Annotated in this window: 62 protein-coding genes (1 of these 62 running past the window's edge); 10 read left to right on the plus strand and 52 right to left on the minus strand. The window is 38.5% G+C overall.

Annotation, left to right across the window (positions count from 1 at the left end; genetic code table 11):
• Positions 1-132: 132 nt before the first annotated feature.
• Both ACRPLY_RS17485 and ACRPLY_RS17490 read right to left on the minus strand, forming a co-directional pair.
• Positions 133-618 carry a DUF456 domain-containing protein gene (locus ACRPLY_RS17485; protein WP_028411626.1) on the minus strand — a complete coding sequence of 162 codons (486 nt, stop codon included), beginning with the start codon at positions 616-618 and terminating at the stop codon, positions 133-135.
• Positions 619-704: 86 nt separating this feature from the next.
• Positions 705-2,360 carry a Na/Pi cotransporter family protein gene (locus ACRPLY_RS17490; RefSeq protein WP_176343412.1) on the minus strand — a complete coding sequence of 552 codons (1,656 nt, stop codon included), beginning with the start codon at positions 2,358-2,360 and terminating at the stop codon, positions 705-707.
• A 227-nt stretch (positions 2,361-2,587) separates the two neighbouring features.
• Between ACRPLY_RS17490 and ACRPLY_RS17495 the strand changes: the two genes are divergently transcribed.
• Positions 2,588-3,364: a DUF1189 domain-containing protein gene (locus tag ACRPLY_RS17495; protein WP_205689537.1), complete on the plus strand. Its 777-nt coding sequence runs from the start codon at positions 2,588-2,590 to the stop codon at positions 3,362-3,364.
• A gap of 151 nt (positions 3,365-3,515) precedes the next feature.
• Here the strand turns inward: ACRPLY_RS17495 and ACRPLY_RS17500 are convergent, their stop codons facing one another.
• On the minus strand, positions 3,516-4,727 hold the full coding sequence (locus ACRPLY_RS17500) for an MFS transporter (RefSeq protein ID WP_028411629.1): 1,212 nt from the start codon (positions 4,725-4,727) through the stop codon (positions 3,516-3,518).
• A 76-nt stretch (positions 4,728-4,803) separates the two neighbouring features.
• On the opposite strand from ACRPLY_RS17500, the gene ACRPLY_RS17505 reads away from it, so the two are divergent.
• Positions 4,804-5,136 (plus strand): hypothetical protein, encoded by a 333-nt coding sequence (locus tag ACRPLY_RS17505; RefSeq protein WP_432232073.1) that lies wholly within the window; start codon positions 4,804-4,806, stop codon positions 5,134-5,136.
• 151 nt (positions 5,137-5,287) lie between these two features.
• The gene (gene ispG, locus ACRPLY_RS17510; protein ID WP_201763664.1) at positions 5,288-6,391 is read left to right on the plus strand and encodes a flavodoxin-dependent (E)-4-hydroxy-3-methylbut-2-enyl-diphosphate synthase; all 1,104 of its coding nucleotides are present in this window, start codon (positions 5,288-5,290) and stop codon (positions 6,389-6,391) included.
• 36 nt (positions 6,392-6,427) lie between these two features.
• Here the strand turns inward: ispG and ACRPLY_RS17515 are convergent, their stop codons facing one another.
• On the minus strand, positions 6,428-6,793 hold the full coding sequence (locus tag ACRPLY_RS17515; RefSeq protein WP_013059205.1) for a hypothetical protein: 366 nt from the start codon (positions 6,791-6,793) through the stop codon (positions 6,428-6,430).
• 259 nt (positions 6,794-7,052) lie between these two features.
• Between ACRPLY_RS17515 and ACRPLY_RS17520 the strand changes: the two genes are divergently transcribed.
• On the plus strand, positions 7,053-7,628 hold the full coding sequence (locus tag ACRPLY_RS17520) for a 5' nucleotidase, NT5C type (protein WP_432232074.1): 576 nt from the start codon (positions 7,053-7,055) through the stop codon (positions 7,626-7,628).
• A gap of 30 nt (positions 7,629-7,658) precedes the next feature.
• On the opposite strand, the gene ACRPLY_RS17525 is transcribed toward ACRPLY_RS17520, so the two are convergent.
• From ACRPLY_RS17525 to ACRPLY_RS17535, 3 genes are read right to left on the minus strand one after another with little or no spacing between them, the layout of a single operon-like run.
• Positions 7,659-8,072 carry a Fur family transcriptional regulator gene (locus tag ACRPLY_RS17525; protein ID WP_013059207.1) on the minus strand — a complete coding sequence of 138 codons (414 nt, stop codon included), beginning with the start codon at positions 8,070-8,072 and terminating at the stop codon, positions 7,659-7,661.
• Positions 8,069-8,911, minus strand: coding sequence for a metal ABC transporter permease (locus ACRPLY_RS17530; protein ID WP_028411633.1), 843 nt, complete (start codon positions 8,909-8,911; stop codon positions 8,069-8,071). The genes ACRPLY_RS17525 and ACRPLY_RS17530 overlap by 4 nt, the downstream gene beginning before the upstream one ends.
• A complete protein-coding gene (locus ACRPLY_RS17535) occupies positions 8,908-9,687 on the minus strand; it encodes a metal ABC transporter ATP-binding protein (RefSeq protein WP_028411634.1) in 780 nt (259 codons plus the stop codon). The genes ACRPLY_RS17530 and ACRPLY_RS17535 overlap by 4 nt, the downstream gene beginning before the upstream one ends.
• Positions 9,688-9,960: 273 nt before the next feature.
• On the opposite strand from ACRPLY_RS17535, the gene ACRPLY_RS17540 reads away from it, so the two are divergent.
• Positions 9,961-10,212, plus strand: coding sequence for a DUF2624 domain-containing protein (locus tag ACRPLY_RS17540; protein WP_013059210.1), 252 nt, complete (start codon positions 9,961-9,963; stop codon positions 10,210-10,212).
• A gap of 49 nt (positions 10,213-10,261) precedes the next feature.
• Here the strand turns inward: ACRPLY_RS17540 and ACRPLY_RS17545 are convergent, their stop codons facing one another.
• Both ACRPLY_RS17545 and ACRPLY_RS17550 read right to left on the minus strand, forming a co-directional pair.
• Positions 10,262-11,149 carry a deoxyribonuclease IV gene (locus tag ACRPLY_RS17545; protein WP_028411635.1) on the minus strand — a complete coding sequence of 296 codons (888 nt, stop codon included), beginning with the start codon at positions 11,147-11,149 and terminating at the stop codon, positions 10,262-10,264.
• Positions 11,150-11,177: 28 nt separating this feature from the next.
• Positions 11,178-12,497 (minus strand): DEAD/DEAH box helicase, encoded by a 1,320-nt coding sequence (locus ACRPLY_RS17550; RefSeq protein ID WP_013059212.1) that lies wholly within the window; start codon positions 12,495-12,497, stop codon positions 11,178-11,180.
• 176 nt (positions 12,498-12,673) lie between these two features.
• On the opposite strand from ACRPLY_RS17550, the gene ACRPLY_RS17555 reads away from it, so the two are divergent.
• Together ACRPLY_RS17555 and ACRPLY_RS17560 are read left to right on the plus strand one after the other, a co-directional pair.
• Entirely contained in the window at positions 12,674-13,387 is a 714-nt protein-coding gene (locus tag ACRPLY_RS17555) for a YqfQ family protein (protein ID WP_223546251.1), read from the plus strand.
• Between the two features lie 128 nt (positions 13,388-13,515).
• Positions 13,516-14,466, plus strand: coding sequence for a 4-hydroxy-3-methylbut-2-enyl diphosphate reductase (locus ACRPLY_RS17560; RefSeq protein WP_028411638.1), 951 nt, complete (start codon positions 13,516-13,518; stop codon positions 14,464-14,466).
• Positions 14,467-14,509: 43 nt separating this feature from the next.
• On the opposite strand, the gene ACRPLY_RS17565 is transcribed toward ACRPLY_RS17560, so the two are convergent.
• The 35 genes from ACRPLY_RS17565 to gpr form a co-directional block, all read right to left on the minus strand.
• Entirely contained in the window at positions 14,510-15,631 is a 1,122-nt protein-coding gene (locus ACRPLY_RS17565; protein ID WP_155007639.1) for a Nif3-like dinuclear metal center hexameric protein, read from the minus strand.
• Positions 15,628-16,332: a tRNA (adenine(22)-N(1))-methyltransferase gene (locus ACRPLY_RS17570; protein WP_154991833.1), complete on the minus strand. Its 705-nt coding sequence runs from the start codon at positions 16,330-16,332 to the stop codon at positions 15,628-15,630. The genes ACRPLY_RS17565 and ACRPLY_RS17570 overlap by 4 nt, the downstream gene beginning before the upstream one ends.
• 169 nt (positions 16,333-16,501) lie before the next feature.
• Positions 16,502-16,861 carry a cytochrome c550 gene (gene cccA, locus ACRPLY_RS17575; RefSeq protein ID WP_013059217.1) on the minus strand — a complete coding sequence of 120 codons (360 nt, stop codon included), beginning with the start codon at positions 16,859-16,861 and terminating at the stop codon, positions 16,502-16,504.
• A 131-nt stretch (positions 16,862-16,992) separates the two neighbouring features.
• Positions 16,993-18,132 carry an acyl-CoA dehydrogenase family protein gene (locus ACRPLY_RS17580; protein ID WP_028411642.1) on the minus strand — a complete coding sequence of 380 codons (1,140 nt, stop codon included), beginning with the start codon at positions 18,130-18,132 and terminating at the stop codon, positions 16,993-16,995.
• 384 nt (positions 18,133-18,516) lie between these two features.
• On the minus strand, positions 18,517-19,650 hold the full coding sequence (rpoD, locus tag ACRPLY_RS17585; RefSeq protein ID WP_013059219.1) for an RNA polymerase sigma factor RpoD: 1,134 nt from the start codon (positions 19,648-19,650) through the stop codon (positions 18,517-18,519).
• Positions 19,651-19,715: 65 nt separating this feature from the next.
• On the minus strand, positions 19,716-21,524 hold the full coding sequence (gene dnaG, locus ACRPLY_RS17590) for a DNA primase (RefSeq protein WP_016765586.1): 1,809 nt from the start codon (positions 21,522-21,524) through the stop codon (positions 19,716-19,718).
• 41 nt (positions 21,525-21,565) lie between these two features.
• Entirely contained in the window at positions 21,566-22,036 is a 471-nt protein-coding gene (locus ACRPLY_RS17595) for a YaiI/YqxD family protein (protein ID WP_028411643.1), read from the minus strand.
• A gap of 311 nt (positions 22,037-22,347) precedes the next feature.
• On the minus strand, positions 22,348-23,151 hold the full coding sequence (locus ACRPLY_RS17600) for a pyruvate, water dikinase regulatory protein (protein ID WP_014458195.1): 804 nt from the start codon (positions 23,149-23,151) through the stop codon (positions 22,348-22,350).
• A gap of 33 nt (positions 23,152-23,184) precedes the next feature.
• On the minus strand, positions 23,185-23,823 hold the full coding sequence (locus tag ACRPLY_RS17605) for a helix-turn-helix transcriptional regulator (protein WP_025750542.1): 639 nt from the start codon (positions 23,821-23,823) through the stop codon (positions 23,185-23,187).
• 258 nt (positions 23,824-24,081) lie between these two features.
• Positions 24,082-24,846: a DNA repair protein RecO gene (gene recO / locus ACRPLY_RS17610; RefSeq protein ID WP_033579683.1), complete on the minus strand. Its 765-nt coding sequence runs from the start codon at positions 24,844-24,846 to the stop codon at positions 24,082-24,084.
• A gap of 27 nt (positions 24,847-24,873) precedes the next feature.
• The gene (locus tag ACRPLY_RS17615; protein ID WP_014458193.1) at positions 24,874-25,017 is read right to left on the minus strand and encodes a YqzL family protein; all 144 of its coding nucleotides are present in this window, start codon (positions 25,015-25,017) and stop codon (positions 24,874-24,876) included.
• 155 nt (positions 25,018-25,172) lie between these two features.
• Positions 25,173-26,078: a GTPase Era gene (era, locus tag ACRPLY_RS17620; protein WP_013059225.1), complete on the minus strand. Its 906-nt coding sequence runs from the start codon at positions 26,076-26,078 to the stop codon at positions 25,173-25,175.
• Positions 26,071-26,469: a cytidine deaminase gene (locus ACRPLY_RS17625; protein WP_033579682.1), complete on the minus strand. Its 399-nt coding sequence runs from the start codon at positions 26,467-26,469 to the stop codon at positions 26,071-26,073. Before ACRPLY_RS17625 ends, era begins: the two co-directional genes overlap by 8 nt.
• A gap of 91 nt (positions 26,470-26,560) precedes the next feature.
• Positions 26,561-26,932 (minus strand): diacylglycerol kinase family protein, encoded by a 372-nt coding sequence (locus ACRPLY_RS17630; RefSeq protein ID WP_016765589.1) that lies wholly within the window; start codon positions 26,930-26,932, stop codon positions 26,561-26,563.
• A complete protein-coding gene (gene ybeY / locus ACRPLY_RS17635) occupies positions 26,916-27,386 on the minus strand; it encodes an rRNA maturation RNase YbeY (RefSeq protein ID WP_014458190.1) in 471 nt (156 codons plus the stop codon). Before ybeY ends, ACRPLY_RS17630 begins: the two co-directional genes overlap by 17 nt.
• Positions 27,383-29,491, minus strand: a complete 2,109-nt coding sequence (locus tag ACRPLY_RS17640; protein WP_033579829.1) for an HD family phosphohydrolase — start codon at positions 29,489-29,491, stop codon at positions 27,383-27,385. Before ACRPLY_RS17640 ends, ybeY begins: the two co-directional genes overlap by 4 nt.
• Before the next feature lie 62 nt (positions 29,492-29,553).
• A complete protein-coding gene (locus ACRPLY_RS17645; RefSeq protein ID WP_033579680.1) occupies positions 29,554-30,528 on the minus strand; it encodes a PhoH family protein in 975 nt (324 codons plus the stop codon).
• Positions 30,529-30,531: 3 nt separating this feature from the next.
• A complete protein-coding gene (yqfD, locus tag ACRPLY_RS17650) occupies positions 30,532-31,719 on the minus strand; it encodes a sporulation protein YqfD (protein ID WP_028411649.1) in 1,188 nt (395 codons plus the stop codon).
• A 16-nt stretch (positions 31,720-31,735) separates the two neighbouring features.
• Positions 31,736-32,020: a sporulation protein YqfC gene (yqfC, locus tag ACRPLY_RS17655; RefSeq protein ID WP_013059232.1), complete on the minus strand. Its 285-nt coding sequence runs from the start codon at positions 32,018-32,020 to the stop codon at positions 31,736-31,738.
• A 59-nt stretch (positions 32,021-32,079) separates the two neighbouring features.
• Complete coding sequence (locus ACRPLY_RS17660) at positions 32,080-32,541, minus strand: hypothetical protein (protein WP_033579678.1); 462 nt, start codon at positions 32,539-32,541, stop codon at positions 32,080-32,082.
• Between the two features lie 31 nt (positions 32,542-32,572).
• Positions 32,573-33,556: a flotillin-like protein FloA gene (gene floA / locus ACRPLY_RS17665; RefSeq protein WP_028411651.1), complete on the minus strand. Its 984-nt coding sequence runs from the start codon at positions 33,554-33,556 to the stop codon at positions 32,573-32,575.
• A complete protein-coding gene (locus tag ACRPLY_RS17670) occupies positions 33,556-34,887 on the minus strand; it encodes an NfeD family protein (protein WP_367077785.1) in 1,332 nt (443 codons plus the stop codon). Before ACRPLY_RS17670 ends, floA begins: the two co-directional genes overlap by 1 nt.
• A 178-nt stretch (positions 34,888-35,065) precedes the next feature.
• A complete protein-coding gene (locus ACRPLY_RS17675) occupies positions 35,066-35,509 on the minus strand; it encodes a GatB/YqeY domain-containing protein (RefSeq protein WP_013059236.1) in 444 nt (147 codons plus the stop codon).
• A gap of 15 nt (positions 35,510-35,524) precedes the next feature.
• Complete coding sequence (gene rpsU / locus ACRPLY_RS17680) at positions 35,525-35,698, minus strand: 30S ribosomal protein S21 (RefSeq protein ID WP_013059237.1); 174 nt, start codon at positions 35,696-35,698, stop codon at positions 35,525-35,527.
• Positions 35,699-35,924: 226 nt separating this feature from the next.
• Positions 35,925-37,283, minus strand: coding sequence for a tRNA (N(6)-L-threonylcarbamoyladenosine(37)-C(2))-methylthiotransferase MtaB (gene mtaB, locus ACRPLY_RS17685; RefSeq protein ID WP_367077784.1), 1,359 nt, complete (start codon positions 37,281-37,283; stop codon positions 35,925-35,927).
• Positions 37,284-37,288: 5 nt separating this feature from the next.
• A complete protein-coding gene (locus ACRPLY_RS17690) occupies positions 37,289-38,041 on the minus strand; it encodes a 16S rRNA (uracil(1498)-N(3))-methyltransferase (protein WP_257041516.1) in 753 nt (250 codons plus the stop codon).
• A gap of 19 nt (positions 38,042-38,060) precedes the next feature.
• Positions 38,061-39,002: a 50S ribosomal protein L11 methyltransferase gene (prmA, locus tag ACRPLY_RS17695; protein WP_257041515.1), complete on the minus strand. Its 942-nt coding sequence runs from the start codon at positions 39,000-39,002 to the stop codon at positions 38,061-38,063.
• A 117-nt stretch (positions 39,003-39,119) separates the two neighbouring features.
• Positions 39,120-40,250: a molecular chaperone DnaJ gene (gene dnaJ / locus ACRPLY_RS17700; protein ID WP_013059241.1), complete on the minus strand. Its 1,131-nt coding sequence runs from the start codon at positions 40,248-40,250 to the stop codon at positions 39,120-39,122.
• 235 nt (positions 40,251-40,485) lie between these two features.
• The gene (gene dnaK, locus ACRPLY_RS17705; RefSeq protein WP_014458181.1) at positions 40,486-42,303 is read right to left on the minus strand and encodes a molecular chaperone DnaK; all 1,818 of its coding nucleotides are present in this window, start codon (positions 42,301-42,303) and stop codon (positions 40,486-40,488) included.
• A gap of 30 nt (positions 42,304-42,333) precedes the next feature.
• On the minus strand, positions 42,334-42,894 hold the full coding sequence (grpE, locus tag ACRPLY_RS17710) for a nucleotide exchange factor GrpE (RefSeq protein ID WP_028411655.1): 561 nt from the start codon (positions 42,892-42,894) through the stop codon (positions 42,334-42,336).
• A gap of 105 nt (positions 42,895-42,999) precedes the next feature.
• The gene (gene hrcA, locus ACRPLY_RS17715; RefSeq protein ID WP_013059244.1) at positions 43,000-44,028 is read right to left on the minus strand and encodes a heat-inducible transcriptional repressor HrcA; all 1,029 of its coding nucleotides are present in this window, start codon (positions 44,026-44,028) and stop codon (positions 43,000-43,002) included.
• Between the two features lie 91 nt (positions 44,029-44,119).
• Complete coding sequence (hemW, locus tag ACRPLY_RS17720; RefSeq protein ID WP_047749825.1) at positions 44,120-45,259, minus strand: radical SAM family heme chaperone HemW; 1,140 nt, start codon at positions 45,257-45,259, stop codon at positions 44,120-44,122.
• 175 nt (positions 45,260-45,434) lie between these two features.
• Positions 45,435-47,258 carry a translation elongation factor 4 gene (gene lepA, locus ACRPLY_RS17725; RefSeq protein ID WP_013059246.1) on the minus strand — a complete coding sequence of 608 codons (1,824 nt, stop codon included), beginning with the start codon at positions 47,256-47,258 and terminating at the stop codon, positions 45,435-45,437.
• Positions 47,259-47,386: 128 nt separating this feature from the next.
• Complete coding sequence (locus ACRPLY_RS17730) at positions 47,387-47,722, minus strand: YqxA family protein (protein WP_028411657.1); 336 nt, start codon at positions 47,720-47,722, stop codon at positions 47,387-47,389.
• Positions 47,723-47,806: 84 nt separating this feature from the next.
• Positions 47,807-48,919, minus strand: coding sequence for a GPR endopeptidase (gene gpr, locus ACRPLY_RS17735; RefSeq protein WP_367077782.1), 1,113 nt, complete (start codon positions 48,917-48,919; stop codon positions 47,807-47,809).
• Between the two features lie 256 nt (positions 48,920-49,175).
• Between gpr and rpsT the strand changes: the two genes are divergently transcribed.
• On the plus strand, positions 49,176-49,442 hold the full coding sequence (gene rpsT, locus ACRPLY_RS17740; protein WP_013085065.1) for a 30S ribosomal protein S20: 267 nt from the start codon (positions 49,176-49,178) through the stop codon (positions 49,440-49,442).
• A 34-nt stretch (positions 49,443-49,476) separates the two neighbouring features.
• On the opposite strand, the gene holA is transcribed toward rpsT, so the two are convergent.
• Positions 49,477-50,493 (minus strand): DNA polymerase III subunit delta, encoded by a 1,017-nt coding sequence (gene holA, locus ACRPLY_RS17745; RefSeq protein WP_099331296.1) that lies wholly within the window; start codon positions 50,491-50,493, stop codon positions 49,477-49,479.
• Positions 50,494-50,820: 327 nt separating this feature from the next.
• On the opposite strand from holA, the gene ACRPLY_RS17750 reads away from it, so the two are divergent.
• Positions 50,821-50,955: a YqzM family protein gene (locus ACRPLY_RS17750; protein ID WP_013059251.1), complete on the plus strand. Its 135-nt coding sequence runs from the start codon at positions 50,821-50,823 to the stop codon at positions 50,953-50,955.
• A gap of 57 nt (positions 50,956-51,012) precedes the next feature.
• Here ACRPLY_RS17750 and ACRPLY_RS17755 read toward each other — a convergent pair whose 3' ends face one another.
• The 3 genes from ACRPLY_RS17755 to ACRPLY_RS17765 all read right to left on the minus strand — a co-directional run bounded on the left by ACRPLY_RS17755 (position 51,013) and on the right by ACRPLY_RS17765 (position 54,665).
• Positions 51,013-53,304: a DNA internalization-related competence protein ComEC/Rec2 gene (locus ACRPLY_RS17755; RefSeq protein WP_432232075.1), complete on the minus strand. Its 2,292-nt coding sequence runs from the start codon at positions 53,302-53,304 to the stop codon at positions 51,013-51,015.
• Between the two features lie 68 nt (positions 53,305-53,372).
• A complete protein-coding gene (locus ACRPLY_RS17760) occupies positions 53,373-53,939 on the minus strand; it encodes a ComE operon protein 2 (protein ID WP_028411661.1) in 567 nt (188 codons plus the stop codon).
• Positions 53,940-54,029: 90 nt separating this feature from the next.
• Positions 54,030-54,665 carry a helix-hairpin-helix domain-containing protein gene (locus tag ACRPLY_RS17765; protein ID WP_099000498.1) on the minus strand — a complete coding sequence of 212 codons (636 nt, stop codon included), beginning with the start codon at positions 54,663-54,665 and terminating at the stop codon, positions 54,030-54,032.
• 96 nt (positions 54,666-54,761) lie between these two features.
• On the opposite strand from ACRPLY_RS17765, the gene comER reads away from it, so the two are divergent.
• Positions 54,762-55,592 (plus strand): late competence protein ComER, encoded by an 831-nt coding sequence (comER, locus tag ACRPLY_RS17770; protein ID WP_099000499.1) that lies wholly within the window; start codon positions 54,762-54,764, stop codon positions 55,590-55,592.
• A 40-nt stretch (positions 55,593-55,632) separates the two neighbouring features.
• Here comER and ACRPLY_RS17775 read toward each other — a convergent pair whose 3' ends face one another.
• The 4 genes in view from ACRPLY_RS17775 to ACRPLY_RS17790 are tightly spaced (each overlapping or abutting the next) and all read right to left on the minus strand, a layout consistent with a single transcriptional unit that may run on beyond the window.
• Positions 55,633-56,391, minus strand: a complete 759-nt coding sequence (locus ACRPLY_RS17775) for a class I SAM-dependent DNA methyltransferase (RefSeq protein WP_165635135.1) — start codon at positions 56,389-56,391, stop codon at positions 55,633-55,635.
• On the minus strand, positions 56,388-56,741 hold the full coding sequence (rsfS, locus tag ACRPLY_RS17780) for a ribosome silencing factor (protein WP_432232076.1): 354 nt from the start codon (positions 56,739-56,741) through the stop codon (positions 56,388-56,390). The genes ACRPLY_RS17775 and rsfS overlap by 4 nt, the downstream gene beginning before the upstream one ends.
• On the minus strand, positions 56,734-57,306 hold the full coding sequence (gene yqeK / locus ACRPLY_RS17785; protein ID WP_328107086.1) for a bis(5'-nucleosyl)-tetraphosphatase (symmetrical) YqeK: 573 nt from the start codon (positions 57,304-57,306) through the stop codon (positions 56,734-56,736). The genes rsfS and yqeK overlap by 8 nt, the downstream gene beginning before the upstream one ends.
• Positions 57,293-57,671, minus strand: partial view of a nicotinate-nucleotide adenylyltransferase gene (locus ACRPLY_RS17790; RefSeq protein ID WP_025750563.1) — the 3' portion only. It continues 194 nt past the right edge of the window; 379 of the gene's 573 nt are visible here — the last part of the coding sequence; its start codon lies beyond the right edge, outside the window — the gene reads right to left on this strand; the stop codon is at positions 57,293-57,295. Before ACRPLY_RS17790 ends, yqeK begins: the two co-directional genes overlap by 14 nt.

Genomic DNA, 57,671 nt, shown 5'->3' on the forward strand with positions numbered 1-57,671 from the left:
CCACAGGTAGGACTCGAACCTACGACCGATCGGTTAACAGCCGATAGCTCTACCACTGAGCTACTGTGGAACAATATAACATTTACTAGCGACATTAAAAATTTAACATGTTTCTGGCCTAAAGTCAATATATTATTTTAAAACAGCGTATAAAAAATAGGCAATCATCAACAGTTGAATAAATCCTTTCGAGATAGCGCCACTAAAAAAGCCAATAACCGAACCTACTCCAATTTTTACTGCGTTGCTAATTGTGGTCCGATGAACAATCAGTTCTCCTACAATCGCTCCGATAAACGGCCCTAAAATAATTCCAAATCCCGGAATAACAAACGGACCCACAAGCAATCCAACTGTACTTCCCCAAACGCCTGCTTTAGTGCCTCCGAATTTTTTCACACCAATAATATTAGCGATATAGTCTGCTAAAAAAAGTGCGACAACTAACAATCCTTGTATCACCCAAAATAACCAGCTATAGGAGCTAAAATCATAAAATAAACCGTATATGACAAATCCTAGCGCTACAAATAGCACGCTTGGGATGATGGGATAAACCAACCCAACAAACGATACAACAAAGCTAATGATAACTAATGCCCAACATAAAATAGCCATGCCCGCACCTATCCTTTTTATTATTACTATTTATCATACAATAACCACTCTTATAAAGAAAGGCCTTGCATGAGCAAGGCCTTTCTTTATTTTACCTTTGAATATGTCTTTAGATAGCGATCTCCGAGTACCGCTTCCGCAATATTAACAGCATGATCTCCAATTCGTTCTAAATTGCTAATGATATCGACAAAAACAATAGCAGCAGAACCTGTACATACATTTTCATTTAGACGTAAAATGTGCTTCTTACGAAGCAGACGCTCCATTGCATCAATCTGCTCTTCTTTTTGAATGACCTGGACTGCTTTTTCTCTATCTACTTTTTCTAAAGCAAAAACAGCTTCTTTAACTGTTACAATAGTCAATTCGAACATATCAGCTAAGTCGGTATTAGCTTCTTTTGTCATTTTCACCTTATTTGTAATTTGATAATCAACAAGTTCAATGATATTTTCAAAATGATCGCCAATACGCTCAATATCTCGCGCAGTATCTAGAAGCACAGAATGCTCTTCGCTTTCAGCTTCTGACATGGAAGAGCGGGATAACAACACTAAATAATTCGTGATTTTTTTATCTAAATTGTTAATGGCATTTTCAATTTGCATAGTAGCATCAGAATGTTTAGGATGGCGCGTCTTCAAATAACTATTGGCTTCTTCTAACCCAATCGTCGCGAATTCTCCCATACGAATAAGCTCTGCTTTTGCCTGCCCAAGAGCAATTGAAGAAGACTGTTCAATAAAAATAGGATCAAGATGTTTAGGTTTAAAGTCTATAACAGCATCTTCACCAGGAATCAGCTTTGTAACAATTAACGCAAGCAGACCGATAAGAGGGAACTGAATAATTGTATTGGTTGTGTTAAAGAGACCATGAGCAAATGCAATCGTCATTTCTGGGTTTAAGCCCATCGTCTCTCTCAAGTACTCCACAAGACGAGTAAATAACGGCAAGATAATTAAAAAGATAGTTGTACCAATTAAGTTGAACATTACGTGCGTTAAAGCAGCCCTTCTTGCTGCCACACTTGCCCCGATTGAAGCTAAAATAGCGGTAATAGTCGTACCAATGTTGTCTCCAAACAATACAGGCAGCGCGGCATGTATATCAATAGCGCCCTGTCCAAAAAGTTCTTGTAGAATTCCGATAGTAGCGCTAGAGCTTTGCACAATCACCGTAAATAAAGTGCCAATTACAACTCCTAAAATCGGATTATCACTCATGCTTACAGTTAAATCATGAAACTGTTGAAGTGAGCGAAGCGGCTTCATCCCGCTTCCCATAAGCTCTAGACCAAAGAATAACATTCCAAACCCAAAAGCGATTTGACCAAAATTTTGAACAGGTTTACTTTTAAAGAAAAAGAGTAAAATCGCTCCCACTGCGAGAATAGGAAGAGCGTAGCTCGAAATGTCAATTCCGATTATAAAAGCTGTAACTGTCGTACCGATATTTGCGCCCATAATAACCCCTATAGCTTGGCGCAAAGTCATAAAACCGGCACTTACTAAGCCTACCGTAATAACAGTGGTTCCTGAGCTGCTCTGAATAAGAACGGTAACCAGAATACCTGCTAGAACTCCCATAAACGGATTAGTTGTGAATCTGTCTAAAATATCGCGCAATCTATCTCCTGCTGATTTTTGCAACCCATCTCCCATGAACTTAATCCCGAATAAAAAGATTCCGAGTCCACCGATAAATTCAAAAATCATTTTTTGAACATCTAGTTCCAAACACCTCAACTCCTTGATTTTTTTCTAACGACATAGAGAAGTCCTCACTATTATTAACGAATCTTAAAAGCACTGTAAACGTTTTTACGCTAATGTTTACAATAACTTAACAGTATATTTACATTGTAATTGGAAACGATTTCTAGAATCTATTGTAAACCTTGAATTTCCGCTATAGAATAAATTATAGTTAGAATTTTTTAATAAAAGGAGGGTTTACAATAATCATGTTAAAAAAGATGGGATGGAGTCTTACTTCCTTTCAAAAAATGAGGTCTCTTCGCTTTGAGCATACAAACAAAACCATTGGCTTCATATTGTTTTTAACACTTATTTCTTTGCTGCCTACATTTTTCTTTATGACGTTGACAATTGTAAACGGCTATCACATTGCTACAACAGAGCTTCCGAAATCGGTTTCTTCTTTTTCTATTTCAAATTCACAGCTTACGTCAAGCCAACCTTTCACAAAAAAAGTAAACGGTACCGCTTTTATTTTAGACCCCTCACAGTCTATTGAACGGTTTCATTCCCCTGCTCATGCAATTGGTTTTTTAAAGGATGGAATTTACATCACGACTAATTCACAAACACAAACGTATTCATATGAGTTGCTAAACTGGCATCATAAAGATAAAAATGAACTGTTAAACTTGCTGCACGAACAAAAATTTTCTTTATACATACTTGTCCCTATCGCTATGCTTTTACTGTACGTATTAACATCTGGACTAAACTTCCTTTCTATTACCTGCCTTGCTTATCTTGGAAAACTGATTGGACTCATCACTAAGAAGCAGCTTCCTTTCAAACAGCTATGGGCACTGAGCGCTTATAGTACGGTAGCCTTCACGCTGCTTTATACGCTTTTTGAAGCTTTTTCTTTGTCTCTAGCAACACATAGCTCTCTTTACTGGATAGGAACGTTCTTCATTTACTTATTGCTCGTCACAAGGGTTCCTATGAGAAAAAAGGTAAAACCTAATAAAGCGATTGAAACATAACGAAATGAATCCAATCAACGGCTAGAAGCACCTACATACATAAAATCTATGTTTACCCTGCCAATGAAAAGCTCCGAACGAATTTAATTCTTGATCAAGAATCAAATTTGTTCGGAGCTTCTTCAACTAACATACTTTTGTCCCAGCCTCTTTATTTCTGTACAACTTTTCTTCTCCCCATTGCAGAAGAAAAAATTTTCAACTGATACAAAACCCACAAACCTCCTGCTGCGAGCAAACTAAAGCTATAAATAAACATCAGCCTTTCAGTATGCATCCACACTTCAAAAACAACGGGTCCCAACGCTACTCCTAAAAATCTCACCGTTCCATAAATGGATACAATAAATCCTCTTTCTTCGTCTGAAGCCGCTGAAGTAATCATCATATTAATACAAGGAAGAACAAATCCTAAGCCGCCAAAGGCGACTGTCAAACAAAACATCAGCACAGGAAGCGTATAAATCACCGTTAATACTCCAAACATTACGAATAAAAGAATCATTCCTACTATCATCAATTTTTTCATGAGCACTACATCTGTTTTGATTCGCTGACCGGTCCAATAAGAAACGAGCGTCATCGCGCCAAGAGGAAATAAAAAAGCGGTTCCTTTGAAAAAACCGTCTATATGATACGTTTCCTCTATTAAAAAAGATAAGTAATATAAAATGCCAAATAATAAAAACAACCCCAGTCCCCCGACAAAGAATAAAGGAAAAAGCGATTTTCTTTTATCATAGACGATCCCAATGGCTCTCTTTAAATACTCTCCAACAGATACTGAATCTGAACCTGTTTTCGCTTCTCTCACATACATGGCTATACCTACTAAAGCAGCACCTGCAGCTAAAGGATACACAAAAAATGCGGCATACCATACAACGAGTGCCGCCGTTGCTCCAATTATAGGTGCAACCACTTTTCCAGCTCCATTATATACTTCTAAAATCCCAAGGACTTTTGCTCTTTTTTCCCCTGTAAATACATCTCCAGTTAATGCCATTGCCAACGTTGTAGTACCAGCAGCGCCAATCCCTTGAATCACTCTTCCAGCCATCAACACAGCAAAGCTTCCAGAAGAGACCAAAGCGCTACTAGCAGCGACAAGGCTACCGATTATCATCACGATGAGGGAATACATAATTAATTTTTTACGTCCATATCGATCTGATAGAATTCCTACCGCAGGAATACACAATGCAGCCGGAATCGAAAATACACTCAGTATCAAACTGGTTTGGACTCCACTTAAGTGAAGTGACTTTTGAATGCTTGGCAGCAGAGGAATGAGCATGGAATTTCCCAGCACCATGATTAAAGGCAATAAGCCTAATGAAACAATCATTAATTTTTCTTTCAATTTTCGTTCTCCAATCATATTTAAGTAAGACAAGCATAGGCTTTACACATAAGCAAAAGAATGAAGGAGGAGCATAATGAAAAAGCTATGTGCATTAGCCACTTTCGCTTTTATCGGATATATTTGTCACTACGACATTAAATACGGGACCATTCCTACTGCGACTGAAGCAGTTCAAGTCAGCAAAGCGCAGCCTGCAGAAACAAAAGCCGCCAGCTCTTCTTCCACCTATACAAAAATAAAAATTAAGCCAGGCGATACAGTTTTGTCCGTCATTGAAGAGCTTACAAAAAAATCGATACCGGTTTCTATGAACCAAATGATTAAAGACTTTAAGAAGTTAAATAACGGTACAGCGCCTGAAGATATTCAAATTGGAAAAACGTATAAGTTCTCTATTTACAAGTAATGACAGCATTCTTCTTGTCAAGATGGGATAGTCATTGTTAAAATAGCTAAGGTAGTACTTTCTACTAGTTATTTTGTTCATAAAGAGTTATTCTATTAATGAATTCAAATTCTTGATTTCATTTTGAAGGAGAGATTATCACGTGAGTGAAATTATACATCGTACAAAAACACGCCCCGTTAAAGTTGGAGATTTAACAATTGGGGGCAGTAACGAATTAGTTATTCAAAGTATGACAACCACTAAAACACATGATGTTGAAGCAACGGTTGCAGAAATTAAACGTTTAGAAGAAGCAGGATGCCAAGTTGTTCGTGTTGCTTGTCCAGATGAGCGCGCAGCAGATGCAATCCCTGAAATTAAAAAACGCATTAACATTCCATTAGTTGTAGATATTCATTTTGACTATCGCTTAGCGTTAAAAGCAATTGAAGGCGGAGCGGATAAAATCCGTATCAACCCAGGTAATATTGGACGCCGTGAGAAAGTGGAAGCTGTTGTAAATGCTGCAAAAGCTAAAAATATTCCAATTCGTATTGGAGTTAACGCCGGTTCACTGGAAAAACGTATTTTAGATAAATACGGCTATCCGACAGCAGATGGCATGGTAGAAAGTGCACTTCATCACATTAAAATTTTAGAAGACCTTGATTTCCATGACATCATCGTTTCAATGAAAGCATCCGATGTTAACTTGGCAATTGAAGCATATGAAAAAGCTGCTCAAGCTTTTGACTACCCTCTTCACTTAGGAATTACAGAATCGGGTACATTATTTGCGGGAACTGTAAAAAGTGCAGCAGGTCTTGGCGCTATTTTGTCTAAAGGAATCGGAAATACATTACGTATTTCTTTAAGTGCGGATCCTGTAGAAGAAGTAAAAGTTGCACGCGAGTTGCTAAAATCATTCGGTTTAGCTTCCAATGCTGCAACGCTTATTTCTTGCCCAACTTGCGGACGTATTGAAATTGATTTAATTAGCATTGCTAATGAAGTTGAAGAGTATATTTCAACTGTAAAAGCACCGATTAAAGTAGCGGTACTTGGCTGCGCTGTAAACGGTCCTGGCGAAGCTCGTGAAGCTGATATCGGGATTGCAGGAGCACGCGGTGAAGGTCTTCTATTCCGCAAAGGTGAAATCGTACGCAAAGTTCCGGAAGAAACAATGGTTGAGGAACTAAAAAAAGAAATTGATAAAATTGCTGCTGAATATCACGCAAAGCAAGAAGCTGAAAAAGCTGCAGCTAAATCATAACCAAAAAAAGCGAGGCGCATATGCGCCTCGCTTTTTTTATGAAAAGAACGGTAATATAAACGTACCGACAATAATCGATACAACTCCGATCCCTATTGCCCATGCTCCTAGCGTAAGTGCTCCTTTTCTGCGTGCGATAAACCCTAGAATAATCCCAGCGGCACCAAGAATAATTGGTAAAAAGAATAGTGAAAGAATCGAAAGCACGAGTGCGAAACGACCGTATCCCGTTCCTTCTCCTCGTCCAGCGACTTCATGATTGCGATTGCGGTCAATATCTATAACTTCACGCTCTGCATGTGGCTCTCCTACTCGGTAAGGAACGCCCACTTCAGCTGCAGTTTCTTCCATGAAATCAGCTTCATATACATCTTTTCTACGCCTTTGTTCTTCATTCTCCATGCTTAATCCCTCGCTTTCGTAAATAAGGAGCATTTATAGTATCTGAATGCGAGAAAAAATTATAAGTGTTAATCTTATACAGCTGCTCATTTTCTTGCAAAAATAGATACCTGCACGATTCCCACACCGTATAATCATCCTTATCTTTTTTCTTAAGGAGTATAAAAAGTATTACTGTTTCTCTTTAGGCTTTATGTTACACTAGACAAGAATAATCAAGCACCTAAGTAGAATAAACGTATTAAAGGAGTGCACGTAGTTGACAAAAAAGTTTGGAATTGACATTGATGGAACTGTTACCTCTCCTGAAACTTTTGTTCCTCATTTAAATAAAGCCTTTAACTTAAATTTAACACTTGAAGATATTACAGAATATGATTTCAGCCCTTTTGTAAATGTATCACCTGCAGAACTCGGGAAATGGTTTAAAGCAAATGAACGCTCTATTTACGAAACCTCTCCACTTGCAGACGATGCAAAAGCGGTTTTGCAAAAGTGGCATCAAAAGCACAAATTATTCTTTATTAGTGCAAGGCACGATCAGCTATTGGACGTCACGGAAGAATGGTTTCAAAAAAATGAGCTATCGTTTCATCACATTGAGTTAGTCGGCTCTCATTTTAAAGTTGAGACAGCAAAACGATACGATGTTGATATCTTTTTTGAAGACAAACATGATAATGCTTGTGAAATCAGTGAAGAATGCAATATTCCCGTTATCTTATTTGATACTCCTTATAATCGCTTACCTGTTCCAAAAGGAGTGGTTCGCGTATATAACTGGCTAGAAGCAGATCAGTGGGTAGCCGACTGGTTAAAAGAACAGCAAAAATAAAAAAGAGAGGTGCATAGCACCCTCTCTTTTTTATTGATTACATTCTATACATTGACCGTAAATTTCGAATTTATGGCCTGTAATATTATACCCTCGCAAATCCTCGTCTACATACTCCATCGGACAAGCTTCAATTTCTTTTGTTTTTCCACAATCTAAACAAATGAAGTGGTGATGATGATGAGCAGTTGCACATTTAAATCGAAAGTGCTTTTCGCTCGAAAGCTCCGTCATTTCAAGTACGCCTAACTCTACAAATAATGATAAATTACGGTAGATTGTATCAAAACTTAGACCAGGATAATCAGGCTTCATATATTCTAATACATCTTTTGCCGTTAAGTACTTATTTGATTTTGAAAACAAGGCAAGCATTTCTTCACGTTTTCCTGTATGTTTATATCCTTGATCTTTTAATAAATGAATGGCTTCAGTTAAATTCATTTTTGTTTCCCCTTCCGTCCTTTATTAATCATAATAGATATGATTAAAATAACAACAGCAATGACAACAATTGTACCGCCTGGTGCTAAATCCAAGTAGTACGCTGAAAATAATCCGCCTAAAACAGATATTTCACCAAAAATCACCGAAAGCAGAATCGTTTGTTTAAAGCCTCTAGCTAAGCGAATGCTTGCTGCTACAGGAAGAGTCATAAGCGATGACACCAATAGAATACCGACGATACGCATCGATACAGCAATGACAAGAGCAACCATCACGATAAATAAAAAGTGCATCCACTTCGATTTAATTCCAGAAGCAGAAGCATGCTCCTCGTCAAAAGATAAAATAAATAATTCTTTATATAAGAAAAAGACAATAGCTATTACAAATACGGCTATGACAACAACTGTCCAAAGATCCGAACGACTAACTGCACTCACGCTTCCAAACAAATAATTCATTAAATCATTATTAAAACCGTCTGCCAGCGAGATACAAATTGCACTAATACCAATTCCGCCCGATAAAATAATCGGAATGGCCAGCTCTTGATAGTGCTTGTAGACCCCTCGAAGCTTCTCGATAAAAAGAGCCCCTGTAACGGAAGACACCATTCCTAAATAGACGGGGTTCACTCCTTGCATAAACCCTATTTTCTGACTAAGAAGCAAGCTCGCAGAAATTCCGGCTAGCGTCACGTGACTTAACGCGTCTGCAATTAAAGAAAGACGTCTTACTACGATGAACGTGCCCAATAAAGGAGCTAAGACGCCAATAATCATACCTGTTAAAAATGCATTTCGCAAAAACTCAAATTGAAATAAACTGCTTATCATACGTGCTGCCCTCCATGATGATGATCATGGGTTAACACATGAACATTATGACCATAAAACATAGATACGTCATGTTCACAAAGCTGTTCGAATTCTTTGGCATTCCCATGAAAGTGTAAAAATTTATTTAAACAAGCAACGTGGGTTACTTTTTCCGAGACAGTTCCAATATCGTGAGTAACAAGCACAAGCGTAATTCCTTTTTCTTTATTTAACTTTTCAAGAAGCTCATAAAAAGTGTATACATTTTGTGCATCCACTCCGACCGTAGGCTCATCTAAAATTAACAGCTCGGGCTCACTTACAAGCGCGCGTGCAATAAAAATTCGCTGCTGCTGACCACCGGATAGCTCTCCTATGTTTCGATTTAAAAATTCGCTCATCCCCACTGCTTCTACCGCTTCTTTTACCTTTTGTTTATGAGAAGCATTCATAAAGCGAAACAAACCTAGTTTTGAAGTAAGGCCCGTGGAAACCACTTCAAAAACGGTAGCAGGAAAGCCGCTGTTGAAACTATTCGCTTTTTGCGATACATATCCAATTTTACTTCGTTCTTTAAACCTTCTCTGATCTTTTCCAAATAAACGAATTGAACCTTGAGATGGTTTTTGCAAACCAAGCAAACATTTGATTAGCGTTGATTTCCCAGAACCATTTGGACCAACGAGCCCCAAAAAAGCTCCTTTTGGAATTGAAAAACTTATATCTTCTAATACATTCACTCCATCATATTGAAATGATAAATGATCAATTTCAATGATATCAGGTGTATTCATATGCGCCTCACCATTCTTTTTTTATATTTCTCCATACAAAAGAGGGCACGGTTTCTATCGTATACTCCGTTACCCATTTACTTTCTCAGAATCATTACGATTTAGTCATTAATGTAGTATACAGGATTGTCTTTTATTTGTAAACTAAGCCGTTTCACTCTTTCGCTTTCTTACCCCCGTAGGTTCATCCGACTCAAAATGTTGTTTTATTACACAATATAGTCACATCTTTCTTTTTTATTCATAAACTGTATATGACGAGGAGGTAATCATATGAAAATTGTACAGCAGATTGTCAATAAGAAAGTAAACAATATTACCCCGAAAGAGCTTTTAAAGTATAGCAAACAATACAACATCCCCATTACAGATCAGCAGGCACACACCCTTGTATCTGTCATTAGACAGCAGCCCGTAAATATTTATAACCTTGAAGAGCGCCGAAATTTAATCAAACAAATTGCTCAAGTAACAGATCGTGAAACTGCCAGACGCGTGAACGAATTATTTCAGCAGTTAATGTAAAAGAAGAGGTCATGTCTGTAGACATGACCTCTTTCAATCACATATGAAATTACATAAGCTTTTGTTTTAATTCTGAATCAAAGCTTTGTGCACGAATCATATCAATTTCCAATTGATATGGCGCTTTTTTATTTTTCTTATCTTCTCCTACATAAGGAGTTTCTAGAATTTTAGGAACTTCTTTAAACGCTGGGTGATGAACAATATAATTCAGTGCACCAAATCCGATTTCACCAAACCCAATGTTTTCATGACGGTCTTTTCGAGCACCGCATACATTTTTACTATCATTGATGTGAAGCACTTTAATTCGCTGTATTCCTACGGTTTTGTCAAATTCATTTAATACACCGTCAAAGTCTTGAACGATATCGTAACCAGCATCATGTACGTGACATGTGTCAAAACAAACAGAGAGCTTTTCATTGTGCGTCACACCATCAATAATTTGGGCGATTTCTTCAAAGCTTCTTCCACACTCTGTTCCTTTTCCAGCCATTGTCTCAAGCGCAATTTGAACTTCTTGATCAGCTGTCAACACTTCGTTTAGACCGTTGATAATTTGCTGAATACCAGCATCTGCTCCGGCCCCCACATGAGCCCCTGGATGAAGAACAATTTGCTTTGCGCCAAGAGCATGGGTGCGCTGAATTTCAGACGTTAAGAAATCTACTCCAAGCTCAAATGTTTCGGGCTTTGTTGTATTCCCTAAATTAATGATATAAGGAGCATGTACAACAATATCTTTCATTCCATGCTCTTTCATATGCAAAAGACCAGCTTCAATATTAAGCTCTTCAATCTTTTTGCGACGAGTATTTTGTGGAGCGCCTGTATAGATCATAAACGTATTTGCTCCATAAGAAGCTGCCTCTTCACTTGCTCCTAAAAGCATCTTTTTGCCGCTCATCGATACGTGAGAACCAATTTTCAACATTCTTTTTTACACCTCTAACCTATTGCGATTAACGATTGTTGCGTCTTTCACTACGCTTTTTCTTTTGCACGTACTTTGTAATTTCACGAGCACGTTTTTTCTTATAGCCAGGCTTTACTTTCTTAGGCTTTTGAATAAAGCGATGTGCCTCTTCTCCCACTTCATCCGCTTTCTTCACACGCTTTTTACGGCGGTTACGGTCATCAATAGAAACCCATTCTTGCTTTTGAAGATCTTTGTTTACAAACTCGATTCCCATTTTCTCTAGCTTATTTACTGCATCTTCATCTTCCACATCGAAGATTGTAGCAGCAATTCCAGAATGACCAGCACGAGCTGTACGGCCTACGCGGTGAATGTAGAAATCTAGATCTGAAGGAAGCTCAAAGTTAATAACGTGTGAAATCCCTTCAATATCAATACCGCGAGCTGCTAAATCTGTCGCTACTACGTATTGAAATTCTAAATTATTAATTTGCTTCATCATTTTCTTACGGTCACGAGGAGATAAGTCTCCGTGAATTCTTCCTACTTTTAAGCCTTTAGACAGTAGGTCATCTGCTACTTCGTCCGCCATTTTCTTTGTATTTGTAAAGACGATAGCTAAATAAGGATTATACGAAATAAGCATATCGTGCAGCAGCTTAAACTTGTTACGATGACGTAGTGGAACTAATACATGCTCTAATTTAGCCGCTGCTGCTTGCTTCGGCGAAACATGCGTAAATTTTGGATTTTCCATGTATTTTTTTAAGAATGGCTTTAATTTTTCAGGAATCGTTGCTGAAAAAACAAGCATCTGTAATTTTTCAGGCATGTTGCTTGCCAAACGGTCCACATCTTCTAAAAATCCCATATCAAGCATTAAATCAGCTTCGTCTACTACTAACGCCTTAGTTGTATACACAACTAACGCTTTTTCATTTACTAAATCAAACAAACGAGCCGGTGTTCCTACAACCACTTGAGGCTGTTTCTTTAATTTGTCGATTGTACGCTGCTTATCTGTACCGCCGATAAAACATTTTGCTGAAATTTCTTCTCCTTCAGCACTGTGTTTTGTTAGCTTTAAGACTTCTTGATAAATTTGAGAAGCAAGCTCACGAGTTGGAGCGGTAATTACAACTTGTACTTCTTCTTTTTTAGGATCTACCTTTTCAAGTAAAGGCAACAAATAAGCGTGTGTTTTGCCCGTCCCTGTTTGTGACTGACCAATTACACTTTCCCCTTTTAAAACGGAAGGAATTAAGCGCTCTTGAATCTCTGTAGGCTGATAAAAACCTAATTGTTTAATTGCTTCTATTAAAAATGGTTGAAACTCAAAACGTTCAAAGTTTGTTTTTTCCATAATAGTCTCCTTTTTTACATTCACGTTCATCTTTTAAGGCACAATATATGATTATAATCGATTTTTCCTTCTGTGACTACTTCTCATTCATATTACTAAAACTTATTACCTGTTTCAAAAACATTTTATCGCGAGTTGCATACGATAGTAAAAGAAAATCTACTTTACTAAAGGAGGTGCGTCCTTTGCTACAGCGAAGACCACCATTTCCACCCGGTATGCAAAGAAGAATGATGCCAGGAATGCCACCGCAAAACGGTTTTGGGCAACAACCTGGTAACTTTGGCCAATTTAATCCATTACAGCAGTTTCGTAACTTTGCCCAGCAAACAAATGCTCAACAATCATTTTACCCGAATCAGCAAGGCCTGAACCGTGGAGGAGGTAACTTCTTAACTCGCCTATTCCGAAGAGGCGGGAATAGAAACATCCCCTTTCAACAAGCAGCAGCTGCTGCTCCTCGAGGTTCTTTGTTTTCAGGCCTTTCAGGAGCCCAAGGTGCTGCAGGAGCGACCAACTCTTCTTCCCTGCTTGGAGGTTTGCAAGGTTTAACGAACCCTGCTAACTTAAGCTCCATGATGGGAAATGTTCAGCGAGTATTAAAAGCTGCGGAAACGATGGGACCTATGATTCAACAATACGGACCTCTTGTCAAAAATGCTCCTTCTCTATGGAAAATCTATCAAGCCCTGCGCTCAAGTGACGATACAGATGAAGTACTCGAAGCAGAAGGAACAGAGGTTGCTGAAACTGATGAAAGCAAAGACAGTAAGGTTTTGTCAACAGGCGCAGAAAGCACGGATTCATCTGATGATGAGCTGGATTTCTTCGAAGAAGAAATTGAACTTTCCTCTAGAGATCGAGTGTCTAAACCAAAACTTTATATTTGATAAATCTGCTAGTTCCGTAAGTAAAGACAGTAAGTAAAAAAAGAATATCTTTGTATTCTTCCTTCCTCTTTTATATAATAGAAGCGAGTTGAATTGCTCGTCAGGATTATGATGAGGAGGAAATTGAAATGAAAGTTATTAAAATCGCACCGCGCGGCTATTGTTATGGTGTAGTAGACGCAATGGTCATTGCACGAAACGCCGCTTTAGATAAATCATTGCCTCGACCAATCTATATCTTAGGAATGATTGTTCATAATAAACACGTTACAGATGCGTTTGAAGAGGACGGCATTATCACACTGGACGGTGCTAATCGCCTAGAAATCTTAGACCAAATAAATGAAGGAACCGTTATTTTTACGGCGCACGGAGTATCTCCAGAAGTAAAAGAACGAGCAAAAGAAAAAGGTTTAACAACAATCGATGCTACATGTCCGGATGTTACAAAAACCCACGACCTTATTCGCCAAAAAGAAAAAGAAGGTTATGACGTTATTTATATCGGAAAAAGAAATCATCCTGAGCCAGAAGGTGCACTTGGCATCGCACCAGATATCGTTCATTTAATTGAAAAAGCAGAAGACGTAGCCCATTTAAATATTCAACGTGAAAAAGTCATTGTAACCAATCAGACAACAATGAGTCAGTGGGACGTTGCAGATGTCATGGAAAAAGTAAAAGAAAAATATCCGCACGCTGAAGTTCACAAGGAAATTTGTTTAGCTACACAAGTTCGCCAAGAAGCTGTAGCTGAGCAAGCAGGTGAAGCAGATGTTACAATCGTAGTAGGAGATCCTAAAAGTAACAATTCAAACCGTCTAGCTCAAGTATCAATGGAGATTGCCGGCACTGAGGCATATCGCATCGGTGACATCTCAGAGCTTCAGATCGAATGGTTGATGAACGCGAAAACCGTAGCTGTTACGGCAGGCGCATCTACCCCTACTCCAATCACAAAAGAGGTCATCAATTTTCTAGATCAGTTCGATCCGGAAGATGAAACAACATGGACACGTGAAAAAAGTGTGCCTCTTTCAAAAATTTTACCAAAAGTTCGAACAAAAAAATCGTCTTAATAGACGCAAAAGAAGGTGTTGACATTCGTCAACACCTTCTTTGTTACATAAACGTAAATGGGTTTGTGTCTACTTTTGAATCAAATACTTCACACTCAAAGTTTTTCGCTTCAAAAAGACTGTTTAATACGCGTGTTACACCTTTTCTCATGACTTTTTCAACATGATGACCAGGATCTACAACGTTTAATCCCATTGCCATTGCATCATGCGCAACGTGGAAATACAAATCACCTGTTACATAGGCATCTGCTCCGCTAAATTTTGCGTTTGTAATATATTTGTTTCCGTCTCCGCCAAGAACAGCTACTTTTTTCACAGTGGCATCCATAGACCCTACTACTCTGACACCATCTACATCCAATGCTTGTTTAACGTGATCGGCAAACTGTTTTAACGTCATCTCTTCTTTTAACTTACCAATTCGTCCAAGTCCAAGCGTTTCGCCCGTTTGTTCCACTGGATAAATGTCATAGGCTACTTCTTCGTAAGGATGAGCACTGAGCATGGCACGAATAATTTTATTTTGTTGACCCGCTTCAAAAATAGTTTCAACTTTTGTTTCATTGACACGTTCTAGCTCTCCTTTTGAGCCAATGTATGGATTGGCTTCTGAAGAAGGTTTAAATGTGCCTTCGCCTTCTGTTGAAAACGTACAGTCGCTGTAAAGGCCAACATGTCCAGCTCCCGCATCACAAATAGCTGTGCGCACTGCTTCAGCGTCATTTGAAGGAACAAATACAGCTAGCTTTTTCAATTGAATCGACGTTGTCGGAACCAGCACTTTTGTCTCTTGTAGCCCCAACGCTTCGGCTAACAAGTCATTTACTCCGCCTTTAGCTATATCTAAGTTTGTATGAGCAGCATATACGGCAATATCATGCTTAATGCATTTCTCCAAAATACGTCCTTCAGGACGATCTGTAACCACTTGTTTTAGAGGTCTAAAAATAGGAGGATGATGAGCAATAATTAAATCCACTTGTTTTTCAATTGCTTCGTCTACGACCGTTTCAAGAACATCTAACGTTACCATTACTTTTTTTACAGGCTTGTTTAACGTTCCAATCTGTAAACCAATTTTATCTCCTTCAACCGCTAAATGCTTGGGAGAAAATGATTCAAATGCCTCAATTACTTGAAATCCGTTAGGGATTTTACTCATTTTAACGCCTCCTCAATTAATGAGATGTCTTGGGTAAGTTTTTGAAGTTTTGCTTTGCTTTCCTCTGACTGAGCCTGTTCCATTTGACTGACAATTTGTTTAAGATGATTTAGTTCATGCGTCCACTTTGTCATAAAAGCAGAAGAGCGCTTTTCTTTTAAAATAGGGCCCATTAACACACCGGCTTCCACTTCCCCGTTATACGGAGCTAAAGGGTTTCCAGGTTCAGCGACGATGACTTCATACATACGACCGTCTTCTTCGATGATTTTTTCATCAATGATTTCCCAGTTGTGTTGAATCAGCCAGCTGCGAATATGATGTGAACCAATATTTGGCTGAAGCACAAGTCTTTTTACTCCTTCTAATTTTGCCTTTCCTTCTTCTAAAATCATCGTAATAAGCGTTCCGCCCATTCCGCAGATTGTAATACAGTCTACTTCATTCGGCGATATTACTTCTAGGCCGTTTCCTTTTCGAACATCAATAACATCCGTTAAGCTTGTTTTTTTCACCTGCTGAATAGCCGATTGCAGGGGACCTTCTGTAATTTCACCTGCTACAGCGCCGCTAATATATCCATTTAAATAAGCAAAACATGGCAAATACGCATGATCTGAGCCAATGTCTGCTATCTTTGCTCCCAAAGGAATCGACTTTACTACTTCTTCAAGTCTTGCTGATAAGTTTAATTCATTCATTTTGTCACCTATTCTCTATGTGATTACTGTTCATTATTTTAACATAGATAGCTGCATGATTCCTATTTCTCTTCATGTTTTCCTTCTAGCTGAATGCGTATAAAAACATCATAAAAAAAAAGCCTGCTTTATAAATGAGCGGCTTTCCAGAAAATCATGTTTCTGAACTCTATTTAATTTCGGATACCCATTTAGCCATTTCCTTCGCTTTTTCCGGAGGAACCAGCCCCGGCGGCATGTTTCCTTTACCGTTTACAACAATATCTGCAATTTCGTCTTGAGAAACTTTTTTCCCAATTCCTTTTAACGAAGGACCTACTCCACCTTGATACTGATCGCCGTGACAACCAATACAAGTTTTTTGATAAATTTCTTCTGGTTTAGCTGAAGCCTGCTGTTCCGCGCCACCGCCTTCTTTTTCAGCCGCGATTTCTTTTGCATTGTTCAATCCGTTGAACGAAAGCGTTAACATTAAAGCAATCCCGATTACCGCAATTAATAAAAATGGTATTAGCGGATTTCGCTTCACTCACTATACCCCCTTTATGTATTCCCATCCCTAGAAATAACAAAATAGTATAAGCACTTTTATTTTACTTGAAAATGCTCATAAGTGAAAGGGTTTTATTTACATAATTAACTAATTTCTTATTGCTTATCTTAACAGCCAATTTGCCTTGCAATAACAGAGCGCTGAATTTCCGAAGTTCCTTCTCCAATTTCTAAAAGCTTGGCATCCCGTAAATACCGCTCCACGTGATACTCTTTCATGTAGCCGTATCCTCCATGAATCTGCACAGCTTGACTGGCTACTTCCATACAAATTTCAGAAGCATACAGTTTACACATAGCTGCTTCTTTCGTAAATGGCTTTCCTTGGTCTTTTAACCACGCTGCTTTATACACCATATTTCTTGCTAACTCAATTTTCATGGCCATATCAGCTAATTTAAACTGAATCGCTTGAAACGATGAAATAGCTTTCCCAAACTGCTTTCTTTCCTGCGCATATGACAGTGCTTTTTCATAAGCCGCTTGAGCGATTCCAACGGCCATTGCCCCAATTCCAATTCTTCCCCCGTCAAGCGTCATTAGAAATTGTTTGAATCCTTCTCCTCTTACACCGAGTAAATTCTCTTCAGGCACTTCAACATCCTCTAAAACGAGTTCAGTTGTATTTGAAGCATGTAGACCCATTTTCTCGTAATTGTCTATTACAGTAAAACCTCGAGCTTCTGTAGGCACGATAATAGCTGAAATTTCTTTTTTACCTTCTGTACGGTTTGTAACAGCTGTTAAAGCTAAAAACTTTGCATAGCTGGCATTCGTAATATAGCATTTACTTCCATTAATCCTAAATGTTCCATCCTTCAACACTGCTTCGGTCTCCGTTCCCCCCGCGTCACTTCCTGCGTTCGGTTCGGTTAAACCAAACGCTCCAAAAGATTCCCCGGAGCATAAAGCAGGTAGGTACTGTTCTTTTTGCTCCTTTGTTCCGAATAAATAAATAGGTGCCCCCCCGAGCGAAACATGAGCTGAGTATGTAATTCCTGTAGAGCCACAAGCTTTACTTAACTCCTCTACGACAATAGCAAAACTAACCGTATCTGCGCCTCCGCCACCATACTCTTCAGGAAAAGGAAGGCCCATTACACCAAGCTCACTTAACTTTTTAAAAACATCAAGCGGAAATTGCTTACTTCGATCGCGCTCTAGTGCATTTGGTGCTACTTCAGCTTCTGAAAATTCTCTCAGCGTCCGTTGAATCATCTTTTGTTCATTGGTTAATTCATAATTCATTTTTATTCCCCCTAAAAATGTATACGCTTACATTATCTAATTATAATTCATTTTTGTAAATTTTCTCAACTTTTAAAACGTTTTAATTTTTTCATGTTATAATAGAGGAGTATTCATCAAGGCAAGAATAAAATGAGAGCGATTCCATTTTTTTCGGATGTTTAAATGAAATTTGAACATCTTACGCTTCTATAACAAAAGAATATAAAGGAGCATTTGCAAAACGAAGGACAATTCAGTAAAATATATGAAAGAAGAAAAGTTGGTAAAAAAATCAATATACTCCTTTAAAATGCGTTTTCATGAAATTTATTCCATAAAAAAACAGACAGCCTCTTTCCGCAGGGAAAGAAGCTATCTCATAAGCGCTATTTACGCTTTTATCTATTCTAAGAAATCTTTTAAACGTTTGCTTCGACTAGGGTGACGAAGCTTGCGAAGCGCTTTAGCTTCAATTTGACGAATACGCTCACGCGTTACGCCAAATACTTTTCCTACTTCTTCAAGCGTACGCGTACGCCCATCGTCCAGACCAAAGCGGAGTCTAAGAACATTTTCTTCGCGATCTGTTAACGTATCAAGGACGTCTTCTAACTGCTCTTTTAATAATTCATATGCAGCATGTTCAGAAGGTGATGTTGCATCCTGGTCTTCAATGAAGTCACCTAAATGAGAATCATCTTCCTCACCAATTGGCGTTTCAAGAGAAACCGGCTCTTGGGCAATTTTTAAGATTTCACGAACTTTTTCTGGTGTTAAGTCCATATCTTCTGCAATTTCTTCAGGAGATGGTTCGCGACCTAAATCTTGTAGAAGCTGACGTTGAACACGAATTAGTTTGTTAATCGTTTCAACCATATGAACAGGGATACGAATCGTTCTTGCTTGGTCAGCAATCGCACGAGTAATAGCTTGACGAATCCACCATGTCGCATACGTACTGAATTTATAACCTTTGCGATAATCAAATTTTTCTACCGCTTTAATAAGACCCATGTTTCCTTCTTGAATTAAATCAAGAAACAGCATACCGCGTCCAACATAGCGTTTAGCGATACTTACCACAAGACGTAAGTTTGCTTCAGCAAGACGACGTTTCGCTTCTTCATCGCCTTCTTCAATACGTTTTGCTAAATTGATTTCTTCCTCTGCCGACAATAAGTCAACGCGTCCGATTTCTTTTAAGTACATACGAACTGGATCATTAATTTTCACACCAGGAGGTACACTTAAATCATTTAAATCAAACTCTTCTTCTTTTGACAGTTCTTGAATATCGGGATCGGCATCGTCATCATTTGCTTCAGATTCACTCATTACTTCAACACCTTGTTCTCCAAGGTATTCATAATATTCATCCATTTGATCGGATTCAATTTCGAAGTTCGCCATACGCTCTGCAATTTCTTCGTATGTTAGCACACCACGTTTTTTTCCGATTTCGGTCAATTGATCTTTTACTTGTTCAATTGTTAAATCTGAATCAAGTTGTTTTGATTGAGCTGATTTTTCAGCCATCAGATCCCCTCCTTCCAAAATTTTAAGGAAAACCTTCTAAAAGTGGGACTAATACGCAACATCGTTTATTTTAACGTTTTTTTCAACTGTAAAATTTCCATTGCTATTGTCGCAGCTTTTAAATAATCTTTTTGACGCTCTGCTTCTTGCTTTTCTGCTTCTTTTTTTTCTATCGCTACCCTTTGTGGATAAATCAATATCGTTTGGATATAATCATTCAAAGCTTGCTCCGACAATTCATCATTGATTGACATCATCGCCAATTCTGAAGCTAGACTAGACAACGAAGATTCGGGCAACCGCTCAATAAATCCGCTCGGATTAGGCTCGTGTCCTTCCTCGTAATAGGCATACAAATATAGAACAAGCGCACGATGTTCTTCGACATTGAACTGACCTTGAAGTCGGTCTTGAATTCTAAATGCTACATCCTTATCTTTCAACATATGAGCGATCAAAAAACGTTCTGCATTTTGATAAGCCGGTAATAAGCTTCTCTTTACGACTGGTTGTCTATTTATATTATTTCGATTTGGAGAATCATTATCCTTTTTCTTTTTTTCCGTTCGATACACTTGATACTGCTGTTCTTTAAGCGCATCTAATGAAATGGAAAACTCTTGTGCCAATTGGCGTAAATAATGATCTCGCTCTACAGCTTTTGTAAGGAGGCTTATTTCTTTCAAAACGTCTTCAATGTATTGCATACGTTCAGATTCATTTTGTAGATTTCGCTTTCGGCGGAGATACCTCATTTGAAATGCCATAAAGGTCAAGCTGCTATTAATAACATCATTTTGAAACTTCTCTGCCCCGTATTCTTTAATATAATCATCCGGGTCATAACCATCCGGCATCACAGCAATCTTAACGGTACAACCCACATTTGTTAAGATAGCAGTTGCTTTGTGCGCTGCTTCAATTCCAGCAGAATCTGCATCATAGCAAATGATAACGGACTCTACATTTCGGCGAATAATTTTGGCTTGTTCTTCTGTTAAGGCAGTTCCCATTGTTGCAATTGCGTTTGGGCACCCCGCTTTAACAGCTGAAATAACATCTGCAAATCCTTCAAATAAAATAACCTGCTGATTTTTGCGTATATGTTTTTTAGCGCGGTGAAAGTTGTAGAGTGTGCGACTTTTGTTAAAAATAGAAGTTTCGGGACTGTTTAAATATTTAGGCTGCCCTTTTATCTCTTTTAGCAGGCGCCCTGAAAATGCAATTGTTTTGCCTTGCAAGTCAGCAATAGGAAACATAATTCGATCGCGAAAACGATCAAAGTACGTTTCATCTTGGTTGCGTTTAATGATTAAACCTGCATGTTCCATCTCTTGCGGATTAAACCCACGTTTTGTTAAGAACTTACTTACAAATTCCCACGAATCTAAAGCAAAACCTATCTCAAATTCATCGATAATTTCTCGTGAAAACCCTCGATTTATTAAATAATCATAAGCATCTTGGCCTTCTTTTGTATTTACCAATAAATGATGGTAAAATTTCTTTAAAAGCTCGTGTGCTTCAATCATTTTATTGCTAGGCTTTTGATTATCTTCTTCATGAGGATGTATCTCATGTTCAAAAGGAATGTCTCCTTTTTCAGCAAGCTGCTGAGCTGCTTCCGTGAAGGACAGTCCTTCTAATTCCATTATGAATGAAAATGAATTCCCTCCTGCACCGCATCCAAAGCAATGATAAATTTGTTTATCAGGCGATACTGAAAAAGATGGTGTGCTTTCCCCATGAAACGGACAGAGTCCAAAATAATTGCGCCCTTGTTTTTTTAGTTGTACATAATCGCTTATGACGTCGACAATATCTACTGAATGCCGAATACGGTCGATTACTTCATCAGGAATTCGATTTGCCATAGTAACAGCTCCGTATTTCATATAATATTCTTCACTAAGTGCTAAATTCCTGCAAGTTTCGACAACATTTTTTCAAAAGCTTGAATGAAATGCTGGCGATCTTCTTCACTAAATGCCTTTGGGCCTTTAGTATGACGCCCTGACCGTCGCTCTTTTGCAGAAACATAGCGAAAGAAAAGCACCGTATTCATTTCGTCGTCATTATAGTACTTTCCACGAGGAGACAGTGCGTAAACCCCTCGACTTACTAACATGCTTGCTAAGCCAGTATCTTGAGTTACGACAATATCCTGCTTGGCTGCGTGATTTAAAATATATAAATCTGCGGCTTCCTTTTCTGCATCTACATAGACCCATTTTCCTGGTGTAGGATTTGTTTGCATGTGAGCATAGGAAGCAACAAACACAAGCTCGATGTCATATGTATGTGTAAGTTCAACGATTTCTGCTTTAACAGGGCATGCATCAGCATCGACAAAAACTTTACTTTTTCTTTTGCTATAACTCTGTATTCTACATCCCTCCAGAGATTCCTTCTAACAATTTGTTATTTCCTGTAGATGGCATTTGTCGAATACTTTTTTGGATTTTGACTTGACTTTTATATAAATAGTTTATTCGTTCTTAACAAAGTCTAAACCTAAAACTATTCTTTTTTATCACAATTTTTTATTATAATATAAACAACCTATATTTTCTATACCAAAGTCACTTGTTTTTAAAAGTTCTGTCATATTCATCTTTGGTATATTTTCTTAGGCTTACAGCATACAAACATAAGAAAGCAATCTCCTTTCTGTCACGCACAGAGGAGATTCATCGTTTATTTCTTTTTGATGGTATTGAGAATGATACCAGCTGTTTCTTCTACGGCTCTGTTGGATACATCAACCACTTCACAGCCAATCTTATCTACAATTCCTTGGAAGAATTCAAGTTCTTCTTTAATACGGCCAATATTAGCATAAATTGCTTTATCGTTTAGCCCAAGAGACTTTAAACGCTCTTTACGAATATCGTTTAATTTTTCAGGACTGATAGTAAGCCCTATACACTTCTCAGGTGATACGTGAAACAGCTCTTCTGGTGGATCTACCTCAGGTACAATCGGAACGTTGGCTACTTTCAAACGCTTGTGTGCTAAAAACTGAGAAAGAGGTGTTTTAGATGTTCTTGATACACCGATTAATACGATATCCGCTCTAAGAATGCCTCTTGGATCACGCCCATCATCATATTTCACTGCAAATTCAATCGCTTCTACTTTCTTAAAATAATCTTCGTCTAACTTTCTAGCCATTCCAGGCTCATAGCGAGGAGAAAGTTGATAAGAAGATTGAATTTTATCAATTAAAGGTCCAATAATATCAAATACCTCTACCCCGTTTTTGGACGCTTCTTGAATTAAAAATTCTCTCATTTCGGGCTTTACTAGCGTAAAGCCAATAATAGCGTTGTTCAACTTCGCTACTGAAACCACTTCTGAAAGTGTTGCAATGTCCTCTACGTAAGGTACTCTTTTAATTACAAAGTCCGTCATATTGAACTGACTTGATGCAGCCTTTACAACTAGTTCAGCTGTCTCACCTACAGAATCCGAAATGACATAAAGACATGGGTTGTTCATATTTTGTGCATCCCCTTTTTAATCCTTTTTCACTTATAATACTTCATCATTTGCTAGTGCTACTAGTAATTTTGTAATATTTGTTTTGGTAATGCGTCCCACCACTTCAAAATTGCCGTCTCCCTCTTTAATAACGGGCATAGCATCAATCTGTTTTTCAATTAAGATCTTAGCAATATCAATTAACAAATCTTCGCGATAACAATATGTAATGTTGGGCATTCTTGTCATGATAATATGAACAGGAATAGATGTGAGCTCTTGCTTTCCGATACTCGCGCGCAATAAATCTTTACGCGACAGTACTCCCACTAGCTGTGATTTCTCATCCACTACAAAAAGGGTCCCCACGTCTTCTAGAAACATTGTACAAATAGCATCATATACCGACACATTTTCGTTCACGACTACAGGGATAGACTGATATTCTTGCACCTGTATTTTTTTTATTTTATCTGTAAGAAGCTGTGCTCCTGTTTTACCTGTGTAAAAGTAACCTACGCGCGGTCGCGCTTCTAGATAACCAGCCATTGTTAAAATAGCCAAGTCCGGTCTTAGCGTGGCCCGCGTAAGGCTAAGCTGATCTGCAATATGCTCGCCTGTAATAGGGCCTTCGTCTTTGACAATTTGTAAAATTTGTTCTTGTCGTTTGTTCAGTTCGATTGTACTCACCACCTAATCATTAAATGTGACATACTATTTATAAAACATTATATACTTTTTAAGCAAAAGTAAAAGCTATAACTTATTAATTTTAGCATTTTATCTTTTTAGAATGCCGTTTATTTTACCATGGCTTCTCAAAAAAAGCAGACATTACGCTTACAATAAGCGAAACTATCCCTTCGCTCCACAGTAAAAAGGGTGTCCTCTACACACTACGAGGCACCCTAGCGACAGCAATTCCTTGCATATCACTGATTATCTTTTCTATTTCTTATCAGAGAGCGATTGTTTTAAAGACTCCATCTGATTCAAAAACCGCTTTGTTTTTAAAAACAATCCTGAATATTCTTCATAATATTGATCAATTACAAACTTTAATTGTTTTTTTGTTTCGGGTTTAACAGAAATAGAACCTAACCGCTTTAAATCAATGTAATAAAATAGCCTTAATAGTTTAACCGTCATCGGACTAATTTTCAAATGATAAGGATCTTTTTCTAAGCATCGATGACAAATAAACCCGCCTTCTCGAATGGAAAAATGAAATGTTCCTTCACCTTGATGGCAGACTGCACATTCATTTAATGTAGGATGAAGACCTAGAACGTTTAACATTTTCATTTCATAAATAAATGTTAAGATCTCTGCATCATACTCTTCGTTCATATAATGAATGGTTTGGTGCAGCAGTTCAAATAGAAATGGATTTGGTTTATTGTTCTCAGTAGCTTTATCTGTTAATTCAAGAATATAAGAAGCATACGCTGTTGTGAAGATATCTTCGCGTATGCTTCTCATAGATGAGATAACTTCTCCTTGATGGAGAGTACCCATTCCTGAACCTGCTTGTATAAAAAAGTATCCATACGTAAATAATTGTGTGACGGAAGCTAAGCGACTACTGGGCTTTTTTGCCCCTCTTGCCATAAGACCCACTTTTCCGAGTTCACGTGAATAAATGGTGACAATTTTATTTGATTCACCGTAATCATTCGTTCGAATGACAATTCCTTCGCACTTTTTAAACAATCATCATCACCGCCATCTTACAGAAGGCTAAGACAAGGGAGAATTGAGACTTTCGCTGTTGTCCTCATATGTTTCGGGTCTTTCTTTCACTTCATTTTCAAGTTCCTTAAAAATGAGATAAGTATCAATGCTACCTGTTTGTGAAAAAATGTTCCAAGTAAAATTCAACATAGAACTCCCACCTTTCTAACCATAAAGATCAGATACATATTTCAATTCCTTATGTTTAGAATAGCCTTCCGACGTAAAATCATGTAACACAATTTTTTACAAATTACCTTCTTTTATGAAGGGGTATAAATCGACGCCAACAAGAACTCAAATGATTAATATTCGTCTTCTCTAAATCCAAAGTCACGGAGATGCGACGCTCGGTTTCGCCAATCTTTTTGCACTTTTACCCATAGTTCTAAAAATACTTTTGAACCTAAAAGAGCTTCAATGTCTGCTCTTGCTTTTCTTCCTACCTCTTTTAACATCTTTCCTTGCTTTCCAATTACGATGCCTTTTTGTGAATCTCTTTCGACGATAATTGTAGCGCCGACGTAAACAGCGCCATTATCTCGTCTTTGCATAGAATCCATCACAACGGCAATAGAATGAGGTATTTCTTCCCTCGTTGCATGCAGTACTTTTTCACGAATTAATTCCGTAATAATAAAGCGCTCTGGGTGATCTGTTACCTGATCTGCCGGGTAATACTGCGGACCTTCCGGCAATCGCTGCTTGATTTGATCAAGCAAGCGCTCCACGTTATTTCCTTGTAAAGCTGAAATTGGCACAATTTCAGCGAAAGGATATAAGTCTTTATAATTCGTGATAATTGAAAACAATTCGTCTGGATGAATTTCATCAATTTTATTAATCACAAGGAAAACAGGCGTTTTTGTATCTTTTAAACGCTCGATAATAAATTCATCGCCTCGACCTAAACCCTCTGTTGCGTTAATCATAAATAAAATTAAATCTACTTCTTTAAGCGTATTTTGCGCTACCTTCATCATAAAGTCGCCTAATTTATGCTTTGGTTTGTGAATTCCTGGTGTATCAATAAACACAATTTGCGCCTGATCTTCCGTGTACACACCCTGAATTTTATTTCTAGTTGTTTGCGGTTTGTCACTCATAATCGCAATCTTTTGACCGATTACTCGGTTCAAAAAAGTTGATTTCCCTACGTTTGGTCTTCCAATAATTGAAACAAAACCTGACTTAAATTCATTATTACTCATGTAAATCCTCCGATGAAAATGCTCCTGGAAGTAATTCTTCCACAGTTAGTTCTTGTATGTTATTTTTTAAATTGGTTAATATAACTTTCATTTCTTTTGGACAAAGCTCAGAGATTACTTGTCTGCATGCTCCACACGGAGAAACAGGACGATCAGTATCAGCTACTACAGCAAGTGCTGCATACTCTTTATCTCCTTCTGAATAGGCTTTAAATAAAGCCGTACGCTCAGCACAATTGCACATGCTATAAGCCGCATTTTCAATATTGCAGCCGCGATAAACCTTTCCATCTTTCGTCAATAAAGCTGCACCAACTTTAAATTTTGAATACGGTACATAAGCCATTTCACGAGCTTTTTTCGCCTCATCAATCAGTCCGGTCTTATCCATTTATCCGCTCTCCTTTTGCGCTTCTACATGTCTTTTAACTTGTCCTTTTTTATTATACCACGGGGGTGTAAAGAACCAAAAAGAATCCTTTTTAAAACAAATACTTTAAGAAAATAATTCCTCCTATAAGGACAGCAAAACACGCATAGACCAACACCGCTGCTGCGGCTGCATCTTTTGCGTGTTTTGCTAGTATGTGATATTCAGGAGAAACTAAATCGACAACTTTTTCCACCGCTGTATTCATTAACTCTAAGCTGAACATGCCTGCAATGAGAAGCAGCACAACCGTCCATTCACCAGCTGTAATTGACAGCACGGCTCCTAAGAGAAGGACGATGAAAGAAGCTGCTACGTGAATTTGCATATTTCTCTGTGTTTTACAAACATAGAGAAACCCCTCTATTGCATAACCAAAGCTACTGACAACTTTAGCTATCCCTTTTTTATCGCGAGAGTCCATATTGTTCTAAAATATCTTTTTGACGTGTAAACATCTCTTTTTCATCTTCTGATGTTTCATGGTCATACCCAAGCAAGTGCAAGAAACCGTGAACCGTCAAGAATCCTAGCTCCCTCATAAACGAGTGATTGTATTCTTCTGCTTGCTCATGAGCTTTTGGAATCGAAATGACAATGTCCCCTAGGACCCTTGGCATCTCATCTCCGATAATTTGCATTTCATCTTCGCCCATTTCTTCTAGCGCAAACGATATTACATCCGTTGGCTGATTTTTATGGCGGTATTGATGATTGATTTCTTGAATTCGGTCATTATCCACAAATGTAACGGATACTTCTGCATCCTCTTGCAGATTTTCATATATAGCAGCAGCTTCAAGCAGCTGCTCAAGCTCTTTTTGCTGTTCTTCACTCACTTCGTTTGTTTCATCAATAAAATCAATAACTAAACTCATACCTTCACCTTCTCTTTTTTTATCTCTGGATATTCGATTCGGGAATGAAAAATCCCATTTAAAGTTTCACATAGTGCTTGGCGAATTAACTCTAGCTCTTTGAGCGTTACGTTACACTCGCTAAGCTGCTCATCCTGCAAGCGGTCTTTAATAATATTTCGCACCAAGTTCTCAATTTTTTCCGGAGTCGGATTGGACATTGACCTTACGGCTGCTTCTACACTATCAGCTATGCAAATAACCGCTGCTTCTTTCGACTGAGGCTTTGGTCCAGGATAGCGATATTCTTTTTCATCAATTTTTTCTTCTGTTTGTTCAAGTGCCTTATGATAGAAAAACTTAAGCAGGGTCGTTCCGTGATGCTGCTCTGCAATATCTACAATCTCTTTTGGAAACTTGTGATTTCGCAAAATGGTCGCTCCATCTGTAGCATGTGCGATTATAATATTTTTACTAGTCTTCGGACTTAGTTTATCATGCGGATTGGTAATATTCATTTGATTTTCAATAAAATACTGCGGTCGCTTCGTTTTACCAATATCGTGGTAATAAGCCCCCACTCTCGCTAATAAACCGTTAGCTCCTATCGTTTCGCACGCCGCTTCAGATAAGTTTGCCACCATTACACTGTGATGATACGTTCCCGGTGTTTCGGTTAAGATTTTACGTAATAGCGGATGATTAGGACTCGATAATTCAATCAGCTTCATCGTAGATAAAATGCCAAATCCACTTTCAAAAAACGGAAGCAAACCTATAGTTAAAACGGAAGCAATAACACCAGATGCAATTGACATCATACTGTAATAGCCAAGCTCTACAGTGCCAATTTGGCCATTTTTAATAAAAATAATAGCAAAGCTGATAATTACGTTTACCATAGCCACAAATAGACCTGCCTGCAAAATCCGTGAACGCCTGTGCTGCCTGCTTAAAAATAAAATAGCAGCAATATTGCTAATTAAAAAGTAGATCCCGATGTTCATATTAAACGAGGTTGTCAATTCACCATTAAAAATAATGCTTCCACAAATAGCAAATACAATGCTTGATAAAATAGCAATGCGTTCATCCATTAAAATTCGAATCAGCAAACCTCCCACTGCAACAGGAGCTAAGAAACCTATTTCCGATAAATCAATTTGCTGAAACACGCTTAAGATTTTCATGAGGCCAATCGTAATGGTTGCTACCAATACATACAACAACAAGGGCTGATATGTCTTGGTGTGAAATTCACGCAAATAGTAAATGAGGCCCGCTATCATCATCACAATCAGCAAAGCTAATCCCGCAAAAGGCTGAATAGATCCTTTATTATTCAACAATCCCGCGAGCTGGAGCTGACGATATATATCAGGATTAATAAGCTGATTTTCTTCTACAATAATCTGACCTTGTTTAATTCGAACAGGCTCCACTTTTTCCACAGCTGCTTGACGGTTTTCAGCTGTTTTTTGGGGATCATAAATCACATTTGGAATGATAGCGAATTTAGCAATTGCATTCATTGAATCCTTTAGGGAGTTGCTGACATTGGTGTAAACAAGCTGACCTTCTACCTGGTCTTTTTTCTCTTCTACATCGCTAATCTTCACTTGATCTTTCATCACATGATGAACGGCTGTAACTACAGCGTCTTTCGCAATCGATAAATCACTGTTAGAAGACTGAAGCAGCTGCTTGATGGTATCCTTTGGCAAGTTTTTTTGAATGTCTTCAGGAAGCTTGTCCTCTAACATTTTTTGTTTGGTTTTTAATACGGCATCGATACTGTCATCTTCATGATCTTCTTTTTCATATTCTGTATTAACTTCCATCATCGCATCAAAAATAGATGCAACAAGATCGACTTGGTTCTGTGCGTATTCTGTTTTTTGTGTATACACATCTTCAACGGCTTGTTCTGCCTCTGCCCGTTTTTTCTCTGTGCTCTCTTTATCTTCAATGGTAACGGGTGAGTAAATGGTTTGCGGGGAAATAGACAATAGTCTGAGATCTAATTCCTGCGGCTTTACATTGCTATACATAGACGCAAACATCATTATACCTAACAAGGCATATAACCCAATTTGAATTAACCGTAATCGCTCGATCTGTGCCATTGTTTGCTTGATTATCCGAAACGTTGACACAAACGTACCCCCTTTACAAAAAATAGACCCTATTAAGAAAGGGTCTTTTGGTCAGCTTGTTCGTACGCTTGAATGATGCGTCCCACAAGTGGATGGCGCACAACATCTGACTGTTCTAGATGAACAAACGAAATACCTTTAACATTGGTCAGGATTTTCGAGACAGCCGCTAGACCAGACTGAGCTCCTTTTGGTAAATCAATTTGTGAAATATCTCCTGTAATCACCATTTTAGACCCAAATCCTAGTCGTGTTAAAAACATCTTCATTTGCGCCATCGTGGTGTTTTGTGCTTCGTCTAAGATAACAAACGCATCATCTAGTGTACGACCTCGCATGTAAGCAAGGGGTGCTATTTCAATAACTCCGCGTTCGATTAGGCGTTGCGTATGTTCTGTTCCTAATACATCATGTAATGCATCGTACAGAGGCCGCAAGTACGGATCCACTTTTTCTTTCAAATCTCCTGGCAAGAAGCCAAGACTTTCACCTGCTTCAACAGCAGGACGTGTTAAAATAATACGCTGTACGTGACCATTTTTAAGAGCATTAACGGCCATGACAACGGCTAAATACGTTTTACCGGTACCAGCAGGCCCAATTCCAAATACCAAATCATTTTTCTTAATAGCAGAAATGTAGTGACTTTGTCCTAATGTCTTAACACGAATAGTCTTACCTTTTACGTTTTTACCAATCTCTTCTTCATATACATCTTCAAAAAACTCGAGAGAATTTTTCTTAGCTAATTGAATCGCATACACAACATCTCGTTCAGATATGGAAATATTTTTGCGGATAATGTTCAGTAACTTTTTAAGCATTTCTTCCACTAGCTGAACATTTTCTGTACTTCCGGAGACTACAACAGTCTCACCTCTTGAAATGATCGAGACCTGCATTTCTTCTTCAATTCGCTTTAAATTCGCATCTTGTACGCCAAATAATGAAATGGCTTCGTTTGAATCATCAAGTTGTACGTTAATTGTTACTAGCTGTTCTGACATTCATCAATCTCCTTGAATAATTGGTTGAGTGTTCGCAATATTTTCTATAACTTGGTAATGTATTGATAATCTAACTTTACCATTGTCCTGTTCTTGGTGCAAAACTTTTTCACCTTTTATTTTAGCATCCTCACCTAAAGTTGATAGTAATTTTTTTCGACCGATTTCCAAAGCTTTTTCCACCGCCTCTTGTTTAGAATAGACGCGCTGCGAATTCTGTTCTTCTCGTACAGCAACTTTCTCATACGACAGAGGTAATTTCCATTTAAAAAAATAGAGTGGATGCTCCACTTTTTCTGTCACCTTTGAGCCGTATTTCTCTTTGTTAAAAGCCCAAAGAGGCATTTTAAAAGCTTGAAAATCTAAATAGTGCTTCGTATATCCATTACCCGTTAATACTTGAAAATCAGTTTTTAGAGGCACTTCCACCTCAGACTTATACCATGTTTCACCGTAGACTTTTCCTTTAGCAGCTACTACTTTTTTATTTTTTTCGTTTCCAATAATACCGGAAACTAAGACCTCGCCTTCGTTGACAAAATCATTAACCTTGACTAAAGGTTGTCCTTTTTCGACAAACAAATTCGTAATAATAGCTTTCTTTTTAGCAATTAAATGTTGGTAAGGTGTTTTTTGCTGAGGCTTGGGCTCATTTTTTTCAACCACTTGGAAGTGATAAGAAGTGCCGCGCACTTCTACTCCCACCCAGGTAATATTGTTCATATTATCCGTTAAATAGCGCTGAATTTTTTCAGGACTCTCTAACAGAAATTGAAACTCTCCTCTTTTTACACCTATTTTGGCCAGCTGCTTCGTCATTTGATGTTCTGTTTGTGGTTCTGCACCGCTAATTTCCACTTTCCACACCATGTTGGAAAGCAAACCAAGAATAATAAAAAAAGAAAGAAAACCTAAAGCAAATCCACTATTTTTAATCACTCGTTTTGTTAAAAAAGGAAAACCTCGGCCTCTTATAAAATAAATTTTACAGTCTGCGTTGCGAATTAGTATACGAATTTTCTTTACATCTTTCAATAATATCGTTGCTGTCGCTAGCTGACCGTCAACTTTATGGACATTCGAAATCATAATCTGTTGTCTCACACAATTATTTAAAAAACGTTCAATTCCTTTTCCAACAATTCGAATACGTACGGTACCAATAACAAAGTTTGTCCATCCATTCTTCATTTTTTTCCTCCTTGTGTTATTGTTCTAAATAAAGAACTTGATTGATTTTACCTTCTAAAACCAGTTCTTCTGGCAGTATTACTTTAATGACCAGTCCTTCACCTCGAATTAACATTTGTCCCTGTTTTAGTAACACGCGTATTTCAGTATCAGAAAAGGCTAATAAACCTTTATGATTTTCAATATAAATGTGTATTTGTCCAACTAACGTAATACGGGGAAGATCCATTAATACATCAGCGGGTAGTTCCATTGTTTTTGTCATCCATCTTTTCATTTGGTGTCTCCACTTTTTGCTCATAAAAAGAACCCCCTTTCATCTCATGTTTATGAGAAAGGGGGTTAATGTATCACATCTATTTATCGTTTATATTTACGTTGTTTCGATTTTGGCGGCCCTAGAATTTCGGACCATATCACTCCTTGAACAGCTTCTTTACGAGAAATGGGCTTAAAAACGTTTTTCTCATCAGTTATTTTTGGTTTTTCAACTGCGATTTTCTTTTGAATAGAAGGTTCATGATACGAACGGTTTTTTAGCTCTTCCAGTTTTTCTTGCAAAGGATTTGTTTCCGCTGAAGGAACAGTTTCTGGCTCCATACGAGCTGTTTTTGGCTCTTCTTTGACAGGGCGATATCTAGGTCTTTCCCGCCTTGAAGGATTGTTTACAGGAGGCATAGGAGCTCTTTTAGAACGCTGCTGTTCTTCCTCTTTTGACTGAGCCATAAAACGCTGCACAACGTTAAAAATAATCCCTCCAATGATGACAAAAATGAAAGCATTATTAATAATTAGTTTAATAAGCGTTTCAACGATATTCATTAGGAGAAAACCTCCTTGTTAAACTGATTCATTATTTCTCATCGTCTTCTTTAGACATTTTTCCAATTGAATCACGCATATCCGTATCAGCAGTCAAGTTTTGAATATTCATATAATCCATGACGCCAATATTGCCAGAGCGCAGTGCTTCTGCCATCGCTAATGGTACTTCTGCTTCTGCTTCTACTACTTTTGCACGCATTTCTTCTACTTTTGCACGCATTTCTTGTTCTTGAGCAACGGCCATAGCACGACGTTCTTCGGCTTTTGCTTGGGCAATATTTTTATCTGCTTCTGCTTGGTCTGTTTGAAGAACTGCCCCAATATTTTTACCAATGTCGATATCAGCAATATCAATGGATAAGATTTCAAACGCTGTTCCGGAATCCAACCCTTTTCCTAAAACCGTTTGAGAGATCATATCAGGGTTTTCCAATACTTTTTTGTGATCTTTTTGTGAACCGATTGTAGAAACAATCCCCTCGCCAACACGGGCAATAATCGTTTCTTCTCCAGCTCCCCCTACTAGTCGATCAATGTTTGCACGAACGGTAATTCGGGCTTTTGCTTTGACTTCGATTCCATCCATAGCCACCCCTGCAATAAAAGGTGTTTCAATAACTTTTGGATTAACGCTCATTTGTACAGCTTCTAGCACATCACGGCCCGCTAAGTCGATAGCTGCTCCGCGCTCAAATGTTAACTCAATATTTGCTCGGTGCGCTGCAATCAACGCATTTACCACGCGGTCCACGTTACCGCCTGCTAAATAGTGGCTTTCTAATTGATTAATGGTAATACCTAAACCGGCTTTGCTTGCTTTAATTAACGGGTTTACAACGCGAGATGGTATCACTCGACGAAGTCTCATTCCGACCAGTGTGAAAATACTAATACGAACGCCTGCTGCTAATGCTGAGATCCATAACATAATCGGTACAAAAGTGAAAAAAACAGCTAAAGCAATAATTGCTAGGCCAATAACTACAAAAAACAATACGCTACCTGCTTCCATTAATTAAGGTCCTCCTTTTTCAAAGGCTCTGTGAGCTTCCGCACCACAACCCTTGATCCCTCTACTTTTATAATATTTACTAACACATCTTTGTCTAAATATCCGCCTTCAGTGACTACATCCACATACTCTTCATCGATGAGCACGGTGCCTGAAGGACGCAGCGGTGTTGTTGTTTTACCTTGTTTTCCTATTAATTCATACCGATTTTGATTCGATACATAACCAGATTCGGTATTAAGTGAATCATTAAGCACCATTTTTTTGAAAGGTGTAAGCTTTCTTTTAAAAAATTTCATCATCACAAACGCACCTCCCAGTGCCACCACTATTGCAATTACAAGAGAAATTCCCATTTCGACATTATTATCTGTTGACATAAAAAAACTTAAAATGATAGCTCCAAGCCCTAGCAGCCCTAAAACGCCGCCTGGCACTACAATCTCTAATAGAAGCAGTATAATTCCTGCTATAAATAAAACGAGGGCTTCCATTCCTGCTAATCCTGCTACCATATGACCATAGAAAAATAAAAGAAGTGAAGCTACTCCAATCGAGCCCGCAATACCAAATGAAGGCGTAAACAATTCAATTACAATTCCTAAAGCACCAATAGATAATAAAATGGGAACAACAAGCGGATGGGTAAGAAAACGAGCAATTTGTTCACTTACACTCATTTTTGCATACGTCAGTTTAGCATCTTCATAGCCAAGCACGCTCAGGAGATTATCTAAATTTTTTACAGTTCCTTCTGAATAACCAACTTGCTCGGCTTGCTTCGGAGTTAGCGTCAACAATTCGTTTCCTTTTAAGTTGAGCTCAGGTATGACCATCTTTGTGTTTGCCATCGCTTCTGCATATTTAGGGTTTCGGTTATTTTGTTCTGCTGCGCTCTTCATAGCCGATAACCAGTAGGACTGAGCTTTTTTTCCTGCTGCATTTCCCTGTTGGTCAATCACAGCTGCCGATCCCATTGTAGAACCGGGTGTCATATAAATTTGATCGGCGTTAAGTGCAATATACGCTCCGGCCGATAATGCTTTTTTGTCGACAAAAGCAGCGGTAGGAATAGGTGTTGAGGTTAAGCTTTTAGCTATTTCAGAAGCTGCATCTACAGCTCCTCCAGGAGTATCTATGTCCAATATAATCAAATCTGCACCGTCATTTTCCGCATCTTCAATGGATCTGTTTAAAAAAGAAAGCAGTCCATTTTCTACCGTTTTATTGACAGGAATAACGTGTACATGCTTCACGTCAGCGGTGCTAATAGTGGGGAATAACCCAGTGGCTAAAATAAGAAAGCACACGAAAGAAAATAAGGTTTTCACCGAATACACTTCCCTCCTTCCATAGATAGTATGAGTATGTATCTGTATATACGAATAACTTTAACAATAGTTTCAAATTTTTTAAAATTTATCTATTTTATTCTTTGCACTAGAGAAACAAAACATGCGTTCGTATATTATCTATATAAAAAACACCTTACACAAGGTAAGGTGTTTTTTATGATAAGTGTTGAAGGACAAGCTTATTAACAAGAGAGCCATCCGCTTTGCCTTTTACTTTCGGCATAAGCGCTCCCATAACTTTCCCCATATCAGCTTTAGAGGAAGACTGCGTTTCTTCAATCGTCGTTTTAATAATTTCAGATAACTCTTCTTCAGTTAGCTGTTTAGGAGCGTAAACTTCTAAAACCGCTAATTCAGAATGAATTTTATCAACAAGATCTTGACGACCTGCTTTCTCAAATTCATGGAGGGAGTCTTTACGTTGTTTGAATTCGCGAGAAATAACCGTCAACTCGTCTGCTTCAGTTAGGTCAGTGCCTAACTTAATGGCTTCGTTTTGAAGAGATGCTTTGACCATACGAATGACCCCAAGCTTCTCTTTCTCTTTGTTTTTCATCGCTTGTTTCATATCACTATTTAAACGCTCGAGAAGACTCATAAATCCACCCTCTTATTAGAACTTGCGTTTTCTAGCAGCTTCAGATTTCTTCTTACGCTTTACGCTAGGCTTTTCATAGAATTCGCGCTTTCTTGCTTCTTGTAACGTACCAGTTTTTGAAACTGAACGTTTGAAGCGACGAAGAGCATCTTCAAGCGATTCGTTTTTACGAACAACTGTTCTTGACATTCTAATTCCCTCCCTCCGAACAAAACCACTAACATCATAATGAAATGACATGTTAGACATGTCTTTTGCAATTATAATATAATGATTCCTTAAGGTCAACCGCTTTACATAAAGTAATGCAGTTATTCCCCCTTTATTTTATGAACTTTCTTGATAAAACATTACTCGCTCAGCTGTTTTATACGTATGAAAAAAGCTGCGCAAACACGCAGCTTTCCAATAAGTGTTATGAGCTCATTTTCACCTGATCTTGAAGATGAACCTCATCTAGCACGCGAACAAACTCACCTTCATTATAAGGATATCCAGCTTTTGAAATTTTCACTTTTACAAGCTTTCCAACCATTTCTTCTGAAGCTTTAAACACTACCTTTAAGTAGTTATCAGTATATCCTACATATAAACCACTTTCAGGATCTTCTTTATATTTTTCTTCCGGAATTACTTCCAGTACTTCTCCTTCAAACGTTGAAGCATATTTTTTTGCCAATTGGTTTGAAAGTTCGATTAAACGGTGCACACGTTGATTTTTTACTTCTTCATCAATCTGGTCGGTCATACGAGCTGCTGGCGTACCTGTACGTTTAGAATACGGGAATACGTGAAGCTCTGAAAAACCGTGCTCTTTAATAAAGTTATACGTCTCCATAAACTCTTCTTCTGTCTCACCTGGGAACCCGACAATCACATCTGATGTAATCGCTAATCCAGGAAGAGCTTCTTTCAGACGGTTTAAGCGCTCGCCAAAGAACTCCATTGTATACTTACGACGCATGCGCTTCAATACCGTATTTGAACCTGATTGAAGAGGGATATGCAAATGACGTACAACCATTTCTGACTGATCTAGTACCTCTATCACTTCGTCCGTAATTTGACTAGCTTCAATTGACGAAATACGAATGCGTTTTAATCCTTTTACTTGAGACTCTAAATCACGAAGAAGCTGGGCAAGATTGTAATCTTTCATGTCTTCTCCGTATCCGCCAGTGTGAATACCTGTTAACACGATTTCTTTATAGCCTGCATCCACTAGCTGCTGTGCTTGTGCTACTACTTCTTTAGGATCACGAGATCGCATTAAACCGCGTGCCCATGGAATAATACAGAATGTACAGAAGTTGTTACAGCCTTCTTGAATTTTTAACGAAGCACGCGTACGGTCTGTAAATGCCGGTACATCTAGCTCTTCATATACGCGTGTTTTCATAATGTTTCCTACACCGTTAATCGGCTGACGCTCTTTTTTAAATTGTTCAATATAATCAAGCATCTTAACACGATCTTGTGTACCTACTACGATATCAACACCAGGAATGGCCATAATTTCAGCTGGCGAAGTTTGAGCATAACATCCAGTTACACAAATAACCGCATCTGGATTTTTTCGCACAGCTCTGCGAATAACTTGACGGCTCTTTTTATCTCCTGTATTTGTTACCGTACATGTATTAATTACATATACATCGGCAGTTTGTTCATATTCAACACGCTCATAGCCTTGGCCTTTGAACAATTGCCAAATTGCTTCTGTTTCATAGTGATTTACTTTACACCCTAGCGTGTGAAAAGCAACTGTTGACATAATCGTCACCTCATTAACTCAGTTTGATAAGATATAGCAGACAGCGCATATAAAGGAGCTGTTTCTGCTCGTAAAATCCGCGGACCAAATCCGCTTATTGTAAATTCATTTTCTTCTAATACTTCTACTTCCTGCTCGGTCAAACCACCCTCGGGGCCTACAACCACAAGCACGGAATTTCCGGGTTTTAAGGCTGAAAGAACAGCATGCAGATGAGATGTTTCTCCTTGCTTTGCTCTTTCTTCATAGGCTACAACTTTATGAGTATAGTCACCGCTAATTTCTACTAGTTTCTTAAAAGAAATTGGGGCTTCTACTGCTGGTACAATCGTACGATGAGATTGTTCTGCAGCCTCTTTAGCAATCTTATTCCAGCGATCTACTTTTTTTTGGCTCTTTTTATCATCCCATTTAACAACTGAACGAGCCGCAATAAAAGGGATAAACCTATACGCCCCAAGTTCTGTCCCTTTTTGGATAATAAGCTCGAGCTTATCCCCTTTAGGCAGACCGTTCACAATTGTAACATGGACTGGAAGCTCTTTTTCTTCGCTTATCCATTCTATAATAGATGCTTTCACTTCGTTAGCGGAAATATTTTCAATTTCACACAAAGCAGCTTGCCCCTGTTCATTACAGGCAATAAACTGTGATCCTTCATTCATTCTCATGACGCGTGAGATATGATGGGCATCATCTTGTGTCACTGTGACATTTTGCTCTTGAAATTGATCATTTGACAGAAAATAACGTTGCATCTTGACACCTTCTCACTTGTTAAGCTTGTTTTTGCGCAATAATTGCTACCCAGTCTTCCATAAGCGTTACTTCTTGAATAACAAAGCCCGCTTCCGTTAACGCTTTTTTGACATCTTCTTTTTTCGCACTAATAATACCTGATGTAATGAACATGCCTCCTGGCTTTAATACCTTTGCAGCATCGTCTACAAAACGAACGATTACCTCAGCTAGAATATTCGCCACAACAATGTCAACCGGCCCTTCTATGCCTTGCAATAAGTTGTTTTGACCTACTGTTACGATATTTCCAACTTGATTCAGTTCAATATTTTCGCGGGCAGAACGTACGGCTACTTCATCAAGATCTAGAGCTTGTACATTACTTGCTCCTAACAGGGCTGCGCCAATACTTAGCACTCCTGAGCCTGTACCCACGTCAATAACGGTATCTCCTGCTTTCACTGTTCTTTCCAATGCTTGAAGAGACATAACCGTCGTTGGATGCGTACCTGTACCAAAAGCCATTCCGGGATCAAGCTCGATAATCAATTCATCTGTGCTTACTTTTTCATAGTTTTCCCAAGTTGGTACAATCGTAAAACGCTCTGAAATTTTCACAGGGTGGTAATATTTTTTCCAAGCAGTGGCCCACTCTTCCTCGTTCACTTCACTGATCGTAACTTTGTTAGCTCCTAAATCAAAGTCGTAAACAAGCAGTCCATTAATTTCTTTTTTGATACCATCCACAGTTTCTGCTAAAAAGCTGTTAACTGGAAGGTATGCTTTAATCACTACACCTTCCTCTGGGTAGTCTTCTACGTTTAAATCATAGATTTCACCAAAAGTTGTATCTCTGTCCTTCACTAAATCAGCAGGATCTTCAATGACTACCCCGCTAGCTCCTGATTCATGTAAAATATGAGAGATGGGTTCAATTGCTTCTTGCGCTGTATGAATACAAATTTCAGACCATTTCATTGCTACCAACTTCATCCTTTCTGCCTTCAGTAATATAGGATTTTAAATATGAACATGACAGATGACAGGTTGGCAAAGTACCTTTACCAACCTGTCTCTGTTTATTATGAAAGACAATTATTCCCCTTTAATTGCTCGTTTTACTTTTGCAAAAAAGGAATCATGCTGCTCATCAACGGCTTCTTGACCGCTCAGTTCAGCGAACTCACGCAATAATTGTTTTTGTTTTTCTGATATTTTTGTTGGCGTTACAACGCGAACGTGAATATGCTGATCTCCTTGACCATACCCTCGTACGTTTGCCACACCTTTTCCTTTTAAACGGAATTTCGTCCCCGTTTGTGTACCAGCAGGAATCTTCAGCTTCACCTTGCCGTGTAGAGTTGGTACTTCTACTTCATCACCTAGTGCTGCCTGAGCAAACGTTAAAGGCATTTCGCAGTAGATATCGTCTCCATCACGTTCAAAGAATTCATGAGTGCGCACGTGGAACACTACATATAAATCTCCCGGAGGACCACCATTTACCCCTGGTTCTCCTTGAGCACTAACGCGCAGCTGTTGACCATCATCTACACCAGCTGGAATTTTAACATTAATTTTACGTCGTTTTGTTACTTTACCGTCACCGTGGCACGTTGCACATTTGTCTTTAATGATTTTTCCCGTACCATTACAATGATGACACGCACGTCGATTTACCACGCGGCCAAACGGCGTGTTTTGTTCAACGTTTAACTGGCCTGAACCATTACAGTGCGAACATGTATCGACTTTTGTTCCAGGTTTTGCACCTGAACCGTGACATGTTTCACACGTTTCTTCACGTGGAATTTCAATTGTTGTTTCTTTTCCGAAAACAGCTTCTTCAAAAGAAAGTGTCATCGTGTATTGTAAATCGGCACCTTGTCTCGGAGCATTAGGGTCACGTCTGCGACCACCACCACCAAAGATCGAGCTGAAAATATCTTCAAAGCCGAAGCCGCCAAAGTCTGAGCCGCCTCCACCAAAGCCGCCAAAGCCTTGATTTGGATCAGTATGACCAAATTGATCGTATTGTGCTTTTTTTTGGTCATCACTCAATACTTCATATGCTTCTTTTACTTCTTTAAATTTGTCAGCAGCATCTTCCGCTTTATTAATATCTGGATGATATTGTTTAGAAAGCTTGCGGTATGCTTTTTTTATTTCATCTTTTGTAGCGCTCTTACTGATACCGAGTACTTCATAGTAATCTCGCTTACTCATCAATACTCACTCCCGAATCGTTTCACATAAACGTAATTGTATCATTATTAATAATTCCATAGCAACATAAAAGTTACTTTCTATTGCTCCCGTGCACGCAGAGAGCCAAGAGAAAAACTTTCCCTTTCGCTTTTCCACGTTAAAAAAGTCAAAGCCAAGAAATAAGCTTGACTTTGACTTTTTAAAAAGATGTGAATCGCACCATGGCGTCATTCACGTTAGTCGTCAAGATGCATTATTTTTTGTCGTCGTTTACTTCTTCAAACTCTGCATCTACAACATCATCATTTTGAGCGCCTTGTTCACCGGCTTGCTGAGCTTGTTGAGCTTGCTCATACAATTTTACAGTTAACGCTTGAACGATTTCTTGAAGTTCATCTTTTTTCGCTTTGATTTCTTCAAGGTCATTCTTTTCAATCGCAGCTTTTAAAGCATCTTTTGCTTCGTTAGCTTTTGTTACTTCAGCTTCTTCTACTTTTCCTTCAAGATCTTTTAATGTTTTTTCAGTTGTAAACACTAGTTGATCTGCTTCGTTGCGTAGTTCCACTTCTTCTTTACGTTGCTTATCAGCATCTGCGTTTTCTTCCGCCTCTTTTACCATACGTTCGATTTCGTCATCTGATAAACCAGTTGAAGATTTAATTGTAATCGCCTGCTCTTTGTTTGTACCTAAATCTTTTGCACGAACGTTTACGATACCGTTCTTATCAATATCGAATGATACTTCGATTTGAGGTACTCCGCGTGGTGCAGGAGGAATGTCTGTTAATTGGAAACGTCCTAGCGTTTTATTGTCTGCAGACATTGGACGCTCACCTTGAAGAACGTGAATATCTACAGCCGTTTGGCTATCTGCAGCCGTTGAGAATACTTGTGATTTGCTTGTTGGAATTGTCGTATTACGCTCAATTAGCTTTGTAAATACGCCACCCATTGTTTCGATACCTAGTGATAAAGGCGTTACGTCTAGTAATACAACGTCTTTTACATCACCAGTTAATACGCCACCTTGAATTGCTGCACCAAGTGCAACTACTTCATCAGGGTTTACACCTTTATGAGGATCTTGACCAGTTTCTTTTTTGATTGCATCTTGTACCGCTGGGATACGAGTTGAACCACCAACTAAGATTACTTTATCAAGTTCGCTTGCAGAAAGACCTGCATCTTTTAAAGCTTGACGCACAGGGGCCATTGTACGTTCAACAAGACCTGCTGATAACTCGTCAAATTTAGCACGTGATAAAGATACTTCTAAGTGAAGAGGACCAGCTTCTCCAGCAGTGATAAATGGTAAAGAAATTTGTGTAGATGTTACGCCTGATAAATCTTTTTTCGCTTTTTCAGCCGCATCTTTTAAACGTTGAAGCGCCATTTTATCTTTGCTTAAATCAACGCCGTTTTCTTTTTTGAATTCAGCTACTAAATAGTCGATGATTACTTGGTCAAAGTCGTCACCACCAAGGCGATTGTCACCTGCAGTTGCGCGAACTTCAAACACGCCGTCGCCAAGTTCTAGAATAGATACGTCAAACGTACCGCCACCAAGGTCATAAACTAAAACTGTTTGATCTTCATCTGTTTTTTCTAATCCGTATGCAAGCGCTGCTGCAGTAGGCTCGTTAATAATACGCTCTACTTCTAAACCAGCAATTTTACCAGCATCTTTTGTTGCTTGACGCTCAGCATCATTAAAGTAAGCAGGAACTGTGATAACAGCTTTTGTTACAGGCTCACCTAAATACTCTTCAGCATAACCTTTTAAATGTTGAAGAATGATAGCTGACATTTCTTGAGGCGTGTATTGCTTGCCTTCAGCTTCCACCTTATGGTCTGTACCCATATGACGTTTAACTGAAATAATTGTGTTAGGGTTTGTAATAGCTTGACGTTTCGCTACTTCCCCAACTTGACGCTCACCGTTTTTGAATGCCACAACTGATGGCGTTGTACGGTTTCCTTCTGGATTTGGAATTACTTTTGGTTCGCCGCCTTCTAATACAGCGACACAAGAGTTAGTTGTACCTAAATCGATACCAATGATCTTACTCATTGACAATGACCTCCTTCATAATATGTAGTGTTATTGATTCACTTTAACCATCGCAGGGCGGATGATTTTATCTTTTAATTTGTAACCTTTTTGAAGCTCTTCTACTACCGTGTTCGGTTCGTATTCATCGTCTTCTACTTGCATCACTGCTTGGTGCTCGTATGGATCAAATGTTTTCCCAACTGACTCAATTGCTTCAACACCTTCTTTTTGAAGTGCCTCTACCAATTGACGGTATACCATTTCTACACCTTGTAGCACAGATTTGGTTTGTTCGTCCGCTGTGTTAACTTGTAATGCACGTTCAAAGTTATCAAGTGCTGGTAAAATATCCGCAACCAATGATTGAGCACGGTATTTTTGAGCAGCTTCTGCATCGAGACGTGAACGACGACGGAAATTATCGAAATCAGCTTGTAGACGTAAGTAGCGATTCTCTTCTTCTTCAAGCTGTTGCTTTAATTGATCATTTTCTTGTTGAAGAGGGTTTACTTCCTCAGACGCTTCAGCTTCAGTTGCTTCAGCAGCTTCTGTTTGAACTTCTTCAACCACTTCTTCGTTTTGTTCTTCTACTTGCTTTTCGTTTGACAATTCATTCACCTCCCTTAAATGTTTACACACATTTTCACATTTTAAACAACGATTTTTATTTTATCACAGGGAAAGGATGGAAGTAATATATTCCACCCGATTCCTTTATTCTTTATACAAGTTTGTTAACACTTGAGACATATCTGATGATAGCAGTGTAAGCAAACTAATCACACGCGCATATTCCATGCGGGTCGGTCCCAGTATAGCAATTGTGCCGAGCTGTTCGTGACCAAAAGAATAACTAGCTGTAATTAAGCTGCAGCCTACCATTTCATTCAACTTATTTTCATGACCAATTTTCACGTGTATGCCAGCCTCATTTGGGCTTAGCAGCTTATAAAACTGCTGTTCATGTTCAATAATGTTGAACAGCCCGCGAATTTTATTAAGATCATGAAATTCCGGCTGAGCAAACATATTCGTTTTGCCGCCAACTACTAATTTGCCATTCATGTTGAGCTTTAATGCATCATTGAGTATGTCCATCGTCTGCTCATACCCTTGAATGTGGCTTTTTAAGAGCGTCGCTACTTCTTTGTACATTTTATCATGTAAATCAGTAATGCGAACGCCAATGAGCTTTTCGTTCAAAATGTTAACCATCTTTTCAATATCGGAAGGTTGAATACTGCTCGGTAACGTAATCGTCCGACTTTCAACGTGTCCTGTATCAGTCACAATAATGGCAACAGCTGACTGAGCCGTTAAAGGTAAAATCTGCAGCTGTTTTAACTTATGGCTGACCGCTTTTGGCCCTAGCACAATGGACGTTAAACTCGTTAAATCGGATAAAATTTGCGCTGATTTTTGAACGAGCTGCTCCAGTTCTACAATGCGCTCAGCAAATACCGAACGTACTGTAGAAACATCGCTTGCTTTCAAGTGCTGCGGGGACACTAGGTGATCAACATAATAACGATAGCCTTTCTCAGACGGAACGCGCCCTGAAGAAGTATGAGTTTTTTCAATAAATCCAAGTTCTTCTAGGTCTGACATCTCATTACGAATCGTAGCCGAACTAAAATTAAACTCTTCTTTCTTAGATAATGTTCGAGAGCCTACCGGCTGCGCAGATCGAATGAAATCATCAATAATGACTTGTAAAATTAATAACTGTCGATCAGTAAGCACGCTTCATCACCTCTGTTAGCACTCTAAAACTCTGAGTGCTAAATCTAATAATAAATTACCAAATCACTATAGCGATGTCAACGATTTGGTATTAGATTATCCCAATAAAGGCTTGAAAAACTTCATTCCCCAAAAATCGACCATTGTGTGTTAAAAAGACGGAGCTATTGTCTTCACCCAAAAGTCCTTTCTCTTTGTATTCTTGAATAGGTTCTCCAAATACATCTTTTAATTCTCGATTGAATTTTTGCTTAAACTCCTCTTTTGAGACTCCTTTCGTTTTACGAAGGCCCAAAAACATTTCTTCTTCCATTTTTTCAGCCTCGGTCACGCTCACTTCATTAAGATATGCATTTCCTTTTTGCTCGACTGAATCAATGTACTTTTTTAATGGTCCAATATTTGCTCGTCTTATTCCGTCAATATAGCTATGTGCGCCTGCACCAATTCCGTAATAATCGTCGTTGTTCCAATATGTTAGATTATGAATACTCTCGTAGCCTGACTTTGCGAAATTACTGATTTCATATTGATGAAAACCTTGTTTGTCCATTTCTTTCATAAGCAGCTCATACATAGCTGCTTCTTCTTCTTGAGCAGGCAGCGGCAGCTTCCCTTTATTCATTAAATTATAAAATACCGTTTTAGGTTCAATAATTAACGAATAGGCAGACATATGCTCTACCTCTAATGAAAAAGCGGTTTGAAGCGTAGAAGAAAAATCAGCTACCGTTTGTTCCGGCAAGCTATAAATTAAGTCTAAGCTTATATTCGACATTCCAATCTTTCTCGCTTGCTCAATACAATCAAATACCTGCCTATTTGAATGCACACGTCCAATTTTCTCCAATAACCTTTCATTAAACGTTTGTACACCAATACTTAAACGATTCACGCCATAGTCATGGAGAAGCTGAAGCTTTTCTTTTGTCAATTCATTCGGATTCGCTTCAAATGTAAACTCACCTTTCTCATCATAAGGAAGATACATACGAATGGATTCTAAAAAATACTCCAGCTGCTGTTCATCTAAGGCTGTGGGCGTTCCACCCCCAACGAATATCGTGTTCAAATTGGTCGTTGGATAACGTTCGACTGTTTGTTTCATTTCTTCTCGCATGCTTTCCAAATACGGCATAACGGGCTGATTTTTGAAAAACACTTTATTAAAGTCACAATAGTGACAAATATGATGACAAAACGGGATATGCAGATATGCTGCCTTCACCATGGACTTTCACCTCAATCACATTTATAAATGATAAAAATACCGCAGAGTCTCTCTGCGGTATTTTTATCTATGTTCGTTCACACTTATTTACAGCGCTCAAAACTCTTTACTATCGTATCAGATTCGCTTCATTTTCAAAACTAATTTGACATGTTAAATAATAGAATTTCAGCTATTAATCTTCGTCCATGCGAAGCACAGCCATGAATGCTTCCTGCGGTACTTCAACAGAACCGACCTGCTTCATACGTTTTTTACCTTCTTTTTGTTTTTCAAGAAGTTTACGTTTACGAGAGATATCTCCTCCGTAACATTTTGCTAAAACGTTTTTGCGAATGGCTTTAATTGTTGAACGCGCCACAATTTTTTGACCGATTGCCGCTTGAATCGGCACTTCGAACTGTTGACGTGGAATAAGCTCTTTAAGCTTTTCTACAATGACTTTACCACGATCATAAGCTGAATCTCTGTGAACGATAAAGGACAGCGCATCGACCGTTTCACCGTTTAAGAGAATATCCATCTTCACAAGCTTCGAAGGCTGATATCCGATAAGCTCGTAGTCAAACGACGCGTAGCCTTTTGTATTTGATTTTAGTTGATCAAAGAAATCATATACAATTTCAGCCAGCGGAATTTCGTATACAATACTCACGCGATTAGCATCCAAGTACTGCATATCAATAAAGTTGCCTCGCTTCTTCTGACAAAGCTCCATCACAGCACCAACATAATCGTTTGGTACCATCATTGTGGCCTTCACATACGGTTCTTCCACGCGTTCAATCTTTTGTGGGTCCGGCATATTAGAAGGGTTATCTACAGACAGATGAGTCTCGTCTGTTAAATATACGTCATAAATAACGCTTGGAGCTGTTGTAATTAAATCAATTTTAAATTCACGCTCAATACGCTCTTGGATAATCTCCATGTGAAGCAGTCCTAAGAATCCACATCGGAAACCAAACCCTAAGGCCTGAGACGTCTCTGGCTCAAACTGAAGTGCAGAGTCATTTAGCTCTAACTTTTCTAGTGCTTCACGAAGATCATTATACTTCGCTGTATCAATCGGATACAGTCCGCAGTATACCATTGGATTCAGACGACGATAGCCAGGAAGAGGTTCACTTGCTCCGTTTTTGGCAAGAGTAATCGTGTCCCCTACTCGCGTATCTCCAACATTTTTAATAGCTGCTGTTAAAAACCCTACGTCGCCAACAGAAAGTTCATCTTTAGCAACGGCTTTTGGCGTTAACACACCTAGCTCCGTTACCTCAAACTCTTTTCCTGTTGCCATCATTTTAATTTTGTCGCCTACTTTTACTCGTCCCTGTACGATACGAATAGATGCAACTACACCTCGGTATGCATCATAAAATGAATCAAAGATTAGCGCTTGAAGCGGTGCATCTGGATCCCCTTCAGGAGCAGGAACTTTTTCAACAATTTGTTCTAAAATTTCTTCGATTCCAATTCCTGCTTTAGCTGAAGCTAATACAGCTTCCGACGCATCTAATCCAATTACGTCTTCAACCTCTTGGCGCACTCGCTCTGGCTCTGCGCTCGGCAGGTCAATCTTATTGATGACAGGTAAAATTTCAAGGTTGTTATCAAGCGCTAAATATACGTTTGCTAGTGTTTGAGCTTCAATACCTTGAGCTGCATCTACTACTAGAATAGCACCTTCACACGCGGCTAAACTTCGCGACACTTCATATGTAAAATCGACGTGTCCCGGTGTGTCAATTAGATGAAAAGTATACTCTTCTCCATCTTTTGCTTTGTATTGAAGCTGCACAGCATTTAATTTAATGGTAATTCCACGTTCACGTTCTAAATCCATCGAATCTAAAAGCTGAGCTTTCATTTCTCGCTGTGTTAACGCATTTGTTTTTTCTAAAATACGGTCTGCTAATGTTGACTTACCGTGGTCTATATGAGCAATAATCGAAAAGTTTCTGATTTTCGATTGTCGTTTCAATCTTGCTTCTCTATCCATATTTTTTTCACTCCTACTGAAAATCGGCAAAATACACTAAACTAAATTATAACAACACATTCGTCAACATTCAATAAGCATTCCATTGGGGATTTTCCCATACAAAAAAGCAGAAAGAGATTCTGCTTTTAATTAAGAAGATGATGGATAGCCTTAAAAGCTTTTCCTATTGTACTTTTCACGCCTTCCGCTAGACTTTGACCTAGCGAGGAGAAAAAGTTAAAAGCCTTTCGTTTTTCTAAAAGCTGCTGTTTTTCATCAATGTTCACAACTTTTTTTGAACCTAAAACAGCAGCTTCCACCTGACCATCTGACGTTTTAGACACATTAATAACATGTTCAATCGAAGGATCATTATATCCCTTCATTTTAATCAGCCCTTGCTGAGCCGTCTGCATTCCTAAAAATACGACGAACAGTAAAAAAATAGTTAGCACTACTGATTTTAAAGTAAATTTAATCACATTATTAGGCCCCTTACTTCTTTATCTTCTGTAGTACTAACCATTATGACTATATTCTGAAGAACTCATTCATCTAAAAGCGTATTAATGAGTATATGCCCCAAAGTTCTCTTGGTCCACTTCATGATGCAAAGCAGCGTTAAGTCCTCCTGCAACTACATTAGCCATATCTTCAATAAACATATCCACTTCTTTTGGCGTAACCATCAAATTATGACCTAAAGGTGCAAGCACTTCATGAATAAGACGTCTTTTTTCTTCATCGGGAAGAGTGCCAATCATACCGAGGTACGTTTGACGCTGCTCTTCATTGGGTAAATCATCCTCCGTGAGCTTCTTTTTTTCTCCAAACGTCATACCAGACGGAAGCAGCGACTTAGACGGCTTTCCCTGCTCTTTCATTTCTCGGCCGAAATGTTTTAAGATAAAGTCAATTGTATCGCTTGTAATGGACACAGCATCCACCACCGTTGGAATACCTATTGCAATAACTGGAATGCCAAGTGTTTCATAACTGATTTCTTTGCGCTTGTTTCCAACCCCAGACCCAGGATGAATACCTGAATCTGAAATTTGAATGGTAGCATTTACCCGTTCAATCGAACGAGCGGCCAGCGCATCGATTGCAATAATAAAATCCGGATTCACTTTCTTTACAACGCCAAAGATAATATCACTTGTCTCAATACCCGTCATTCCCATTACTCCCGGAACAATGGCGCTAACGGGTCTAAAGCCATCTTGCACGCTTTCAGGCTGTAACTCAAACAAATGTCTTGTAATCAACAAATTATCTACTGCCTTTGGTCCAAGCGCATCTGGTGTCACACTTAAGTTTCCAAGACCCACTACAAGACAGCTAGCATCATCTGGAATGTTGAGGCTTTTAATAAAAAAATTCAGCTCTTTAGCAAATACTTCTTCCATAGCCTCTTGCTTTTCAGTATCCTGCTCGCGAATGCCTACCGATTCAAGGGTTACATATCGGCCTTTTTTCTTACCGATTGCTTCTGCGCCCTCTTCCGTAATTTCTACCATTGAAATTTTGACACCTTGTTCTTCTTTTTCTTTTACAATTACGCCGTTGATTTCTGACTGGTTATTCGATTTAGGCTGATTTTCTAACGCTATGTCTTTTGCTTCGACAGCTAGATCCGTGCGCACGCTATATTGACTTAAATCAAGTTCTTTTTCCATTTCTTAACCTCCTAGACAATCTTTGTTGAAATTATTGTCACCGAGGACTGGCAGATTCATGCATTTAAGAAACGAAAAGTAGAAGGAAGGGCGCAATATCAGCTACAAGCTTTTAAAGAGAGGTCTGTCATATAAAATTCCTTGTCAAGGCTATTGCATTCTGTCCTTGTGTTTGATAAAATATCTTTTGTTCTTATTGTGAAGAATGTCGAGTTCTATATAATCTCGATTGTTATCATTTCGGGAGGTGAAACGGATGCCAAACATTAAATCAGCTATCAAACGTGTAAAAACTACTGAAGCTCGCCGTGCTCATAACATTCAAGCTAAATCAGCTATGCGTACTGCAATCAAAAACTTTGAAGCTTTAGTTGAAAACAACGATGTAGATAACGCAAAAGCAGCATTTGCTGTTGCTTCTAAAAAATTAGACAAAGCCGCACAATCTGGTCTTATCCACAAAAATGCTGCAGCTCGTCAAAAATCTCGCTTAGCAGTAAAACTTAACGGTTTATCTGCATAATTGAGACAAAAACGATCCCATTAGGATCGTTTTTTTATTGCGCTCTTTTTAATAAAAACAGCTGTAAAATAAGCGCTTTATCCATTTTTCCCGTCTTCATTTCATAATCTGCCTCTGCTAAATCCTTTAAAATTCCTTTAAGCTGCTGTTCCTCAAAACTTCTGCTCTGCTGCAAAGCGATTTTCACACGAAACGGATGAACCTTAATCGTTTGAGCAATTTGCTGCTGACCGTACCCTTGACTAGACAGCTGCTTCGTATGATAAATTAAACGAAACTGCGTCGCTAACAAAGATAAAATTTTAATAGGCTCTTCGTTGTTACGCAGCAAATCCTGATACATATTTAAAGCGATAGAAACCTTTCGCTGAATAACAGCATCAATAAGCGTAAATACGTTTTGTTCAAGCGTTTTTGCCACAAGCTTAAGCACCACTTCTTTTGTAATGACTCCTCCTTGTCCAACGTATAACACCATTTTTTCAATTTCATTTGTCACGAGCGTTACATTAAGCCCCACAAGCTGAATAAGCAGCGTTTCAGCATCTTCATCCATATTCACTCCATCTTTTGAAAGCAAATTATGAATCCACTGCTTCATTTCTTTTTCACCAAATTCGTTCGCTTCGATGTAAGCTGCTTGTTTTTTTAATAATTTTGTTATTTTTTTTCTTTCATCCAGCTTTTCATAAGGGGCTAGAAGAATTAACGTTGAAAAAGACGGGGGCTGTTCGACATATTGCTGAAGTTTTGCCAGATCATGCTCAACTTTATCTTTTGATTTTTCAGCCGTTAAAAATGCTGCATTTTTCGCAACCACTACACGCTTGTCTCCTAAAAAAGGAAGCGTTTCAGCATCTTCTAGAACTTGATCAATCGATGTCTCTTCTAAATCGTATAGGGACAAGTTAAATTCTTTATCTTCTTCATTCAACGTATAGTCGACGATTTTATCTCTAATCTTTTTACTCATAAATGCATTAACCCCGTGTATTAAATAAACGGGGGCGATATTATTTTTGGTAATACTTTTTAAGCTATCAACTGCCAACGTATATACGCTCCTCTTTTTTTATTCATCTATATTGATTATGTATAGTTACTGATAAACAAAATACAATTTCTATCGTAAAGGTGTTATGAGTTTTTGGCAACAATACAAAAGGAATTGTCTTAAAACGACAATTCCTCAGTTTATGATAAACATCAACAATATAAGCCCTAGGTTACTTATTTGTTAATGATTAAACCCTTATCTCTATTTTCTCCTCATGCTCATAAAGTATAGTTGTTAACTGTTGTCAGTTTGTGAAAACGCTCTTAAATTGTCTAGATTTTTAAAAAAAGTTAGATTATACTGTAAACAGGAGGGGTGTTAATGAACCAATTTGAAGAAAGTGTCCAAAGTAAACGCAACGACGCTGTCGATTCTGCCGTAGGATTTGGTGTTTCATTTGGCTTTTTCACTGCCTTATTTGTTATTGCAACTGTGATTCACTACTTGGGTTCGTAAAATTGCTTCAAGGCTGCTTCTTAGCAGTCTTTTTCAGTTCGTTTTTCTTACTATAGACTATGGAAGTTGCTGCGAAAACGTTCCTGACTTTTTTGTAAATTCATACATTACCCCACCATCTTCATCCGTTCGGTAAATATACACCCCGTAGCTTTTCAGAAGCTCTAATATTTCTTGATGAGGATGACCATAACGATTTTTTTGCCCCGCTGAAACAAGCGCTACTTTAGGGTTTAAATGTTGAACAAACTCTTCTGAAGTTGAGGTTTTACTGCCATGATGACCCACTTTTAATACATCTGCTTTAAGGTTGGGAAAGTCTTTCAATATTCTTTGTTCTCCTTCCTTTTCTAAATCTCCGGTGAATAGCCATCTTAAATTTCCTAACTTAGCGTCTATTACAATTGAGCCGTTGTTGCTCGTTTCTTCGAAACCTATGGGAGAAATAACCTGAAATAAGACACCTCCTTCTTGCCAGCTATCTCCTTGTTGAACAATTTGAACAGGCACGCTTTGTTTTTGAGCAGCGATCACCAAGCCAGTCTCTACGTCATTTAATTCGGCTTTTTTTCCAAGCACCAGCTCTCCGACAGCCACTTGTGAAAATAAATGCTGTGCCGCCCCTGCGTGATCATAATCGCCGTGTGTAATAATCATTTTATCTACCTTTGTCATTCCTTTTGAATGCAAAAAGGGAACAAGTACGTCTTCTCCCACGTCAAAAGAAGAACGGCGTTTTTGCCATGGTTCTTTTGGAAATGAAACGGTTCCTCCGGTATCGATCATATACACGCCTTTTCGATAAGGAAGCTCAATGATAAAGCAGTCTCCTTGTCCTACATCGACCATTGTGACCGTTCCTTTTGGATTCAAATAAGGATACATACATTGTGCGGCTAACAATGCCGCGAGAAGAAACATATAGCGAACGAAAAATTTCCCTTCTTCGACCGCCACAAATAAAGCATAAATGCATAGGTACATGCCCAAAAACAGCAAAATATGGGGTTTTCCCGTTACGAAATCAGCGGGAATCCATTCAAAAAAATCAAGCAATTTTTCACAAGCAAGTAAAAGAACATGAAGAATTTGCTCCAGCAATTCACTCACTCCCGGCAAGATGATACGAACAAAAAGAATGAGCAAACAAAGAGGTAATACAACAAGAGAAAACAACGGTACAAAAACCATATTTAATGGCAAACTGAGGAGAGATACTTCATAAAAATAGTACAACAATAAAGGAAGTGAACTGACTTGTGCAATCGCTGAAACAGCCATGAGCTGGCTGAAAGAAGAATGAAAACGAGGTAAAATTGTCTGACTCGATAAAATCAAGGCAAAACTAACGGCAAAAGAAAGCTGAAATCCTACATCAAATAAATAGTACGGTTTGAAAAGCAGCATGCTCATAAAAGCAAGGCTCATGCTATCAACCAAAAGAATTTTTCTTTGTATTTTTATCGATATAAGCATCACCATACTCATAAAAACAGCTCGGACAACTGAAGCGCTGCCACCGGCCAAAACCATGTATACAGGAAGAAGCAAAAGTAAAAGCGTAATGGCTCGCTCGCGCGTTATTCCAATCCGAATGAGCAAATAAAAACACATCGCTGTCAGCAGGCCAACATGAAGACCTGATATGGCAAGCAAGTGTATTAAACCAAATTGCTGATAGCGCTTGATACTCTCTTCTTCGATCCCAGTACGCTCGCCGTAAATTAGTGCCTGCATAAATCCAGCGCCTGGATCCGACATGTTTTGTTGAATATAATTAATTCCTTTTTGACGAATAAAGGTAAGGTACGTAAGTGGAGTTAAGGTGGGGAGCTGGCATTTTGCCAAATCAAGTCTCTTGACGTTAAGCTGCCAATGAATAGACTGATGGTATAAATATTGCTGATAATCAAATGCATGAAGGTTGCGAGCAGGTGAAGGAGAAGTTAATTGCCCTGCTAGTTGACAAACTTGATGAATCGTTAGCTTTTCGAGCTGCTGTTTCTCTTCTAGCGTTTTTAGTTTATAAAAAGCCATGACTTCTTCATTTTGAACCGTAAACTTAAAAGTAAGCTTGTCGCCGTCACTATGCGGAACAGATGAAATTTCGCCTGTAAAAGTAGAAGATTCAGCTAAAAGAACCGTTTTGTTATGCTTATTTGCCTCAGCTAATAGGTAGACGCACAAAACGCTCAACAGTGCAGAAGCAATAACCACTTTCCTCGGACATTGTAGCCATTGAAAAATGAAAAGCACGATTAGCAAAAACAGGCTTACAGCGGAATGATTATCATATACATATAAGGCTAGCATCATGCTAAAAGCACAGTAAATATAATATCCTTTCACTTTTAGCTCCTTTCTTCTTAAAAGAAAGAGGCTTCTTACTGTTACCAAGTAAAAAACCTCTTTTACCTTTAATTTGCCGTAAACAAAGCGAGAGCTTCACGCTGTAAATTCATCACTTCTGCTTCGTCAGCTCCACTTTTTTCTAAACGAGCGAGAACATCCGTTACAAATTGAAGCTTCTCTTTACTTTTTAAGTCAATGATTGCTTCATCAAGTTCAACTTTTGCTGTTTTCACTCCCGCCTGTTCAAATAACTCAACAGCATACGGATGATTTTTGTAATCATTAGCATAATATACTGTTTTAATTCCCGCTTGAATAAGAGCTTTACAGCAGTTTAAACAAGGAAAATGCGTGACGTATACTTCCGCATCTTCTGTCTTCACACCAAACTTAGCACACTGCAAGAGTGCATTCACTTCTGCATGGACAGTTCTTACGCAGTGGCCATCAATTACATAGCAGCCTTCGTCAGCACAATGCACGCCTCCGCTGATCGAACCGTTGTATCCTCCAGCTATAATACGTTTATCACGCACCACTGTAGCTCCAACAGCCAGACGTTCACAAGTGCTTCTTAAAGCTAGCAAATGGCTTTGTGCCATAAAATATTGATCCCATGAAATCCGGTTCATCTCATTCCCTGCCTTTTTATTTAAAACTGAATAATGATACTTTTCTCTTTCATAGTGTAGCGTTTTTTTTCCTTTTTCGTCAATAAGTCTCTACTGTACCGTAATTTGAGTTTTGATTTTTTCTAGCGACTTCTCGCCAATACCTGATACTTTTCCCAAATCCTCTACTGTTTGAAACAAGCCATTTTCCTCTCGATATGAAACGATGGCACTGGCTTTTGAAGGTCCAATGCCATTTAACGTTTGCAGTTCATCAGTGTTCGCTGTATTGATATTAACAAGGGGCTGATCATTTGAAGTTCCTGAGGAAGAAATTGAAGAAACTGGAGATGAAGGGGGGATTTCTTCTCCAGCAGCTGGAATATACACAGCCATTTCATCTTGTAGCTTGGTAGCTAAATTGAGCTGTCTTAAGTCCGCTTCTTTCGTAGCGCCTCCGGCTTGTGCTAGAGCATCTTTTACCCTTGCATCTTTCGGAAGCTGGTATACACCAGGCTTCTGAACAGCTCCTTTAATATCCACCATCACAAACGGGGAATCTTGGCTTGAAATTACTTGATTAGACGACTCTCCTTCTTTTTTTGTAGCAGAAGATTCTGCCTTGATTATATCTGAGGTTTGAAGAGAACTTTCCGGTTTCTCTCCTCCTGTTCGATAGATATAAAAAGCCAACCCAACTGCTAAGCAAATACACCCAATTAGCCATTGTTTTTTTGAAAAAGTCAACTTGTACACTCCTTTGAATTTTGAAGTAACGTCATAAATTCCATTACGTCTTCATAGTGTTTAGAAGAAAAGGCTTTTGAAGGAGGGAATGAATCAGTGAACATAGGGTTTATCGGAACAGGAAACATGGGGAAAATATTAATTGATGCGTTTATTGAATCAAAAGCCGTACGTCCTTCTAAAATTACTATTATGAATCGTACAAAAAAAAGGGCCAAAGAGATTCAACAGCAGCATAAAAAAATTCATGTTGCTGATACAGCTGAAGAAGTTGTTCACGCATCCAAAGTCATTTTTATTTGTGTTAAGCCATTGGATATTCACCCCCTTTTAATACAATTAGAACCACTGCTGACAAAAGATCACTGCATTGTATCCATTACCAGTCCAATTAGCGTAGAACAAATCGAACGCCTCATTCCGAGTCAAGCAGCTAGAATTATCCCTAGCATTACGAATCGGGCATTAGCAGGTGTTTCTCTTTTCACGTTTGGAGAAAGATGTACGCCTTTTTACCAAAATTATTTACATGAATTATTTTCATCTATGTCAAAGCCTGTGGCTATTGATCAAACGATTACCCGCGTATCATCCGATATTGTAAGCTGCGGTCCTGCATTCTTCAGCTTTTTGCTTCAACGCTTTATTGATGCAGCAGTCCAAGAAACAAATATTTCTGCAGAAGAAGCTACCGTCATGGCCAGCGATATGATTATTGGAATGGGAAAACTGTTGGAAAAAGAAATATTTACGCTTCCTACCTTGCAGGATAAAGTATGCGTAAAAGGCGGTGTAACCGGAGAAGGTATTAAAGTTTTAGAAGCTGAACTCGGAGAGATGTTTGTGCACGTATTTCAAAAAACACACGAAAAATTTGACGAAGACATTGAGCTTGTTCACAATCAGTTTGATAGTCTTATTCCATAATTTCTGTAGAAATCCTGCTTTGAAACAAAAAAAGAAGCCTCTACTCGGCTTCTTTTTTTTGCGCAGAGAAAAAGATGCGCTCACTGTTTGAAGTAGGCTTACTCATTTTGAAATCTGCACTTACTTCTATATTTATAAAACCAGCTTGGCTCAGCCATGATTGATAATGGTCAATCGACCAAGTGCGCTGAGCATGCACCTCATCAAAGCGATGATATGCATCGATTTCTTCATCATAAGCAAAAAACGTAATATCATGCTCTACACGCATGTCTGTATCGTCATAGGTGCAGTTCCAAATATATGACACGTCTTCATCTACATAAGAAAAAGATTGATTTCCAAATACGTCCTTCATCTTGTGCACTGAATGAACATCAAATATAAAGAGCCCACCTGGTTTTAAGTGTTTATATACACGTTGAATGGTTTCTTGAACTTCTTTATCACCTTGCAAATAGTTCAAAGAATCACAAAAGATTACTACACAATCAAACTCTTTCAATAACTCAAGTTCCGCCATGTTTTGCTGAAAAAGAGATAGCGTTACCCCTGCTTCTGCTGCCTTCTCTTGAGCTACCATAAGCATATCATCAGACAAATCAACGCCGACTACGGAGAAACCTTCTTTTGCAAATCGAACGGAGAGTTCTCCCGTGCCGCAGGCAAGGTCTAATATACTGTTAGGCTTTGTTTTTGCTTTTGCCACCTGCTGATTAAAAAATTCAGCCCAATCGTCATACGGAACGTCTGCCATTAGCTGATCATATACGTAGGCAAATTCTCCGTACCTGCTCATAGCTGTAGCTCTTCTGAACTTACAAATGGTGCATCTCCCCATAAGCGTTCTAAGTTATAATATCCGCGCTCATCTTTATGGAAAATGTGAACCACAACATCTCCAAGATCAACAAGCACCCACTTAGCCTGCTCAAACCCTTCTAAACGCTTCATAGAAATGCCTTGTTCGTGTGCTTTTTCTTTAATTTCACGAGCAATTGCCTGCACTTGTTTATCTGAGTTACCGTGACAAATAACAAAATAATCTGCCACAAGTGAGATTCCTTCCATATTTAACGCTACGATATCGATTGCTTTTTTATCATCGGCTGCTTCTACAACAAGAGATAGCAATTCACGTTCAGTCATGTGTTTGACCTCCTAAGATTAAATCATTATATGTCATCATCGTATCGGGATAAACGGCCTGATGTTTGGTCATTAAAAAAGAAATAGTATTCTTTAATGATTGAATAAGTGCTGCATTTAAGTCGGTTTTAGCTAACTCCCGCACTTCATCAACACCTGGAAATCTCCTTCCAGGTTCAATATAATCAGCAACGTACACAATTTTTTCAAGTAACGTCATGCCAGGTCTTCCGGATGTATGGTAAGCAATTGCATCCAATACTTCCTTATCCGTAATCCCTACTTCATTTCTCACTAAAAACGCGCCTACTGGAGCATGCCATAATTCGGTATTGTATTCCAATAAAGAAGAGTTCATGTTTTGATCAATAATAATTTGCTTCATCTCTTCCTTTGGACGAAACTTGGCATAGTCATGAAAAATAGCAGCCAGTTCTGCTTTTTTTTCGTCTGCTTCAAAACGTTTAGCTAATTCAATTGCTGTTTCCATTACCCCGACAGTATGAATATAACGACGTTCTGTTAACTGTTTCTTTACGATTTCTAATGCCTCAGTTCGATTCATATAATTGATTCTCCTCGATATATTGTTTAACACCAGCAGGTATAAAATAACGAATGGTTTCTTTCTTTACTACTCGTTCGCGAATAAAGGAAGAGGAGACATCAAACTGCGGAACTTCTACTTCTTTTATCGGGTAAGGGGACGTAATGGTATACCCCGGGCGCTTTACACCTACAAATGTAACCAAATTGACTAATTCATCAATTTCATACCACTTCGGCAAATATTCTACCATATCAGCACCAATGATGAAATGAAACTGATACGTTGGATATTTCTCTGTTAGTATTCTCATCGTATCATATGTATATGAAGGCTCTTTGCGCTCAAATTCAATCGGCTGCAGGGTGAATTGATCATGTTCT

The sequence above is a fragment of the Priestia sp. TGN 0903 genome (assembly GCF_050846855.1).
GTDB classification, from domain to species: domain Bacteria; phylum Bacillota; class Bacilli; order Bacillales; family Bacillaceae_H; genus Priestia; species Priestia zanthoxyli.

Excerpts from the sequence above, each read along its gene's own strand:
- rpoD (WP_013059219.1), bottom strand. The coding sequence starts at position 19,650 with ATGGCTGAAAAATCAGCTCAATCAAAACAACTTGATTCAGATTTAACA.
- ACRPLY_RS17525 (WP_013059207.1), bottom strand. The coding sequence starts at position 8,072 with ATGAATTTAACTGAAGCCATTCATTTATTAAAAGATCAAGGATATAAA.
- rpsU (WP_013059237.1), bottom strand. The coding sequence starts at position 35,698 with ATGTCAAGAACAGTTGTTCGTAAAAACGAATCGCTTGAAGATGCTCTT.
- ACRPLY_RS17570 (WP_154991833.1), bottom strand. The coding sequence starts at position 16,332 with ATGAATGAATTAAACTTATCAGCAAGACTTGAAGAAGTAGTAAAGTCG.
- era (WP_013059225.1), bottom strand. The coding sequence starts at position 26,078 with ATGAGTAATAATGAATTTAAGTCAGGTTTTGTTTCAATTATTGGAAGA.
- dnaJ (WP_013059241.1), bottom strand. The coding sequence starts at position 40,250 with ATGAGTAAGCGAGATTACTATGAAGTACTCGGTATCAGTAAGAGCGCT.
- dnaK (WP_014458181.1), bottom strand. The coding sequence starts at position 42,303 with ATGAGTAAGATCATTGGTATCGATTTAGGTACAACTAACTCTTGTGTC.
- yqfC (WP_013059232.1), bottom strand. The coding sequence starts at position 32,020 with ATGAGCAAAAAGTGGAGACACCAAATGAAAAGATGGATGACAAAAACA.
- ACRPLY_RS17630 (WP_016765589.1), bottom strand. The coding sequence starts at position 26,932 with ATGGACTCTCGCGATAAAAAAGGGATAGCTAAAGTTGTCAGTAGCTTT.
- ACRPLY_RS17580 (WP_028411642.1), bottom strand. The coding sequence starts at position 18,132 with ATGAATTATGAATTAACCAATGAACAAAAGATGATTCAACGGACGCTG.
- ybeY (WP_014458190.1), bottom strand. The coding sequence starts at position 27,386 with ATGAGTTTAGTTATTGATTTTATTGATGAAACAAACGAAGTGAGTGAA.
- ACRPLY_RS17760 (WP_028411661.1), bottom strand. The coding sequence starts at position 53,939 with ATGAACCGGATTTCATGGGATCAATATTTTATGGCACAAAGCCATTTG.
- ACRPLY_RS17545 (WP_028411635.1), bottom strand. The coding sequence starts at position 11,149 with ATGTTGAAAATTGGTTCTCACGTATCGATGAGCGGCAAAAAGATGCTT.
- gpr (WP_367077782.1), bottom strand. The coding sequence starts at position 48,919 with ATGGAAAAAGAACTTGATTTAAGTCAATATAGCGTGCGCACGGATCTA.
- ACRPLY_RS17565 (WP_155007639.1), bottom strand. The coding sequence starts at position 15,631 with ATGAGTAAAATCCCTAACGGATTTCAAGTAATTGAGGCATTTGAATCA.
- lepA (WP_013059246.1), bottom strand. The coding sequence starts at position 47,258 with ATGGATAGAGAAGCAAGATTGAAACGACAATCGAAAATCAGAAACTTT.
- ACRPLY_RS17675 (WP_013059236.1), bottom strand. The coding sequence starts at position 35,509 with ATGAGTCTTCTCGAGCGTTTAAATAGTGATATGAAACAAGCGATGAAA.
- ACRPLY_RS17600 (WP_014458195.1), bottom strand. The coding sequence starts at position 23,151 with ATGAACAACCCATGTCTTTATGTCATTTCGGATTCTGTAGGTGAGACA.
- dnaG (WP_016765586.1), bottom strand. The coding sequence starts at position 21,524 with ATGGCAAATCGAATTCCTGATGAAGTAATCGACCGTATTCGGCATTCA.
- ACRPLY_RS17505 (WP_432232073.1), top strand. The coding sequence starts at position 4,804 with ATGAAAAAGCTATGTGCATTAGCCACTTTCGCTTTTATCGGATATATT.
- ACRPLY_RS17625 (WP_033579682.1), bottom strand. The coding sequence starts at position 26,469 with ATGGATAAGACCGGACTGATTGATGAGGCGAAAAAAGCTCGTGAAATG.
- ACRPLY_RS17615 (WP_014458193.1), bottom strand. The coding sequence starts at position 25,017 with ATGTTGAATTTTACTTGGAACATTTTTTCACAAACAGGTAGCATTGAT.
- floA (WP_028411651.1), bottom strand. The coding sequence starts at position 33,556 with ATGGAAGCAGGTAGCGTATTGTTTTTTGTAGTTATTGGCCTAGCAATT.
- ACRPLY_RS17515 (WP_013059205.1), bottom strand. The coding sequence starts at position 6,793 with ATGGAGAATGAAGAACAAAGGCGTAGAAAAGATGTATATGAAGCTGAT.
- ACRPLY_RS17690 (WP_257041516.1), bottom strand. The coding sequence starts at position 38,041 with ATGCAACGTTATTTTCTGTCAAATGATCAATTTCAAGAGCAAAATGTC.
- hemW (WP_047749825.1), bottom strand. The coding sequence starts at position 45,259 with ATGGTGAAGGCAGCATATCTGCATATCCCGTTTTGTCATCATATTTGT.
- ACRPLY_RS17540 (WP_013059210.1), top strand. The coding sequence starts at position 9,961 with ATGAAAATTGTACAGCAGATTGTCAATAAGAAAGTAAACAATATTACC.
- ACRPLY_RS17560 (WP_028411638.1), top strand. The coding sequence starts at position 13,516 with ATGAAAGTTATTAAAATCGCACCGCGCGGCTATTGTTATGGTGTAGTA.
- ACRPLY_RS17495 (WP_205689537.1), top strand. The coding sequence starts at position 2,588 with ATGTTAAAAAAGATGGGATGGAGTCTTACTTCCTTTCAAAAAATGAGG.
- ACRPLY_RS17550 (WP_013059212.1), bottom strand. The coding sequence starts at position 12,497 with ATGGAAAAAACAAACTTTGAACGTTTTGAGTTTCAACCATTTTTAATA.
- ACRPLY_RS17535 (WP_028411634.1), bottom strand. The coding sequence starts at position 9,687 with ATGAATACACCTGATATCATTGAAATTGATCATTTATCATTTCAATAT.
- yqfD (WP_028411649.1), bottom strand. The coding sequence starts at position 31,719 with ATGAAGAATGGATGGACAAACTTTGTTATTGGTACCGTACGTATTCGA.
- ACRPLY_RS17775 (WP_165635135.1), bottom strand. The coding sequence starts at position 56,391 with ATGAGCAGGTACGGAGAATTTGCCTACGTATATGATCAGCTAATGGCA.
- ACRPLY_RS17640 (WP_033579829.1), bottom strand. The coding sequence starts at position 29,491 with ATGGCACAGATCGAGCGATTACGGTTAATTCAAATTGGGTTATATGCC.
- mtaB (WP_367077784.1), bottom strand. The coding sequence starts at position 37,283 with ATGTCAACAGTTGCTTTTCACACGCTAGGGTGTAAAGTAAATCACTAT.
- rsfS (WP_432232076.1), bottom strand. The coding sequence starts at position 56,741 with ATGACTGAACGTGAATTGCTATCTCTTGTTGTAGAAGCAGCCGATGAT.
- ACRPLY_RS17530 (WP_028411633.1), bottom strand. The coding sequence starts at position 8,911 with ATGATAAGCAGTTTATTTCAATTTGAGTTTTTGCGAAATGCATTTTTA.
- prmA (WP_257041515.1), bottom strand. The coding sequence starts at position 39,002 with ATGAAATGGTCTGAAATTTGTATTCATACAGCGCAAGAAGCAATTGAA.
- ACRPLY_RS17660 (WP_033579678.1), bottom strand. The coding sequence starts at position 32,541 with ATGAATATCGTTGAAACGCTTATTAAACTAATTATTAATAATGCTTTC.
- ACRPLY_RS17485 (WP_028411626.1), bottom strand. The coding sequence starts at position 618 with ATGGCTATTTTATGTTGGGCATTAGTTATCATTAGCTTTGTTGTATCG.
- ACRPLY_RS17645 (WP_033579680.1), bottom strand. The coding sequence starts at position 30,528 with ATGTCAGAACAGCTAGTAACAATTAACGTACAACTTGATGATTCAAAC.
- ACRPLY_RS17750 (WP_013059251.1), top strand. The coding sequence starts at position 50,821 with ATGAACCAATTTGAAGAAAGTGTCCAAAGTAAACGCAACGACGCTGTC.
- rpsT (WP_013085065.1), top strand. The coding sequence starts at position 49,176 with ATGCCAAACATTAAATCAGCTATCAAACGTGTAAAAACTACTGAAGCT.
- yqeK (WP_328107086.1), bottom strand. The coding sequence starts at position 57,306 with ATGAATCGAACTGAGGCATTAGAAATCGTAAAGAAACAGTTAACAGAA.